This window comes from Endozoicomonas sp. PH6C, from assembly GCF_059322965.1.
This window is the reverse complement of sequence record NZ_CP185342.1, coordinates 4,620,130-4,677,800: the sequence shown is the minus strand read 5'-3', so window position 1 is coordinate 4,677,800 and position 57,671 is coordinate 4,620,130. Positions and strand designations below refer to the sequence as shown.

The following is a 57,671-nucleotide window of genomic DNA, read 5'->3' as shown; positions in this document are numbered from 1 at the left end:
AGCTCCATTTCATCCCCATACTCGTCCAGTAAATTCAGAATTTCGGTGCCAAAAATTTCTGTCTGGTTTAGCTTTAACCACAAACTGTCAAAGGCCTGTTTTTCTCTTTCGCTGTCTGGCAGGTTAATGCTTTGTGCTTCCGTTTCACTCACCGGCTCACAGGCTTCATTGGCTTTACGTCTTTGGATGTATACCGGGCAATCGGGTTTTAAACGCTTTTGCCACTCATCTGCTGTCAGATAATAACGTTCAGACATCCCGGTGATTTTCAAAAAAATCCTGAGTTGCTCCTCTGTCCAGTTGCTGATTTCTATTTTTTCATCCCGTATTTTCAGCTGTGGCATGGGAAAGCGGTAGGTCTGAACACCGTCACCCAGCACCTCAACCTCAAGCCGCTGCCCTTTGACGGTAAAAGACATCTCGTTGAGGTTTTGCATCAGCACAGCTATGTAGCTCAGGGCCAACTGTTTTCCTGACTGGATGTATCCAGAGACAGTTACCTCAACATTGTTGTTATCGGTTGAACGCATCCCGGACAGAAAGTGATCGGGGATATCCTGATCCCAGGGCAGAAGACTATGGGTTTTAAGTAAGGCTTCAAACAGTATCTGGATGTCTTTTTTGGTGATGTCATGGGTTTTTAGTCGAAGGCAGGCTTCAAGCAGCCGTTTTAAATATTGAGAGGAATGCTCTTCGCTGAGTTTTTGCAGGGCGCTCAAAGAAGGAAACAGATCGAATACAGCCCGGGCATGGCTGGCATCCAGAAAACGCAGTTGATCATCCTTTGATAAGGGTTGCAGGATTTCCCAGTAGAGTCTTTTCATAGAGTCGTGTTTCAGCAATCCCGATAGTTGTTGCAACCGGGCTGAGAGCTGTTGCCATTGGTTTTTACCCGGCAATGACATCAGCCGCTTGACAAAGTAGACATAACGCTCTCTGTATTCATCTGAAGAAAACAAAGCCATTGTCTTCTTTAACACGTGCAAAGGCGTGGTTTTACCCGAATGACGCCACAAAAAATCCCGGTTCCGTTGATTAGCTTTAAGATAGTTCCTGACGCCTTTCCCTCCATAAGAAGACAGAAGCCTTATTAATGATTCCAGCATCAGAGCGGGTTTAGTCTTTTCACGGTGGTGAAATTGTTTTAAAACCGCCCAGTTGATTAACCAGTCTGGTTTAGGGGTGGAAAGATAAAGGGAAACTGTTTTTAGCTGGCGATTGAATTTGTCATTCTCTTCATTATCCAGGTCGTTATCCAAGCCGCTATTTTCTTCAGTAGATGCTGTCAACAGCCACTGTTTCAGTTGTGTTTCCTGGTATTTCAGCTCTTCAATAGCAGGTAGCCCTTCTGATGCCCAGAGCCTGGCCATAATTTGCAATAACAGATGGTTGGGTGCCCCCCCGCAGCTTATCCAGTCCATCACTTTTTTCACTGGCCCATGTTTGGGCACGCCCTGGCCATAATTTATGGACGAGAAGGCACGGAACCGCTCCTTACTGAACTCGCCATCCTGGTCTTTCCACTCCGTCCAGCCAAGCACTTTTTTCACTTGCTCATATCTGGGCATGCCCCGGCTAAAATTCATGGAACAAAATGCGCGGAGCCGCTCCATACTGAATTCGCCATGCTTATCTTTCCATTCCGGCCAGTTCAGAACCTCTTTCACTTCCTCCTCATGTTCAGGCAAGCCTCTGGAATGAATCATGGACGAGAAGATGCGGAGTCGCTCCATACTGAACTCGCCATACTTATCTTTCCACACCTGCCAGCCCAAAACCTCTTTCACTTCCTCCTCATGTTCAGGCAAGCCTCTGGCATGATTCATGGACGCGAAGGTGCGGAACAGCTCCATACTGAACTCGCCATCCTTGTCTTTCCATACCTGCCAGCCCATCACCACTTTCACTTCCTTGTGTTTGGGCATACCTTTTTTGGTTAACATAGACGAGAAAGAGCGGAATAAATCCATATTGAATTGGCCATCCTCGTCTCTCCATTCCGGCCAGTCCAGCATTGCTTTTAATTTTTTATGTTCCTCATGTTTGGGCATGCCTTTGCAACTATTCAGGGACGAGAAAGCGCGGAACAGCTCCATATTGAATTCGCCATCCCTGTCTTTCCATTCCGGCCAGGCCTGCACCTCTTCCACTTCCTTTTTTTTGAGCATGCCTTTGCCACCATTCATGGATGAGAAAGCGCGGAACAGCTCCAAATTGAACACGCTATCCTTGTCTTTCCATACCGGCCAGCCAAGGATCTCTTCCACTGCCTCATGTTTAAGCATGCCTTTGCAACTATTCTGGGACGAGAAGGCGCGGAACAGCTCCATATTGAACTTGCCATACTTGTCTTTCCATTCCGGCCAGCCCAATATTTCTTTCACTTTCTCATAGTTGAGCTTTCCTTTGCCATGATTCATGGATGAGAAGCAGCGGAACAACTTTATATTGAACTGGCCATCCTTGTCCTTCCACTCCGACCAGTTAAGCACCTCTTCCACATCCTTATGTTCGGGCAAGCCTTTTGTGTTGTACATGGACGAGAAAGACTGGAACCGCTCCCTATCAAACTCGCCATTCTGGTCTACCCATTCCGGCCAGTCCAGCACTTCTTCTACTTCCTCCTGCCTGGGTATGCCTTTGCAATTGTTCATGGAAGAGAGGGAAGTCAATACCTCCAAACTCGCCAAATATTCGAGTTCATCCTGGCTACGTTCTGCAAAGCTACGGATATATTTTTTCACATTATGCAGCATGCTGGTCAGCAAGCCGGTATTTTTGATGCTTTCAGGAAGGTGCCCAAAAAACGCAGTGGCATTATCGAAGAAACCATCAAAATACTTTCTCTCTACGAAACCAAGTAGCTTATAAAAAGTGTGCTTGACAGTGATGTTTTTTTTCTTGAATACCGCAATCAAAGTTTGCACTTTTTCCAGATCTTCCTTGCTTAATTTGTATTTGATGTTTTCTTTTACTTTTTCTAATGGGTCGTCGGGGGTCTGAGTGTCTGCCGGTTTACTTTTTTTGGCCGGTGGTGCAGCGGCTGCTTGTGAAATCTTTCTCTTTCTACCCGCGTCTTTCTTTTTTTTCTGAGCGGGTTCTGATGAATCCGGCTCTGTTTCATGGTGGGCTGGTCTTGCCCTTTTTTTACTGTGAGTGTCCGACAGGCACTGGTTGCATAAAAATGCTGAAGCTGCTGTCTCATTGGCTACACGTCTTAATTCCTGTTGATTCAGCGCCTTGTCACACTTCGAACAAGTGACAGCGGGTTTTCCGGTATCCTGCTGAGCTGAGGGGCCCGGTGGCTCATTGCCTCCACGATCGCTGCCGTCTATTGAACCGGTTCTCTGGTTACGGGCAGCGACCCGGCTCCTCTGGCTGTTCTGAGCTGTGGCCGCAGTTGTTGGTTCTTTGGTCGTTCGGGAGGTTTGATTCTTGTCGCCGGAAGCCGCCTGTCGGCCAGAATATTTGCCAGAAATGATTTCACAGTAAACACTGAGTTCCTGACCATTCTCTGCCAGCCATGACTGAACCAGCCCCGTTTGAACCCTGGCAGGGCCTGACCTTTCCAGATCAAGAAGGTCGGCTTCAATGACCATGATCCGGTCTGACATAATCCGGGCCAGCGTTGTTTGGCCCGTCATAGTAGCCCATAGTCGTTTTATTCGTAATACTCGAAGCAGTTGTCTTTTTTGTTGCTGGCATTTTTGAACAGGATCAGGAACAAGGATAAGGTCAGGCTGGGGTTCCGGGTCAGAATTCCAGTTGTTTCCATCAGGTGGCTTATCACCATCATCTCCCCCGGCAGCACCCATGGCAATGGGCATGTTGGTCGTCTTCTCAGGCGCTTCAGGGGACCAGGTCACCCGATCAATGCGGCGTGTTTGTTTTATTGGCCAATCGGGTAGGAGAGGCAGTTGAAGCGACTCAGGAGGACTGATATTTGGCAGTAGCTGAAGCAAACTGAAAGCGAACAGCATAAACCCGACCGGAAAAGGGTCGGGCTGTTCAGGTTTAGCCAGCTTATTGGCATATAAGGAATGTGCTGGCAGCGGACTTGAGCCGGTGAGCCCCAACGCAAGCAGCGATTCCCAAAACACCATCGTCACTAGCAGAAGCAGTGATCGGGTTACCGAGCAGACAATTTTGTTTTTTTGTGAGCGTCTCATAGACCCTGGCGAACTGGTTGCCGTTTGCACGAGTCTGTATAGCACTGCACTGGCTATCACGCCATTAACGGAGTTGACGAATATTTCTGAGTCAACTCTGTCTGCAACCTTGTTTTTGCAGTTTGTGGTGGTACCCACTGGCTTGCCTGAATGTCAGGGCTCAGGACAAACCTGGCTCTATACCCTTGTTTTCACAGCGGGTCGTTAAAGCTCAGCAGTTCTTCAGGAAGGTGTTGAATGTAAGTACCTAACCAGTTACTTAGTCTTCTTCGGCTGGGGGCATCTGCAGGTAAAACCCCTTTTCCTGAATCCCGGTCATCACTTTTTCAATGTCTGCCCTGGCCAGTTTGCGCTCAGGTGTCAGCAGAATATCCATCACATGGGTAGCTTTGCCGAAAGCCTGATGAAGGGCTTCAGGGACTTTCTTCAGTTGATCACGCTTGTCAACGTAAAGGTACATCTCGTTGCGTTTGCTGCTTTTGAAAATGGAAGCAAGAATTTTAGACATAATATTAATACTATCTTGAATTTGCCTGGAGTCTGGGAAGTAATTATCTCTGGTTCTCTTTGTACTCTTTCATAGCCAGAATCAGGGGTTCGGCAATTTCCCGTTGTCGCCAGCCTTTAATGCTCTCTGGCATCGAAAAACGGCCACTGTTTTGCCACTGACGTAAGAGTGCGTTAGACATTTTTCCCGGGAATAACAGCTCTGCAGGTACATTCAGCTCATCTGATTTGTGAGTCACCCAGGCCTTGATCAGTTTGCCATAGTCGCGGGCGGCTTTCGGCAGGGGGGCAGGGAGCTGTTCCGGATAGTCAGCTTCCGGACTGTCTTTGGCCTGTTTGACCAGGTTCAGAATAATCCCGCCGTATTTTCGAAGCGTTTTGGGTTTCATATCCTGAATGGAAGAGAGTGAACGTATATTCTCCGGCATATAACGGGCAATTGGCCACAGGCTTCCCTTGGGGATGACCCGGTTGCGCGGGGTATTGGTTTTTCGGGCTTCCAGTTCACGGTATTCACAGATCTTCTGTAAAACCGCCAGTTGTTGAGGCTGCAATTGCCAGGCACGTTTAACATCTTTCCAGATTTCGCCGGGGACCGGAAACAATGGCGAGCTGAGCAAGGTGTCACAATCCTCGTTAAGCCATTGCAACTGAGGCTTGCCTTTCATTTTTTCGAGTAATAGCTCATAAGCTTCCAGCAGGTGAACGACATCGAGCGTGGCATAGCTGATCTGGGCTTCAGTCAGTGGTCGCTGAAGCCAGTCTGAGCGAGTGGCATCCTTGGGCAGGTCCACTTCCAGAAGCGCCTTTAGCAAGTTTTGGTAGCTTAATGAATGTCCCAGTCCTGCATAGGCCGCAGCAAGCTGTGTATCCAGCAATGCAACTGGGCGGCAGCCGGTGAGAATATTGAAAACTTCGAGATCTTCTCCGCAGGCGTGAAGGACTTTGATGACAGATTTGGATTGCAGAACCCGGCCAAAGGAAGCCCAGTCCTGAACACTGAGTGGGTCAATCAGGAAAACTCTGTCACCGGTACCCACCTGAATCAGTCCGGGAATAGGGTAAAAGGTATCAGTGCGAATAAACTCTGTGTCCAGTGCAATGGCATCCAGCTCAAGCCACTGCTGGCAGTAATGGTTAAGGCTTTCGCTGTCGAGGACCCAGATGGGGTCAGGATGTTCAATAGGCATATAAACAGCTGGATTAGAAATAAAAGCCTATTATAAGGAGCTTGTCTCTGAAGCCAAAACAATATTCTCCAGGGCTTGATGAGAAAGTCAGTAAATTCGTGGACAAGATGGCTCAGATACTCTCATCCCCCATGAAGAAGCTGAAACGTATATCCTCAATCGAATTAAACAATAATTATGAACATTTACCGAATCAAGAAGGCCAGAGCAGACATGCATCATTGGCTTGACTAAGTGTGTATTCGTAATCCTGAAGCAGAAGTGCTTTCGTAATAAAAAGGCCCGCATCAGCGAGCCTTGTGGAGTGGGTGCGATAAAAGAAACCCTGTCAGCGATGGGATTGCAGCGACTGAATTCGATCTTCAAGAGGAGGGTGGCTGGAGAACAGTGCGGCCAGGCCACCCTGACCGTTCTTGCGAATACCGAAGGCAGTCATGGTGGCAGGCATCGCACTGGGTGCGTCGTATTCAGCTCTCAGTCTTTCCAGAGCGGCAATCATATCACCACGACCTGCGAGCTCGGCACCGGCTTCATCGGCACGGAATTCTCGCTTGCGGGAGAACCACATCACGATGGCGCTGGCGGCAATACCCAGAACAATCTCGGCAATAAAGCTGACAACATAAAAGCCAATACCCGGGCCACTGTTTTCTTCATCACGACGGAGGAAGCTGTCTACGGCATAGCCGATGATACGTGCAAAGAACATCACGAAGGTGTTCACAACACCCTGAATCAGCGCCAGCGTCACCATGTCACCGTTAGCAACGTGACCTATTTCGTGACCAATAACGGCTCTTGCTTCCCTCGGGCTGAAACGATCCAATAATCCCTGACTCACGGCAACCAGTGAGGCGTTTTTGTTCCAGCCGGTGGCAAAAGCATTGGTTTCCGGGGATGGGAAAATACCCACTTCCGGCATGCCAATGCCCGCTTTTTCAGACAGCTCTTTGACCGTATCCATCAACCAGCGCTCCTGGGCTGTTCGGGGCTGATCGATAACCTGGGTGCCTGTGCCCATCTTGGCCATGGTTTTGGAAAGGAGCAGAGAAACCAATGAACCGGCAAAACCGAAAACGGCACAGAAAGCCAGCAGTGACTTCATATCGAGTCCCTGGGCTGTGACATAGCTACCCACGCCAAGGATGTTAAGCGTGATGCTGGCGACTGCGATGACAGCAAGGTTAGTTGCAAGAAATAGCAGAATTCTTTTCATTACCGAATGGTTGCCTTTGTTAGTTGGATAGTTGGAATATGGAGGCGTTGAGTCCGGATTTCAATCCTCAGCCCGTCACATTTAACAATGTTTACACTCCTTCAGGCTTTGCAGGCGAAAAAGTGCTGGCAGAGCAGGTTCAGCTGGTGGGTGGTCCCGGATTTTAATGTTTCACGAAACTGCCAGCCCAGAGTCCTCTGTTTCTGAAGCATCGGTTCTGGCAGGTCTTCCAATTCGGTTTTCAGGCTTGGCATACCGAGCCTGAGGAAACTTTTTTCAGTCAGAACCACCTGGTCCAGCCCTTCCAGCCGAACTCTTTCGGAGTAGTGTATGTAGCCTTCTCTGGCCAGCCAGAGAAAACTGTCAAAGCAGGCCTGGTGTCGCTTGCCGGGTAATCCGAATTCATCCACGGGCACGGGCGTAATGATGTCGTCGACGTACAGAGAGGTCAGCCGCGGGAAGACATTGTAGAGATGTACCAGTGTCTTGGCACAATCATGAAAAAAGTCGTCGATGTGGATGTCAGCCATGTTCAGAATGTGAGTGTCTGGAATTCAGTAATCGGTAGCAAACGGGCCGTTGAGTCACGGCCAGGATTATGATTGTTTGTATCGGCTCAGGAATCGTTCAAGTTTATCGCCCACCATCTCCAGATCTTCAACCCGGGGCAGGGTAATTATCCTGAGATGGTCCGGGTCCGGCCAGTTGAAGGCACGACCCTGTACGAGCAGAATTTTTTCCTGAATCAGCAGGTCGAGTACCAGCTGTTCATCGTCGTGAATCGGATACTTTTTCGGGTCCAGTTTCGGGAACACGTAAAGGGCTCCCCTGGGTTTGACACAGCTGACACCGGGTATCTGATTCAGGCGCTCGTAGATCACATCTCTCTGTGCCAGGAGTCTGCCGCCGGGAAGAACGAGGTCATTGATGCTCTGGTAACCCCCCAGTGCCGTTTGAATAGCATGCTGGGCAGGAACGTTGGAACACAGACGCATGGAGGCCAGCATTTCCAGACCTTCCAGGTAGTCCCTGGCTTTATGTTTGGGACCACTGGCAACCATCCAGCCAGAACGAAAACCGGCTGCACGATAAGATTTGGAGAGCCCGTTGAATGAGATCATGAACACATCATCCGCCAGCGATGCCATGGCAGTGTGCTCTGTTCCATCGAAGAGGATCTTGTCGTAGATCTCGTCAGCAAAAATAATCAGGCTGTGCTGGCGGGCAATCTCAATGATTTCCTGCAGCAGCTCAGGTGGGTAAACGGCACCCGTTGGATTGTTAGGGTTGATGACAACAATGCCCCGGGTCTTGGCGGTGATTTTGCTGCGAATATCATCCAGGTCAGGGTACCAGTCAGATTGCTCGTCACAGAGGTAGTGAACCGCTCGGCCTCCTGAAAGGTTAGCCGCCGCAGTCCAGAGAGGGTAGTCCGGCGCCGGGATCAGCAATTCATCACCGTTGTTCAGTAATCCCTGCATGGCCATGACGACCAGTTCGCTGACGCCATTACCGATAAAAATGTCTTCCAGCTCGACACCGGGAAAATCTTTCTGCTGACAGTAGTGCATTACGGCCTTGCGTGCCGAAAACAAACCCTTGGAGTCGGTGTAGCCCTGGGAGTTGGGGAGGTTGAGAATGACGTCTTGAATAATCTCTTCAGGTGCATCAAAGCCAAAAGGCGCAGGGTTGCCTGTGTTCAGTTTCAGAACACGCTGGCCTTCCTCCTCCAGTCTTCTGGCTTCGCGCAATACAGGACCACGTATTTCGTAGCAGACGTTTGCCAGTTTCAGGGACTTCTCAATATCCTTCATGGGTTCTTTTCCTGTGGCCGATATAAGGCTCATTGTCTTTTTGTATGTTATCTGTTACTCAGGGCTGCCTGAGTATTGCTCCGTTAATGAGTGGCGTCAGTTCCGATCGTTGTGGATCAGGTCATGGGATTCTCTGGAACATCATCAATCTGATTATAAACCTGACTATAAATAGACAAGAGTGGGTAAAAAATGTTCTCTCTGGCAGGGAATCAGGTGGCCATTATGATCGCTTTAAGGCTACAGTGCACGACCCAATCCGGATATTTCCGTTAAAGAAGCTGGAGGTGGTATGAAAGTTGAAAAAACCGATGCCCAATGGCAGTCAGAGCTGACTGAAGAGCAGTATTATGTCTGTCGGCAAAAGGGTACCGAACGGCCTTTTTCTGGTGAGTACGTTCATTTTGATGGCCTGGGTCGTTATAGCTGTGTCTGCTGTGATCAAATCCTGTTCGAATCCACGACCAAATTTGATGCTGGCTGTGGTTGGCCCAGCTTCTGGGAAGTCGTGGATAAGGAGGCGGTCAATTACCTTGAAGACAAAAGCCTGGGTATGGAGCGGACAGAAGTGGTGTGTTCAGCCTGCAACGCGCATCTGGGGCATGTATTTCCTGATGGGCCTGAGCCTACAGGGTTGAGGTACTGCATGAATTCAGTCGCTCTTCAGTTCAAAGCAGACAACTGAATTGCGCAAAAAAACAGTGTACACACTGTCCATCAGGCTATTAACCAGCGGGTCAGAGTGCTTTCAAGCTGCTCCTTGTTGAAAGGTTTAGCCAAATGGTCGTTCATGCCTGCGTCCAGGCATTGCTTTATGTGCTGATTCATAGCGTTGGCGGTTAAGGCTATGATGGGCGTCTTTCTGGTTGCTATCTGATCCCGCAGTCTGTGGGTGGTGGTATACCCATCCATAATTGGCATGTTGCAGTCCATCAGAATCAGGTCATAGTTTTTTTGCTGACAGGCTGCCAGACAGCTCTCGCCATTATGAGCCAGCTCTACCTTATAGCCCAGCTGCTCAAGCATTCCCTCCGCCACCATTCTGTTGATGGGATTATCTTCGACGACCAGAACCGAATAATCCCAGTTTTTTTGCTGTTGGATTTTCACTGTGTCAGGTAACGGTTGGGAGACCTGATGACGGATAGTCCGGGTCTTCTCCAGTGCCTGGATAAACAGTTTCCGGGTCAGAGGGAGTGGCAGCCAGACCAGGGTGTCCGGGCCGTTATCCAGAGGTGTATGAGAGGCATAAATCACTTTTAGTGACGGATTATCCTGACCGGCATTTCTGGCCAGATCTTCATTCTCTGTAATCAGAATATCTGCCCAGTCGGACAGGTCACCGATTTTGTTGTTCGAGGTCTGTCGGTGGCTGATATCCCAATGCGCCAGAAGATGAGAACAACAGCTTTGCAGAGCTTCTGAGCCATTGAGCACAATCTGGTTACTCTTGATATCAGCAGAAACCGATACTTTTTCTTCCCTTGATTTATATCGGAATGGTAAACGGACAGAAAATGTGCTGCCTTCTCCGGGCTCTGATATAACAGACAGTTGTCCGCCCATGTTAGTGACTATGGACTGGACCAAAGGCAGGCCCATACCGGAGCCCCCGAAACGGCGACTGGTATCACTGCTGGCTTGGGCAAAGGGTTTGAAAATTTCGTCCAGGGCTGATTCAGGGATGCCGATACCGCTATCACTGATGTTCACCATAATATCAAGATGATTCTCGGAGGTTTTCTGGCAATCGAGCCAGATACGAATGTCACCTTCATCGGTAAATTTTGCAGCATTGCCTATCAGGTTGGAAATGACCTGATGAAAACGGGTTGGGTCACCCAGGACTTCTTCCGGCAGGGTAGGATCAATATCACAATAGATCGGAACCCTTTTGGTGAATGTGGATTGTCCTGCAAGCACGACAATATCTTCCATTGAGTTTCTGAGGTCAAAAGGGATTTCTTCAAGAATCATCTTCCCCGACTCAAGTCGGGAAAGATCCAGGATATCGTTGAGCAGACGGATCAAATGAGTACCAGAATCTCTGGCAATGGTTAAACGCTGATGTTGTAATTCGGTCAGTTCGTCGTTGAGGGCAATACTCAGCATGCCCAGAACTGCATTGAGTGGTGTTCTGATTTCGTGACTCAGGCTGGACAGCTGCCTGGCTCGCTGACTGGCAGTTTCCAGTGCCTGACTGCGCGCTTTCTCAAGCTGGCGGTTGGTCTTCTCAAGGGCCTGGTTGTTTTTGCGAATATCCCTGGTCCGCCGGGCAATAATGGTTTCCAGTTCAGCCAGATGTTCACGTAACTGTTCCTCAGCCAGTCGCCGGTGGTGCAGATGGTGATGAATGTTGTTCAAATAATGGTTGACAGTGCGGGTCAGCAGGCCGATCTCGTCATTCTCATGCCCCCCGGGCTGCGGAAGCTGAACCTTGCTAGTGTTTTCCGGGTGCTTAACCATTTTTTCTGTCATGTTCAGCAAAGGCTTGGTCAACATGTGATAAAACATGATGGACAGAACCAGTGAAAGCAGGAAGGTTTTGATCAGGCCAGTCACCAGGATAAAGATGGCCCGATCAAAAAACTGAGTGCTGATAGGGCGGGTGTCGGCAACGATTTTAAGCCAGCCGAGGGGTTCATCTTCATCAAAGGGAACCTCAAGCTCCCGGATATAGGTTCGGCTGGCACCAAACAGCATATCGGTGAAGGGGCGGGCTTTATCCTGTTGCGGCTCTTTACTGACAGCGGCAAGGATTGCACCCGATGCTTCAACAATTTCTGCCCTGACGATGGTGGGCGATTTAATAAGTCCCAACACCAGCTCGTTGGCCAGCTCTTTATCGATGTTGTAGGCAATGCGGGCCGCTGGAGTCCGGGTGATACCAATGTAGGTTTCTATGGTGGCATCAATTTGCCGGACCTGAGACCGGTAGTCGATGATCACGAGATACAGACTCAGGAACAGCCCCAGGATAAAGGCAATGACAACGGTGTTACGCGCCTGTTTAAACGACAGTCGATCCCTGAAACGGATTGGCATTAGAAACGCTTTTTTTAATTATTACTCTGTGATTCGTTTTACCTGTATTTTCCTGACAGCGCAACAACAGCCCGAATTTAATCTGCTTCTTCGGGGTCCTGACCTCCCGGCTCTCCCTCATCGAGTTGTTTGTTTATCATCGCCCTGTTGCCAGTTGTAGAAGGCACCCAGAGTGTAAGAGTAAGGAATACTTTCTGCATGGGAAAACGACCATTTAGGCAGATTTTCCCTGAAGTATTTCTCCCATCCGTTCTCAAATAGTTTCATGGTTTGATCGCGGCGTTCACGGAACTGCAGGTAATTTTCGTGTCGAGTCCAGCCATGTATCATGTCATTTGCTTCAACACGGTCTGTATAGTCTCCATCGGCTTCACCGAAACGTTGAGGCGAAGCAGTATCGGTACGCATCTCATATTCATCGTCCGTTTCACCTGCGCCTCGCCAGCGATTAATCCTGTCAAGAGTGCGGCCCAGGGGTCCACCCAGCCATTGAGTGAGCATCTTGTTGTCGTTCATAAAAAAGTCGAAAGTGAGACCCGATGCCAGAGTAAATCCGAAGGTTTGAGCACTGGTAAATCCCGCTATAAGACCGTGAGCGTATGCTCCGACGGTGGTAACCGGGCCCAGAACCAGACCCGCTGTGGCGGAGGCCAGGGTTTTCATTGTTTGTGGTGTTACCCTGTGCAACAGGGGTACCTGAATCCCTTGTCCGGAACTCATTGATTTCACTATTTCGGGCACCAGACGAAAAATGCTGCGATACATTTGAGGGTTGGCGTTGTACTGTCTGGCAAACAACATGGAGCCGGTTCTCAACAGAATCACTGAAGAAGCGGCCTTTCCCAATGGCATGGCCAGTCCGCCCAGTTCAGAAACTTTCTCAATTCCGTTGTGGTGGGCATATTGCGCGGTTCGGTCTGGATCAACACCATAGTGTTCGAACCAGTGCTGGAAAGGTATGAGCATCCGGTGCAGGTAATCACCCCTGTTGGTCAGATCCAGAAGGTAGAGGAACGCCATGTTTGTCAGGGACAGATCGGTAGCCTGCCAGACGGTATGGGTCGCCAGCAGGGGTTTGTAACTGGTGTAGTACCAGGTGACAGCCTGTACCAGGAAGGCTGAAGGTTTGCCCCAGTAATCCTTGAGCTGCCACTCAACCGCTGCGGCATGAGCCAGCATCAATGTGTTATGGATTGCCTTGATCAGGTCTGATTCAGACAGGCCAGCAACATTGGCATAAGGTGTCAGGGTATCCTGAATATTACTCAGGAAGGCTGCCGTCCTGCGGCCATTGTCAAAGGCAATATCGTCAAGAATGTAGTTGGCGATGATCGCAGCTGCATACTCTTTCATGTCGGCAACAGACTCTTTCATACCCGCCGGGTGAGTGGCCGTCACGGCCACAGGATTAAAGGCAGTCTGCATGAATTCGTCAGCCCCCTCATCAGACAGTATCCCGACAACGACTTTGAAGCGAGGCACGTCGACACCGTGTTTGTAGCCAAGCAAGTGCTCAAATTCGGCCACTGTCTGATAACCACCAACACCTCTGACGGCCTTTATGTAGTTCTCAAGTTCAACCTTGCTGATCAAGCCTTCCCGCAGCAGAGTGATGATCTTGTTAGCACTGGCAGAATGGGCAGCGAAGTATTCCGAGAAGCTTTTCAGCTCCTCCGTTTCATGCCCGGCGAAGTCTATGGCTGTTTTGCCAATGTTGCGAATTTCGTCTTTGAATGGTTGAGACCCTATTTCCATCTGATACATGGCGTTGAGCACCATAATCTCGATTTCTTCCAGCACATCTTCGGGCTGACCTTCCGGGTGGATGACAGGGGATTTCGGAAAGCTGGTCTCCAGGCGCTTAAAAACTTCCACAATCCGACTGGCCTGTTTAAACGTTAGTTTGTCTCCGGCCATTGCCTGCACGTGAATGGATGCAAATTCATCGTCAAAATTGAAAACCGAAAAAAATGGTACTGTCTTATCGCTCTCCATTGCTGCCTGGTTCAGGCCAATTGCGGCTTGCAGAGCTTGTTTTTTGAGAGGGTGCTGCTGCATGAAATCGTTCATATCGGTCAGCAGTTTTGCCTGTTTCTCAGAGTACTGGATGGGACTGTGGTCATTCTTTACGGCTTCTTCGGCAACCTTCAGGGCATTTTTCATTCTCACAACGTCTGCTTTCCTGGCTTCAAGTTCAGCTTCCAGACGCATCTGACGGGACGGTTCCTCAATCAGTTGCCGGATCTTGCCGCCAGTACCATCATCACCGCCGAGTTCTAGCTGTTTGTTTCTCAGGGCATTAATCCGTCGTTCATTGGTGTCAGAAGCGTCAGGTTTGAGACCCAGGGCTGCTTCAGTGGCTTCAAGAAGCGCGTCATGATCCGCCAGGTCCTGTTTTGCACTTAATGCAGCTTGATATTTATGATTCAGGGCTGAATTCAGCCGATCCCGATCGATTTTATCGGAGCTTGATGGGTGTCTATTGATGTTTTCATAGTCGAACATCTGCTGTTCTTTGCGAACCAGATTTTCTCGTGCAGCAACTTCTTCAGCCATTGCATTGGCTAAATCCATACTTTTCCTGTCGTGCTCATGCAGAAACTCAGTGACCTGAGCGTACATTTTTCTGGTTAAAGGCAGTTCACCCCGTACTCCATCGATTTCATCGGCTGCGGCATGAAGCGGAGTGTATGTATAGCCATTAACAAGAAAAACGTAGTCAGCTTCTTGCAGCGAAGTGGGGTCGAAATGTATCCGGACGTACTGATTTGTTTTGGCTTTCAGTTTCTCAACGATTTTGTCTCGTACGTCTACACTGTACCCCAGCAGGAAATTTATGATCTCCTCTGCTCGCTCTTTATTGGTTTGTTCGTCACCTGCAGACAGGCCCAGCTCGGTCTGAAGTTGTTTCATTCCCTGATTGAGAGCGATATTACCCCGGGCATGTTGGAGAAAAATATCCATGTTGCGGTCAGCCGTTTCCAGCTCATTTTCAGCTTCTCTTACTGCTCGCCTGGCTCTGGCTACCTCTCGATCAAGTAAGTATCGGGGTTTTGGCCCCAGTCGGGCCATTTGTCTGTCAAGCTCATTCTCAATGACTGCGATGCGCTCAGTAAAGGTAGGCCGAAACACTTTGTAAATTTCTTTGGTCATTTTACAGAGTGTTTCTTCAATGAGATTGATCTGATCATTAACACAGGCATTATTGTTATAGTCTTCAATGTTGAGTTGATGAGCAATTGCATTGTTTACATCTCTTGATAAACCTTCATCTTCATAGCGGTGGAATATTTTTAACCGTAATTCCGAAATTCTGGACTTTAGGGCTTGCACCTGTTTTTGTCGGCCGACATCTTTTTTTAATTCTACTTTCAGATCATCGGCCAGTTTAGCAATTAAAGCCTTGTCCCTTTTCCTGGCAGCAGCGTTTTCATTCGGGTCGATGCCCAGATCGTACTCTAAATCTTGAAGCATCACCTTCTGTCGTCCTTTGGCTAGCTGATCTGCATATTCGACATAAAAGGCAAGATGGGAATAAAGCAGGTGCTTCTCATGTTTACCTTTCCTTTTTTTGTAATCAGCAGGTTTGGTATCTTCTCTCCAGAGGGCATAATACTGCTGCTCCGTTATTTTTTTGAGGACATTATTGTCATCAAGTTTTTTACGAATCCTGTCAAGTCGTTCCAGTTTGTTATCACCTTCACTGACCTGAATCACGAGTATTTCTTCTGCGGTTTTCAGCGTATCCAGCGCCTCTTCCTCTGCCCTCTGCATGGCCCCGTTAAAGTATGTCTGAATTTTCTCAGAAATGGCGTTCCGACGATCATACACATCGCCCTCGCTATCGATGTCGACCATCTTCAGGGTTTTTTCCACAGCAGTGAGTTTCCGAAGTACTTCAGGGCTGGCTTTGGGGTGGTCTGGCGTTCTGATCTCTTTCAGTTCTTTTTCCAGGCGCGCAAGATTGTGGACCACCCTGAATACCGCTTTTTCCAGGACGTCCTGATTCTTTTCTACGTTGTCTTTACTCAGTTTAATACCAAGAATTTCTGCCAGAGCATTTTGTTTGGCCCCGGTCCAAGAATCCTCTTGATCATGCAGTGTCTGAATTCTATGAAGCAGGACATCTTGTTGAATATCCATTGTCTTGATTTTCTGAAGCATGAGTTGTTTGTGAGCATTCATTTCCTCGATTTTTTGAAGCAGGTGTTCTTGCTGAGCGTCAACATCTGCATTGCTATCAAAATCCTGAATGTTTAAATGTGCGGCAATGGTTGCATAGCGGGCTTTGATTGCGGCTGCTTTTCCAGCTTCTATAATGGTTCCCGGGAGAAGATATCGCTGGACCAAAGCTTCCTGCTGTTCAAGGAGCTGCAGAATGGCCTGCTGACGGGTTTCCGGGGTATCTTTGTCGTTAGAGATCAGGCCGAGATTACTTTCAAGGTTTGTCAGTCTCTGCGGAGCCTCATCGTCGGTCAGGTCTGTCTTATGTTGTATATGCTGCCGAACAGACTGAAAGCGGGCAACAAGATCGTTTTTATTGTTCGGGGTCATACCGAACTGATCTTCAACGGCTGTCAGTATTGTAATTATAATTTCATAGTCAGGCTGTTCTACTGCAGCAAAGGTTGTGACCAACTCCTGGGTGATTTCATGAATTTTATTTCTGAGAAGTCTGGCTTGTTCTTCTGGTGTCTGGGTATTATCCCAATTATAAATACCAAGTTCTGCTGCCGTTTCACGAAATATTTTTTCGTTTAGCTTGCCCAGTTTGGCATGTTCTATCCGCAGCTCCTCCAGGTTGTTGTGTAACTCAAACAGCTGTCTCGCCATGTCGGTCATGACTCTGAAAGTAAACTCTTCGTCTTTTTCAGGATCGATCTGTGCTTCTTTGATATAGCCGACAACGGGTGACACTTTGCGAATATGCTGAAAAAAGTGCGGGTTCATCAGAAGATTTTTGAGTACGGGTTTAAAGCCGAAGTGTTGTAAGAGTTGTCTGTGCATCCGGGTAGGCGTGATGACTAATGAAGCGACTCTGACGTGTTCTGGTGTGAACTCAAATTCACCTGATCCATATGCCTCATCTGGAGAAGCCAGCGCCAATGCCTGCAGGAGGGATTCGTAATATACAAGCGAACGCACCGCCAGTTTATCCTCGTTTGAAAGTACCGTCAGTTGATCTTTGTCAACGTCTGCATCGTGCCGTGCCACTAACTCCTCCAGCACCGCCATCTGCCTGCTTCGAATGACGAACGGGTAGTTTTTGAGCCTGCGTTTGATAAGTTCTGCTTTTACTGCAGGGGCGGGATTATTACCCTCAGCTTCTATCCAGAATTTATAGAGGTTTTCTACGAAAGCGACATCGTCCGGATTCTGCATCAGACCATGAAAAACAATATTCTCCCCCGGAGCTTCTGTTATTTCCAACTTTGGATAACCCACAGGCACAGGATAAACCTGTGTATCATCCTCGGTGTGCACAACGTAGCCGACGGGTTTGTTGTATGCCAGTAGTTCGTTTAGAGCCTTCTGTTGTAAATCCTCTTCCAATACATGAACCTGGATATAGGCAGAGGCGGCAGCTGCCAGGAGAGCCTCATCATTGACAAAGAGTGATTGACCCAGACGGTGCAGTTCAGGGGGCTGATCGCCCGCAGCGATAAGGCGCATGAAGGTGCGCCCATTCACTTCAACTTTTTCAACTTCAATGGTGGCAAGGCCAACATAGTGATCATTTGAGCCGAGGTTTCCTGCTCTTTCTGCAGCGGCTTTCAAAACTTTAGTCAGTTGCAGGTGGTTGGCGATTTTCGTTAACGGTTGTAATGATGAACTCCAAACTAATTGATCACGAGCAACCTCCACGGAATCCTGATCGGTCATTCCGCCCCTGACTTCAATGACCAGTTCCTTTTCTTCAAGGTTGTGGGTGAACCTGAAGATTCCCTCATCGCCTACTTTGAGAACTTTGATATATTTCTGAGCAACGTCATTTTCGCCTGTTTCAAACTGATCAACACTGGAAACACCATCACCAATACCATAAAGAACTTCTGTAAAACTCATAGTAGTAGAGACAAAGCCGTGTCCTTCTGAAGGCTCATAAGGGTAAGTGGTGGTAAAAGATTTGGGTATTGGCTGCTGGTCATCACCTAAAGTTGGCTGAACCATGACCTCACTACGAAGTTTCACAACATTTCCGCTGCCCAAAATATAGGCTTTAGTCTGCAGTTTTCGAGCAGCCAATGCCTCTGTATTAATGATGGAAGAGCTGATCGCAACGGCCACTGCAAGGCTTAATGCATTGTGGCGGGTATTTGTCATTCTGCCACCTCAGAGCTGAGTACTTTTGTTATCTTGAAAAGTGATTGCCATACCTGGAGAGGAAGCACATTATAGCGGTTCATGGCCGTCAATCGCTCATGGTTGTTCCGGTAAGCTGTTGAGTGAATTTAGTTGAAAGTGAGGAATCCGCCAGAAGCGAATTCAGTTCGCAGTGGCAAAGCTCAATGATTGAGTGGTTTTTCAGGGAAGGAATGCATTCATGGCTGTAGAGGCTTCCTCAGGCGCTTCAGTCCCTGACTCGAATAAAGCACCCAAAGTGCAGGAGTAAGGAATACTTTCTGCATGAGAAAATGACCATTTGGGCACATTCTCCCTGAAGTATTTTTCCCAGCTATTCTCGAACATCTTCATGGTGCGATCACGGCGGTCACGGAACTGCAGATAATTTTCATGTCGAGTCCAGCCATGCATCCTGTTGCCTGCTTTAACACGGTTTGTATAGGCTTCATCAGTTTCATTGAAGCGTTGAGGCGAGGCAATGGCGGTACGTTTCACAAATTCATCCTGCGTTTCACCCACGCCCGTCCAGCGATTCATCTTGTCAAGACTGCGGCCCAGAGGTCCACCCAGCCATTGAGTGAGCAGCTTGTTGTCGTTCAAAAAAAAGTCGAAAGTGAGACTCGATGCCAGAGCGAATCCAAAGGTTTGAGCATAAGTGAGTCCAGATATAAAGCCATGGGCGTATGCTCCGACAGTGGCTACCGGACCCAGCACCAGACCGGCTGTGGTCGAGACCAGAGTTTTTACTTTGTGTGGTGTCGCTCTGTGCAGCAAGGGTACCTGAACCCCTTGCCCGGAACCCATGGATTTCACTATTTCGGGCATCAGACGTGAAACGCTGCGATACCTGTGCGGGTTGGCGTAGTGCTGTCTGGCAAATAGCATAGCGCCGGTTTGCAGCAGAATGACTGATGACGCGGCCTTGCCCAATGGCATGACCATCCCGCCCACCTCAGAGACTTGTTCAATTCCACTGTGGTAGGCATATTGCCCGGTTCGGTCAAGATCAACACCGTAGCCTTGCAACCAGTGCTGGAAAGGTATGGGCATACGGTGCAGGTAATCACCCCTGTTGGTGAGATCCAGAAGGTAGAGGAATGCCATGTTTGACAGCGACAGATCGGTAGCCTGCCAGACGGTATGGGTCGCCAGCAGGGGTTTGTAACTGGTGTAGTACCAGGTGACAGCCTGTACCAGAAAAGCTGAAGGTTTGACCCAGTAATCCCATAGCTGCCAATCGGCCGCTGCGACGTGAGCCAGCATCAACGTGTTATGGATTGCCTTGATCAGGTCTGATTCAGACAGGCCAGCAACATTGGCATGAGGTGTCAGGGTATCCTGAATATTGTTCAGGAAGGCTGCCGTCCTGCGGCCATTTTCAAAGGCAATATCGTCAAGCACGTAGTTGGCGATAATCGCAGCTGCATACTCTTTCATGCCGACAACAGACTCTTTCATACCCGCCGGGTGAGTGGCCGTCAGGGTCACAGGATTAAAGGCAGTCTGAATGAATTCATCAACCCCCTCATCGGAAAGTATCCCGACAACGACTTTGAAGCGGGGCACGTCGACACCCTGTTTGTAGCCAAGGAAGTGTTCAAATTCGGCCACTGTCTGATAACCATCAACACCTCTGACGGCCTTTATGTAGTTCTCAAATTCAACCTTGCTGATCGAGCCTTCCTGCAGCAGAGTAATGATCTTGTTAGCACTGGCAGAATGGGTAGCGAAGTATTCTGAGAAGCTTTTCAGCTCCTCTGGTGAGTACTGGAAGGGACCACCGTCATTTTCGACGGCTTCCTCTGCAGCTCTCAGGGCTTCCCTTAATATCTCTAATTCCGCTTTTTTGCCCTCTGCTGCTCTTTTCAGATTCTGCTGTTTCCGTGTCAGTTGCAGAATCTTGCCGCCAAAACCATCATCCCCACCCAGTTCCAGCTGTTTGTTTCTCAGGGCATCAATACGGGCGTCATGGGTAGCAGTGGAGTCTGGCTTAAGACCCAGATTATTTTCAATGGCTTTAAGACTTGCTTCATAATCCTCCAGAGCTTCCAGTGCTTTTGATATTTTTACTATTTTGTCCATTATTTCTTTATTGTGCTCAAGTTTGGTTTTAGTTTTCGAATCTATGTCTTTGGAGTTGTCAATCGCCTGATTTTCAGTATCCAGAGGCGCTTGTGATTGCTTTTCTTCATCCTTGGCACTGGCCAACTCCATTTCTCTAAAATCGTGCTCATGCAGGAACTGTGTAACCTGAGTGTACTTTCTCCTGGTTTCTGGCAATTCACCCTCTGCGTGATTGACTTTATCCTTACCATGAGACGCTTGATAGTCTCTAATGGCATTAATGTAATTAGCTCCTTCTAAATGATTATCATAGTCAAACTCAAAAGGGATTTTCACGGCGTTAATGATAGTGTTCAGTTGATGAATGAGGCCAACCCGTTTTTCTGCATAGTATTCGCTTTCCTGAAGAAAGCGTTCGATGTCGTTTAATAGGTCTTCAGGGGTTTGATTATCATTCTGAGTCAGGCCAAACCTGGCATGAATTTGTTTCAGTGATTTATTGAGATCCGTAATGTATTTATCTCTGTCGGTGGGGACGTCAGTAGAATCTGTGAATACCACCTGTTTACGATCAACAACATCCAGTTTGCGATGAAGTTCCTCCAGCTCAGTTTCAGCTTCTTCTATGCTTACTTTCGCTCTGGCCAGCTCTCGATCAAGAACGTATCGGGGCTTAGGTCCCAGGCGAGCCATTAGCCTGTCAAGCTCATTCTCAATGGCTGCAATGCGCTCATTAACATCGGGCTGACCCGCATTGAAAACTTCTTCATCCAGCTGCTCGAGTGTCGCTGTAATCAAACGGTTCTGGTCTTTGAGAGGAGCATCTTCTTTATAATTCTCAATGTTGAGTTGACGAGCTATTTCATTGTTTCTGTCTCTTTTGACACTTTCATGGTCATAGAATTCGCCCACTTCATCCGTTAATAACCAAATTTTGGTGCTTAGAGCATCCTTTTTTTCATCCAGGCTGGCATCTTTTCTAAATTTTACTTTCAGGACATCGGCCAGTGTAGCAATAAAATGCTGGCCTCTTTCTTCAGCCGCAGAGTTTTCGCTAATGTCGATGTTCAGCTTTTCCTCTACAACTTTAAGCAGCACTATCTGTTGTTTTGTGATTAACTCATCAGCGTCTTCGACAAGAAAGTTAAGACGCCCTTGCAGCCTCGCAAGTTTTAATTTCCCTGTTTCGTACGTTGGTGCGATGTTTTTTTTCCGGACCCTGTAATCTATATCAGCCAGCATTTTTTCGGTGACATCATTGCTCTCAAGTTTGCTACGAACCCTGTTAAGTCTTTCTGCATTGCCATCATCTTCATTGACTTTGATCCCGACGATTTCTTCTATGATTTTCAGTATACGCAGCGCCTCTTCCTCTGCATTCTGTCTGACATCAGTGATGTATGTCTGAATTTCCTCAGAAATGGCGTGACGACGGTCATAGACATCGTCTTTTCTATCGAGGTCGTCCATCTTCAGGGCTTTTTCCAGAGCCATCAGTTTCTCTAATACTTCAGGCATGGCTTTGGTATGGTCTGGTGTTCTGATGTCTTCCAGTTTTTCTTTTGAATCTGTAAGAATATTAACCCTGTCGTGTATTGGCTGTATCAGTGCCGACAGGTGCTGTTGAATGGACTGAAAGCGGGCACCCAGATCGTTTTCATTATCTGGAGTAATATCGAGTTGGCCTTCAATAGCGGCCAGATTTGTTTTTACAGTGTCTTTCTCATTAAGTCTCTCTCTGATGCGTATGGCCTGGTCTTCAAGTGACTGGGTATCATCCCAGTGATCAATACCAAGTGCTTCTGCCAGCTCAATGTTGCGAATTTTTATGGCTTTTTCTCTGGCATTACGAACTTCCTGTTTCAGTGCCGGAATTTCCGCGACTTCCTGCTGAAGTTTTTGTAACTGGTTTTGCCGTCCTTCCAGCAATGAAAGAGTCCGTGCAAGGTAATGCTCAGCTTGATTTTGAATGAGTTGAAGTGCCTGGACTTCTTCCCTCTCAATCAGCTGTCTGGCCATGTCGGCACTGACTTTGGCTACAAACGAATCGTCCTGGTAAGCAACATCGGTCTGTGATTCGGCGGCAAAGGGGTTCAGAATACTCTGAACAAAATTCTGGTTCGTCAGAAGATCTCCAAGCACGGGTTTAAAGCTGAAGTGATCTGCGAATTGCATCTGCAGCCAGGTTGGCGTGATGGCTAACGAAGCGACTCTGATGTGTTCTGGTGTGAGCTCAAATTGAGCGGCTGGAGATGCTTGAGTTGGAGTTGCACTGACCAATGCCTGCTGGAGAAATTCGTAGCATGCAAGTGTATTGATTGCCTGTTTATCTTCGTTTGTAAACGTCATTGGCTGTTCAGTACCGTGCCGCGCAGCAATCTCCTCCAGCACTGCCATCTGCCTGCTTTGAATCACGAACTGGTAAGTTTCGACCTTACCTTTTCTAACTATTGTTGCCACTGACGGGATGGGGTTGTCAGCCTCCGCTTCTTTCCAGAGGTTATAGAGGTTTTCTACAAAAGTAATATCATGCGGATTCGGCTTCTGACCATGGAAGACGATAACCTCACCCGGAGCTTCTGCTACTTCCAGCTTTGGATAACCCGAGGGCACAGGATAAAGCGGTCTGTCACCCTTGACGTGGACAACATATCCGACGGGTTTATTGTGTGCTAACAGTTTATTAAGCGCTTTCTGTTGTAAATCCCTTTTCAGAATGTGAACCTGGATATAGGCAGAGGCGGCGGCTGCCAGAAGAACATCATCATTGACAAAGAGTGATTGACCCAGACGTTGCAGCTCAGGAGGCTGATCGCCCGCAGCGATAAGACGCGTGAAGGTACGCCCATTCACTGCAACTTTTTCTACTTCAATGGTGGCAAGTTCGACATAGTGATCACTTGCGCCAAGGTCTCCGGCTTTGTCATCAGCTACTCCCAGCACAGCATGCAGCAGTTGGGGGTGGGCGATTTTCGTAAATTCTAATAATCGACAGCCATCTAATCGACGATGGACAGCCGAGACTGAATCCTGGTCGGTCATTGTGCCTCTGACTTCAATGACCAGTTTCTCTTCTTCAAGGTTATGAGTGAACCTGAAGATTCCTTTATTACCCACCTTCAGAATTTTGCTGTATTTCTGAGCAACATCATTCTCGCCTGTTTCAAACTGATCAACAGTGGAAACGCCACCCTTAATATTATAAAGAATGTCTGTAAAGCCTACAGAGTGAATACTGTAGCTCGTTCTGTCATGTTTCGGATCAATGTAGAGGGTGGTAATGGATTTGGGTATTGACTGCTGGTCATCCCCTACAGCTGGCAGAACAGTGACTTCACTCTGGGTAAACTCCGCATGTTCATAGCTAAAAAAATCGACAGATTTCGTCTGCAGCCTGCGACCGGCCAATGCCGGTGTACCTGTCATGAAAGCGCTGACGGCAATGGCCACGGCAAGGCTTAATACACCGGGGCGGAGACATGTCATTTTACTACCTCGAAGAAGGCACCCAGAGTGTAGGAGTAAGGAATACTTTCTGCGTGGGAAAACGACCATTTAGGTACATTTTCCCTGAAGTATTTCTCCCAGCCATTCTCAAATAGTTTCATGGTGTGATCGCGGCGTTCACGGAACTGCAGGTAATTTTCGTGTCGAGTCCAGCCATGTATCATGTCATTTGCTTCAGCACGGTCTGTATAGGCTGCATCGGTTTCACCGAAGCGTTGAGGCGAAGCAGTATCGGTACGCATCACGTATTCATCGTCCGTTTCACCTGCGCCTCGCCAGCGATTAATCCTGTCAAGAGTGCGGCCCAGGGGGCCACCCAGCCATTGAGTGAGCATCTTGTTGTCGTTCATAAAGAAGTCGAAAGTGAGACCCGATGCCAGAGCAAATCCGAAGGTTTGAGCACTGGTAAATCCGGCTATAAGACCATAGGCGTATGCTCCAGCAGTGGAAATGGGGCCCAGCACCAGACCCGCTGTGGCGGAGGCCAGCGTTTTCACTGTTTGTGGTGTTACCCTGTGCAGCAGGGGTACCTGAATCCCTTGTCCGGAACCCATTGATTTCACTATTTCGGGCACCAGACGGAAAATGCTGCGATACATTTGCGGGTTGGCGTTGTACTGTCTGGCAAACAGCATGGAGCCGGTTCTCAGCAGAATCACTGAAGATGCGGCCTTGCCCAATGGCATGGCCAGTCCCCCCAGTTCAGAAACTTTTTCAATTCCTTTGTGGTGGGCATATTGCGCGGTTCGGTCAAGATCAACACCATAGCGTTCCAGCCAGTGCTGAAAAGGTATGAGCATTCGGTGCAGGTAATCACCCCTGTTGGTCAGATCCAGAAGGTAGAGGAATGCCATGTTTGACAGCGACAGATTGGCAGCCTGCCAGACGGTATGGGTCGCCAGCAGGGGTTTGTAACTGGTGTAGTACCAGGTGACAGCCTGTACCAGGAAGGCTGAAGGTTTGACCCAGTAATCCCATAGCTGCCACTCTGCCGCTGCGACATGAGCCAGCATCAATGTATTATGGATTGCCTTGATCAGGTCTGATTCAGACAGGCCAGCAACATTGGCATAAGGTGTCAGGGTATCCTGAATATTGTTCAGGAAGGCTGCCGTCCTGCGGCCATTTTCAAAGGCAATATCGTCAAGCACGTAGTTGGCGATGACCGCAGCTGCATACTCTTTCATGCCGACAACAGACTCTTTCATACCTGCCGGGTCAGTGGCCGCCACGGTCACAGGATTAAAGGCAGTCTGCATGAATTCTTCAGCCCCCTCATCAGACAGTGTCCCGACAACGACTTTGAAGCGAGGCACGTCGACACCCTGTTTGTAGCCAAGGAAGTGTTCAAATTCGGCCACTGTCTGATAACCATCAACACCTCTGACGGCCTTTATGTAGTTCTCAAATTCAACCTTGCTGATCGAGCCTTCCCGCAGCAGAGTTATGATCTTGTTAGCACTGGCAGAATGGGTAGCGAAGTATTCTGAGAAGCTTTCCAGATCCTCAGGTTCATGCTCGACGAAGTGAATGTCTGTTTTGCCCATGGCGCGAATGTCGTCCTTGAATTGTTGAGACCCTATTTCCATCTCAGACATGGCCTTGAGCACCAGAATATCAACTTCATCCAGCGCATCCCTGGGCTGACCGTACAGGGGCTGGACAGGGTATTTCGGAAAGCTGGTCTTCAGGCTCTTAAAAACTTCCACAATCCGACTGGCCTGTTTAAATGTCAGTGTGTCTCCAGCCAATGCCTTTACGCGAATGGATGCAAATTCATCGTCAAAATTGAAAACCGGAAGATATGGCATTCCCTTATCGCTCTCCATTGTTGCTACGTGCAGGCCAATTGCGGCTTGCAGAGCTTGTTTTTTGAGAGGGTGCTGCTGCATGAAGTCGTTCATATCGGTCAGCAGTTTTGCATGTCTCTCTGTGTACTGGATGGGACTGCGGTCATTCTTGACGGCTTCTTCGGCAACCTTCAGGACATTTTTCATTCTTGCAACGTCTGCTTTACTGGCTTCAATTTCAGCTTCCAGACGCATATAAAGGGACGGTTCCTCAATCAGCTGCCGGATCTTGCCGCCAGTACCATCGTCACCGCCCAGTTCTACCTGTTTGTTTCTCAGGGCATTAATCCGTTGTTCATTAGTGTCAGAAGCGTCTGGTTTATGACCCACAGCTGCTTCAGTGGCTTCAAGAAGCGCGTCATGATCCGCCAGGTCCTGTTTTGCAATCAATGCAGCTTGATATTTATGAGTCAGGGCTGAATTCAGCCGATCCCGATCGATTTTATCCGAGCTCGATGGGTTCCTATTGATGTTTTCATAGTCGAACATCTGCTGTTCTTTGCGAACCAGATTTTCTCGTGCAGCAACTTCTTCAGCCATTGCATTGGCTAAATAAATACTTTTCCTGTCGTGCTCACGCAGGAATTCCGTGACTTGAGTGTACTTTTTTCTGGTTAAAGGCAGTTCATTCCACAATCTTTCCATTTCACCGGTTGTTTCCCGACCCGGAGTATATGAATAACCATTAAAAGTAAGAACGTAATCATCAGCTTCTTCCAGCGAAGCGGGGTCGCCTTTTATCCAGACGCGCAGATTGGTTTTGGCTTTCAGCTCCTCAATGATTTTATCTCGTATGTCTGCTCTGTATCCCAGCAGGTAATATATGATGTCCTCTGCCCGCTCTTTGTTGGTTTGCCCGTCACCTGCAGACAGACCCAGCTGGGTCTGATACTGTTTCATTGCCTGATTGATAGCAATGTCTTCCGGGGTACGCTGGAGCAAAACATCCATATTGTAGTTTGCTTTTTCCAGCTCATTTTCAGCTTCCATCACTGCTCGCCTGGCTCTGGCTACCTCGTGATCAAGAGCGCATCGGGGTTTTGGCCCCAGCAGAGCCATTTGCCTGTCAAGCTCATTCTCAATGACTGCGATATGTTCATTAATGGTGGGCTTATCGACGTTGAAAACGTCTCTAATCATTTTTGAGAATGTTTTATCAAGGAGACTGATCCGGTCATTCTGACAGGCATTGTTTTTATCTCCTGAGACAGGTTCATCTTTACAGCGCCTGATTGCGTCAATCTTTAATTCTGAAAGGCTTTTTAACAGAACAATCATATGTTCACGCATACTGGCATCCTTCTTTAATTCCACTTCCAGATTGTCGGCCAGTTTAGCAATGAAAGCCTTGCCTCTTTCTATAGCAGGAGCGTTTTCGTTCTTGTCGATGCCCAGCCTGTTCTCTACAGCTTCAAGCATCCTTATCTGTCGTCTTGTGGCTAGCTCGTCCGTTTCAACATAAGAGGTAATACGCACGCAAAGCTGGAGCCTCTCAAGTGTACCTTTCCTTCTTTTGTAATCAGGTTTGGGATCTTCTCTCCAGAGGGCATGAAATTGATACTCCGTCATTTTTTCGATGACATCATCCTCCAGAAGTTTATCACGAACCCTGTCAAGTCGTTTCAGGTTGTTATCACCTTCACTGACTTGGATCTCGAGTATTTCTTCTGCAGTTTTCAGCACATCCAGCGCCTCTTCTTCTGTCCGCCGTTTGGCCTCCTTGAGGTATGTCTGAATTTTCTCAGAAATGGCGTTCCGGCGATCATAGACATCCCCCTCGCTATTGAGGTCGACCATGTTCAGTGCTTTTTCTACAGCAGTCAGTTTCCGAAGTACTTCAGGGCGATGGCTTGGCGTTCCAGCTTCTGTTGCAGCAAGCTTTGTGGCAACTGATTGGTGGATTTCATGAATTTTTCTGCTGATAAGTCTGGACTGTTCTTCGGGGGGTTGAGTGACATCCCAGTCATCAATGCCAAGCTCTTTTGCCAGTTGCGCGTTGTGAGCTTTTGCGGCATCATTGCGCACATGTTTTTTTAGCAGTTGAATTTGATCGTCTTCCCATCGAAGTGTCTTTATCTGGTTTTCCTGCTCTTCTACTCTGGCACGAAGCTGTTCAAGCTTAACCTCATAGTAATGTATTAGTTCTGTTAATTCGTCTTCATCGGTGAGTTCGGGCTCTTTTACCCTCAGCTTTTCCAGCTCGTTTTCCATTTCAATCAGCTGCATGGCAAATTTGCGCTTGACTTTGGAAGCAAAGCCTTCCTGTTCGCTGGAAGGATCGTCAAAATAATCGTCAGAAAATACGGTGGTATCGGATTTAATTATTTGATGAATATTCTGAATGAAATACCGGTTATTCAGAAGGTTTCCAAGTACGGGTTTGAAGCTGAAGCGTTTGACAAGTTCGACATGCATCCAGGTCGGCGTGATGAACGACGAAACAAATCTGATCTGTGGTATTGTTAATTTAAATTCATCGGCTCGATCTGAACAGGCACAGGTCAATGCCTGCTGGAGATATTCATAGTATGCAAGTGTCACCACGTTGCCAAAGTATAAAAAAGACGTACCTGTTGTACTGACAATGCCCTTCTCGTGCTCTGCAGCTAACTCCTCGAGCACTGCCATCTGCCTGCTTCTAATGTTGTACTGGTAGCTTTTGAGCCGGTCTTTTTTAATCTGTATCGTTTCTCGAGGGCGAGGACTGTTGCGGAACTCTTCCATCCAGACGTCATAGATAGCTTCCATAAAAGCGATATCCGTCGGATTCTGCTTCTGACCACGGAAAACAATAATCTCCCCCGGAGTCTCAGTCACTTCCAGTTTTGGAAAGCCTGCAGGCACAGGGAGAGCCTGCGTGTTATCCTCAGCGTAGATAACATAGCCAACGGGTTTCTGGCAGGACAAGAGTTTATTCAGAGTTTCCTGTTGTAAATCTTCTCTCAGAACATGAACCTGGGCATAGGCAGAGGTGGCTGCTGCTAAAAGCACCTCATCATTGACAAAGAGCGATTGACCCAGACGTTGCAGTTCTGGTGGCTCATCGCCTGCAGCGATCAGTCGCATAAAGGTGCGCCCTTTCACTTCAACCTGGTCTACTTCAATAGTGGCAAGGGCAACATAGTTATCAATTTCGCCAAGACTTCCTGCTCTTTCATTCGCACCTTTCAGCACGCCGACCAGATGTTCAGGGTCGGCGACTTTCGTAAACGGTTCCAGTGGTTGGATATCACTTGATTGAGCACGAACAGCCGAAATTGAATTCTGATCGGTCATTCCTTTTCTAACTTCAATGACCAGTTTCTTTTCCGCAAGATTATGGGTGAACTTGAAGATTCCCTCATCACCGACCTTGAGGACTTTGGTGTATTTCTGAGCAACGTCATTATAGTCCGTTACAAACAGATCAACACTGGAAACGCCACCTTCGATGCCGGAAAGAACGTCTGTGAAGCCTTCAGAAGGAGTCTCGTAGCCTGCTCTGGGTTCAGTCTGATCGGGGTAGGTGGTTGTAAAAGATTTGGGTATGGGTTGCTGGTCATGACCTAAAGTTGGCTGAACTATGACCTCACTCTGGATAAACTCCACAGATTCATTGTCCAGAATATCAAAAGATTTTGTCTGCAGCCTGCGATCGGCCAGTGCCTGTGTACTGATGATGGAAGAGCTGATTGCAATGGCCACTGCAAGGCTTAATGCAGTGGGGTGAATAGTTGTCATTCTGCGATCTCACTGCTTTTGTTATCGTGAAAAGTGATTGTTGCACCAGACGAGGAAGCAACTTTCAAAATCACCCATGGTTGTTAATTGCTCATGGTTGATACGGTAAGCTGAAGTGTTCACCTGTTTCATGGTGAATTGCTGAGGTTGCTGGTGGAAAGCTTGATTGAGAGGTGTTTCTCTTATCATCACCGTGTACTTACAGTTCATCATCCTTTTGCAATTTATTGAAGGCTTCAAGAGTGTAGAAGTAAGGAATGCTTTCTGCAGAAAAATAAGACACCCATAATGAAAAAAGAAAAAAATAAGACACCCATAATGAAAAAATGAGACACCCAAAGAATAAAAAAGAAAAATAAGACACCCATAAAAATTAATAAAAAAATAAGACACTCAAAAACCGTATTCCCAAAAAGTATCAGAAAATCTATCCTCAAGTAGCGTAGCAACGAGCCACACAGAGCCATTAAACGCACAGAGTCTTTCAAGCCATAACTCAGGCAGTACAAATCCATTCCGACATAAGTCGAAGAGAGATAAAGCGAGGGTCTTTGACGTCTTAACTGACTTCTACGCTAACCTGTCAGGTACAAACGACTGCAGGCGTTTAAACCTCGAAGCCACTTCTGTCCGGCTTCAAGTGCAAAGGCCTTCATCGCCTCCAAACGGCCAACTGCCCGATAAAAACGATTATTCCATTGCATGGTTTTTAGCCACTCATTCGAATCAATGTCCAATCTTTGAAGAATAGGAGGGGTACACGACGGGATGGAACCTTTCTTATCTGTCTTGGCAATCCGGCCACTCCAGTCAACCAGTTCCAGATAGTCATGAAGAAGGTAGGGAAGGGCAACGTCCGTGTTCTGGCCCTGCAAACAAAAAGGTTTCAGGGTCAGCGGCTGATTTTTAGTCTCAGAATGTGTAAATTGATCCACTCGTTCCTGAATCGACGTGTAGTCGGACTCTTCGGGTGTTTCTACTTCTCCAGCCCGAATCGGATTCAAGTCAACGTAGGTCATGCAGGTCAGTAAAGCTGCCTCGTCCAGCAATGCCTGGCTTTTAAAGCGACCTTCCCAGAAGCGTCCTTTACACTGGTCTTCTTTATTGGCCTCACGAGCAAGGTATTCATTCAGGCAGCGCATAAACCAGCTGATATCCATTAAACGACGCCGGTATTCCTCAGCATATTCATCAATACGGGCCAACTCAGCGCTGCCCAGTCTGTCAGCGGCCAGATACCTTTGCACCAGAAGCGGACCTCTGAACAAGGTTGTCCAACGATGAAGCACTTCATTCCGTGACCAGCCTCTGGCAGATGACTGATTGATGTGCAAAACCACATGATAATGGTTTGACATGACTGCGTAAGCGCAGACTTCGATAGCAAAGACTGAAACCAGTTCCCGGAGTTTATCCACCACCCACTGGCGGCGATGCTCGTAGTTCTTGCCAGTCAGGTGGTTCTCTCCACAGAGGTAAGCCTGACGAACACATCTTGCCATGCAGTGGTAATAGGGCGTTGAGCTGGGGTCAATCAGTGTATTGCGGGCCTGAGCCATGGACTCACCTGTTTGGGTAAAAAATCAGTGATGGGTGAAAAAGTAGACCAGATGGGTGGTAAAGCAAATTTATGGGTGTCTTTTTTCTTTTTTTATGGGTGTCTTTTTTTTTATCTTTTTTTTTATTTTTTTTCTTTTTTTTTCTTCTTTTCTAAAGGGGTCATTCACTGGTTTCTGATATCAAAGTTCGTCATAGGTATTCTTGTCTTCCAGATCGGACTTCTTAACCTCAAGACCAGCCAGCGCTGCTTTCTCGGCTGTGGGGATGGTGGTTGATTTGGTTTGAGGGTTATTTATCTGATCATCACTCTTTTGCCAATCATTGAAGTTTCCCAGAGTGTAGGAGTAAGGAATACTTTCTGCGTGGGAGAATGACCATTTAGGCACATTGTCCCTGAAGTATTTCTCCCAGCCATTCTCAAACAACTTCATGGTACGATCACGGCGGTCACGGAATTGCAGATAATTTTCGTGTCGCGTCCAGCCATACATTTTTTTGCCTGCTTTAACACGCTTTGCATAGGCCTCATCGGTTTCATTAAAGCGTTGAGGCGAAGCAATAGCCGTACGTTTCACATATTTATCCCGGTTTTCCCCCAGGCCGAGCCAGCGATTAATCCTGTCAAGGCTTCGACCCAGAGGTCCACCCAGCCATTGCGTGAGCATCTTGTTGTCGTTCATAAAAAAGTCGAAGGTGAGACTCGACGCCAGAGCAAATCCAAAGGTTTGAGCATAAGTGAATCCAGATATAAGGCCATGAGCGTATGCTCCGACAGTGGCTACCGGACCCAGCACCAGACCGGCTGTGGCCGAGGCCAGGGTTTTTACTTTTTGTGGTGTCGCCCGGTGCAGCAGTGGTACCTGAAGCCCTTGTCCGGAACCCATGGACTTCACTATTTCGGGTGCCAGACGAAAAATACTGTGGTACATATACGGGTTGGCGTTGTACTGCCTGGCAAACAACATGGAGCCGGTTCTCAGTAAAATGACTGAGGAAGCGGCTCTACCCATTGGCATGGCCAGTCCGCTCACTTCAGTGACTTGTTCAATTCCACTGCGGTCGGCATATTCGTCAGTTCGGTCAAGATCAACACCGAAGCGTTCCAACCAGTGCTGGAAAGGTGTGAGCATCCGGTGCAGGTAATCACCCCTGTTGGTCAGATCCAGAAGATAGAGGAATGACATGTTCAAGAAGGATAGCTCGGTAGCCTGCCAGGTGGTGTGGGTCGCCAGCAAGGGGGCGTAGCTGGAGAAGTACCAGGTGACAGCCTGTACCAGAAAGGCTGATGGTTTGAGCCAGTACTCATTCAGCTGGTGCTCAACCGCTGCGGCATGAGCCTGCATCAAGGTGCTATTGATAGCCTTGATCAGGTCTGACTCAGACAGGCCGGCAGCATTGGCATAAGGCGTCAGGGTATCCTGAACATTGGTCAGAAAGGCTGCCGTCCTGCGGCCATTTTCAAAGGCAATATCGTCAAGAATATAGTTGGCGATGATCGCGGCAGAGTACTCTTTCATACCGGCAACCGACTCTTTCATTCCTGCCGGTTCTATAGCAGTAACGGCCACAGGAGTAAAGGCACTCTGTATGAACTCATCAACTCCTGCATCGGACAGCATCTGGACAACGGCTTTGAAGCGGAGCACATTGATGCCATGTTTGTTGCCCAGGAAGTGTTCAAATTCAGCCGCTGTCAGATAACCACCGACATCTTTGGCAGCCTTCATGTAGTTTTCAAGCTCAATCTTGCTGATCAGTCCTTCACGCAGCAGAGCTATAATTTTGTTACCACTGGCAGAATGAGTAGCGAAGTATTCCGAGAAGTCTGTCAGGTCTCCTGATTCATGTTCGACGAAGTGAATGGCTGTTTCGCCCATGCCGTTAATGACCTCGTCGTATTGTTGAGCCCCACTTCCTATCTCACTCCTGACCCTGTGCGCCAGACTCTCGACTTGTTCCATGATATCTGGCTCAGAGGGGGAGAGCGGGAAGCTTCTTTTCAGGCTTTTGAAAACTCCCACAATCCGACTGGCCTGATTAAACGTCAGGTCTTTTCCGACCAGCGCCTGCAAGCGAATGGGGGCAAACTCATCGTCAAAATCGAAAGTGGTAAGACAGGGTATGACCTTACCACTGTTTAACGCAGAGGCTGCCAGACCTGTTGCGGCTTCCAGAGCTTGTTTCTTGAGAGAGTGCTGCTTTATGAAGTCGTGCATCTCGGCCAGAACTTTTACCTGTCCCGGGGTATACCGGAAGGGACCGCCGTCATTTTTGACGGCTTTGCCTGCCGCTCTCAGCACTTCCTTCATTCTCTCAATATCTGCTTCTCTGGCTTCAATCTCACTTTCCAGACGGTCCTGTTCCTGAATCAGTTGCTGAATCCTGCCGCCATTGCCATCATTCCCACCCAGTTCCAGTTTTTTGTTTCTCAGGGCATTAACCCGGTCATCATAGTTAGCAGTAGAATCTGGTTTAACGCCCACAGTTTCTTCAATGGCTTTAAGGCTCGCTTTATGATCCTCCAGAGCTTTTTGTGCTTCTGACTTCAGCGTTTTTTTCTGTTCCAGGACTAAATCCAGCTCAGCTCTCTCGTCCTCAAGTGAGGTTTTAGTTTGCGGATCAATGTCTTTGGAATGGTTAATGTCCTGATTTTTTCTATTCAGAGCCTCTTGTGCTTGTTTTTCTCGAAATTGTGCATGAGCCAATTCCATTTCTCTAAATTCGTGCTCATGCAGGTATTTCGTAACCTGAGTGTACTTTCTTCTGGTTTCAGGCAGTTCGCCTATTGCGAAATCGACTTCATCCCGACCATAAGCGGCTACATAGTTTCTGACAGCATTCATGTAATCCTCTTCTGACATTTTATCAGGGTCACTCTCAAAAGGGGGTCTGAGATCTTTGATGGCAGCACCCAGTTTCTTAAAGGTTTCAACTCGTCTATCTGTCTCGTCCCTGTTTCTTTTCAGAAAACGTTTAATGCCGTCTATCAGGTCTTCAGGGGTTTGATTATCATCCTGAGTCAGACCCAACCCGGTCTGAATTTGTTTCATTGCCTGATTGAGAGCAGTGGTATCTCTGACCGTGTCAGGGCGGACGTCAGTAGAATGTGCAAATAGCACTTGTTTACCATGAACAGCATCCAGTTTGCGATGAAGTTCCTCCAGCGCACTTTCAGCTTCTTCTATGTCGCCTTTGACTACCTCTGAATCAGGAACGTATCCTGGTTGAGATCCCGGACGAGCCATTTGCCTGACAAGCCTGGTTCGAACCCTCTCAAGCCTTGCTGTCATGTCATCTCCTTCATTGACTTTGATCTTGAGTAGTTTTTCTACGGATTCCAGTACATTCAGTGCCTGACGGTCTTGTAATTTACTGTCTTCATTCAGTTCAGGATCAGGAACCTCAGCCAGAGCATCTTGTCTGAGTTTGACGAAAGTTGCTTCTTTAGTGGCTTGAGTATTCAGTGTCGTCTTTTCAGGTTCTTCCTGAGGCTGTCCTGCTGAGGCAGCCGCTCTGTGCATACCATTAATTTTCTCCAGGAGGCGTCTGGCATGCTCATCCAGTGACCGGGTATCACTCCAGTCATCCTTGCCAAGTGCTACTGCCAGTTCAGCGTTGTAAAGACTTCTGGCAAAAAGAACTTCCTGTTCCAGCTCAGGAATTCGCCCGATTTTCTGAATAATTGTATTTTGCAGGCTTTGCTGATCTTCCAGCTGCACAAGAAGCTTTGCAACTTTACCCTTAATGATCTGAAGGAGTTGTTGCACTTCCAGTTTTATCTCATCGCCGGTATCGGCTATTTCCGGTGCCCGCTGCAACCTGTATTCAAGCTGCAAGAGTTCGACTGCCTCTTTCTGAAGAAGCTCTTGCAGGTCGCTGTCCCGTTCAGCCAGCTGTCTGGCCATGTTGTCCTTGAATTTGACAGCAAACTGTTCGTCGTCGTGTATGCCGTCGGTCTCTAATTTAACGACAGTGGATATATGATTAAGAATATTCTCAACAGCATGCTGGCTAGTCAGAAGGTCTCTGAGTACAGGGTTGAAGCTGAAGCGTTTTAAGAGTTGGGCCTGCATCCAGATTGGCGTGATGAGTGACGAAGCAGCTCTGATGTGGTCTGCTGTGAACGCAAACCGAAATGTTTCATCTTGTTCAGCAATGCTCAGCGCCTGCTGCAGAGATTCATATTTTGCCAGTGCAAGCGCCGTCTCTTTATCTTCGCGTGCAAGCGTCGTTTGATCTTCGTTCACTCCAGCATTGTGCCGCGCAACAAACTCCTCCAGCAGCGCCAGCTGCCTGCTTCGAATGAACCGCAGGTACCTTTTGACATTAGATTTTAAAACAAGAACTGATACTGGATTAGCGGAGTTGTGAGCCTCAGCTTCTTTGAGGTTAAGAAGGTTTTCTACAAAAGCGACATCGGCTGGATTCGGATTATGGCCACGGAAAATAATGATATCCTCGGCAGTCTGAGTCACTTCAAGTTTTGGATAACCCGAAGGCACAGGATAAACCAGCGTGTCATCATCGGCGTGTACAACATAGCCAACGGGTTTGTTGTGTTCCAACAGTTCATTGAGAGCCCTCTGTTGTATATCTCCTCCCAGGACGTGAACCTGAATATAGGCAGAAGTGGCAGCCGTCAGCAGAGCCCCATCATTAACAAAGAGCGATTGGCCCAGGCGCTTTAGCCCGGGAGGCTGAGCACCCCCTGAGATAAGGCGCATGAATGTACGCCCATTCACTGCAACCTGTTTTACTTTAATGGTGGCAAGGGCGACATAGTGATCGCCTGAACCCAGGCTTCCTGCCCTGTCATCGGCACACAACAGCATTGAATACAGTTCTTCGGTGCTGGCTAGTTTCGTTGACGGTTCTAATGGTTGGCCGCCAGATAATCCAGCACGAACAGAGTTAACTGAATCCTCATCGGTCATTCCTGCCCTGACTTCAATCAACAGTTCCTCTGCGTCAAGGCTATGGGTAAACCTGAAGACTCCCTCATCGCCCACCTTCAGGACTTTGGTGTATTTCTGAGCAACGTCATTCTCGCCTGTCTCAAACTGATCGACAATGGAAACGCCTCTATCGAAATAAAAACAAAGGCCGACAAATGAGCTTTTTGAAGGACAAATATGGCCCTCCCTGAACTCAACCTGAGGAGTGTAGGTGGTTGTAAAGGATTTGGGTATTGGCTGCTGGTCAAGACCTAAAGTTGGCCGAACCTCCACCTCACTCTGGATAAACTCCGCATGTTCATTGTCTTGAATGTCGACAGGTTTTATCTGCAGCCTGCGACCGGCCAGTGCCTCTGTGGCAATGATGGAAGAGCTGATTGCAAAGGCCACAGCAAGGCTCAATACTTTGGGGCGAGCATTTGTCATTCTACTACCTCAGAGCTGAGTACTTTTTATTACCGCGAAAAGTGATGACCACACCAGGCGAGGAAGCAACTTGTGATCGCTCATGGCTGTCATTTGCTTGTGTGAATAGCTTCAGGCTCTTTTAGCAGAGAAACCTCTGTGGACTGGAGGAGGAAACGCTCACACCTGCAGCCATCACCTGTATTTCATCGTTCAGTGGTGTAACTGGTTGCTGGTTGCATGACGCATTCAGCGGGGTTCTGTCTCTTATCATGAACAGAAGCTTTCTTGTTATTGCCATGTCGCCATTCGAAGAAAGCTCCCAAAGTGTAGGAGTAAGGAAAGCTTTCTGCATGGGAGAATGACCATTCAGGCATATTTTCCCTGAAGTATTTCTCCCAGCCATTCTCAAACAGTTTCATGGTGCGATCACGGCGTTCGCGGAACTGTAGATAATTTTCGTGTCGAGTCCAGCCATACATGCTGTTGCTGGCTTTAGCCCGGTTTGTATAGGCTTCATCGGTTTCATTGAGGCGTTGAGGCGAGGCAATAGCGTTACGTTGCTCATATTCATCTTGCGTTTCCCCCAAGCCTATCCAGCGATTCATCTTGTCAAGAGTGCGGCCCAGAGGACCACCCAGCCATTGAGTGAGCAGCTTGTTGTCGTTCATAAAGAAGTCGAAAGTGAGACTCGATGCCAGAGCGAATCCGAAGGTTTGGGCATAGGTGAATCCGGATATAAGTCCATGAGCGTATGCTCCGACAGTGGCTACCGGACCCAGCACCAGAGCGGCCGTGGTCGAGGCCAGAGTTTTCACTTTTTGTGGTGTCACCCTGTGCAGAAGCGGCACCTGTACCCCTTGTCGGGAGCCCATGGATTTCACTATTTCAGGTACCAGACGGGAAATGCTGCGATACATCTGCGGATTGGCGTTGTACTGTCTGGCAAACAATATGGAACCGGTTTTTAACAGAATGACTGAAGCAGCGGCCTTGCCCAATGGCATGGCCAGACCGCCCACTTCAGAGACCTGTTCAATTCCATTGTGGAAGGCGTATTGGCCGGTTCGGTCAGGATCAACACCATAACGTTCCAACCAGTGCTGGAAAGGTGTGAGCATTCTGTGCAGGTAATCGCCCCGGTTGGTCAGATCCAGCAGATAGAGGAATGACATGTTTATGGCAGACTGCTCGGCAGCCTGCCGGGCGGTATGGGTTATCAGTAGCGGTTTGTAGCTGGCGTAGTACCAGGTGACAGCCTGCACCAGAAAGGCTGAAGGCTTGACCCAGTAGTTAGTTAGCTCCTGCTCAACCGCTGTGGCATGAGCCTGCATCAAGGTGTCATGGATAGCCTGGATCAGTTCTGATTCAGACAGCCCGGCAGCATTGGCATAAGGTGTCAGGGTCTCCTGAACATTGGCCAGAAACGCTGCTGTTCTGCGACCATTTTCAAAGGCAATATCATCCAGAACGTAGTTGGCGATGACCGCAGCGGCGTACTCTTTCATGCCGTCAACGGACTCTTTCATGCCCGCCGGGCCAGTTGCAGTGACAGTCACAGGAGTAAAGGCAATTCGCATGAATTGCTCGGCACCCTCATCGGACAGCATCTGGATAACCTTCCTGAACTCCGGCACCTTGACACCCTGTTTATCACCAAGGAAGTGTTCAAACTCAGCCACTGTCTGATAACCATCAACACCTCTGACGGCCTTAATGTAATTTTCAAGTTCAACCTTGCTGATCAGACCTTCTTGCAGCAGTGCTATTATCCTGTTACCAGTTGCAGAACGGGTAGTGAAGTATTCCAGGAAGCTTTTCAGGTCTTCTTCTTCATACTTGACGAAGTGAATGGCCATTTTGCCCATACCATTAATAACTTCGTCGTATTGTTGAGGCCCTTTGCCCAACTCATTTCTGATCCTCTGCACCAGAATTCCGACTTCTTCCAGGACGTTCTGAGGCTGATGATCTAGCAGCTCGACAGAGGAGGGTGGGAAGTTCCTTTTCAGGTTCCTGAAGACGGTTACAATCCGGCTGGCCTGATGAAACGTCAGATCTTTTCCGACCTTTGCCTGAAGGCGAATGGGTGCAAATTCATCGTCAAAATCGAAAGTCGAAAGCCAGGGTATCACCTTACCGCTTTTGGCTGCAGATGCTGCCAGACCCATTGCGGCTTCCAGAGCCTGTTTCTTGAGCGCGTGCTGGTGGATGAAGTCGTACATATCGGTCAGAACTTCTACCTGTCCCGGCGTGTACTGGAAGGGGCCGCCATCATTTTTGATGGCTTTCCCGGCAGCCTTCAGGGCATTCTTCATTCTCTCAATGTCTGCTTTCCTGACTTCAATCTCAGCTTGCAGACGGGCCTGTTCCTGAGTCAGTTGCCGGATCTTGCTGTCACTGGCATCATCCCCGTCCGGTTGTGCCATAGCATCCAGTTTTTGATGTGCAGTCGCCAGCTCACTTTCAGCTTCTTCCAATACTCGTCTGGCTGTGGCTGCCTCACGATCAAGAACGTATCGGGGCTTAGGTCTCAGGAGAGCCATATGCCTGTCAAGCTCGTTCTCAATGATCTGGATGCGCATATTAACGTCTGGCTGAACCTTGTCGATAACTTCTTCTTCCAGCTGTAAGAGTTTTGCTTTAATTAGACTATTTTGGTCGTTTATACTGGCATAATCGTTATAGCCTTTAATGTTGAGTTGGCGGGCCACTTCATTGTTCCGGACTCTCCTGACTGCTTCATCGTCATAGGCTTGGTTGACTTCATTCCGAAATGCCTGAATTCTGGCTATCAGGACATCCTTCTGGTCAGACAGACTGGCATCCCTGTCAAGGTTTATCATCAGGTCACTGGCCAGTTTAGCTGTGAAAAACCTGACTTTTCTTAAAGCAGTAATGAAATCAAGAGGGGGGATTTTCAGCTGGTGCTCTATGGCTGCAAGTGAACGTTTCTCCAGTTCTCTGAACAGCTTAATATGGTAAGGATCTGCGACTTTATAAGTAAAACTAGCATCAAGCTTTTTGAGTCTGAGGCCTCTTTCGTCGATAGCTTTGCAGTCTTCTTTCCAGAAAGTTTGCTCTATCTGATCCAGTAGCTGTTCTCTGACAGAATCGCTGTCAAATATATTAATAACCTTGGCAAGTCTTAGCGCTCTGTCATCCCGTTCAATGAGGTCGACCTTAAGTAATTCTTCTACTTGTCTCAGCGGATCAGTCCGTTGTTCTCTGGCCCGCTGATCAGGGGCATGGACTCCGATTTTATAGTGAAGATGCGCGAGAAGTTTCTCGAGTCTGAGAGCCCTCCCGTCCAGAGCTGTGTTTTCATCTGCCCAGAGGGTGTTATCTATCTTATCCAGCGTCTGATCTGTAAGATCATCGCCGTAAAGCATTCTCTGAATCCTGTTAAATCTTGTCGTTTTGTCATCCTTTTCATTGACTTTGATGTTGAGTATTTCTTCTGAGGTTTTCAGTATCTCCAGAGCCTTTTCCTCTGACTGTTGTATGGCTTTTCTGACAAACCTCTGCATGTTTTCAGAAATGGCCTGGCGACGAAGATACACGTCATCGTTTTTATCAGGGGCTCTTATCTGAAGGGCTTTTTCCAGGTTACTCAATGTCTCAAGGGCTTCAGGCATCACTTCGGAGTGGCCTGTTCTGATGTAATCCAGCTGTGTGTCCAAAAATTTAAGCTTGAGAAGTTTGATAACGACTGCTGTCTCCGCAGCGGCGCGGTCAAATAGTAAGGTGTTGTCATTCTGATCAGCACCGAGAACCTCAGCCAGAGCAGCTGTTCTGCCAGCAGTGTAAAGAAACTCCTCATCGAGTTGCTTGCTCGTAGTATAAAGTTGTTGACGCAGAGATTGCGCTTTAGCCTTCATTGCCTCCAGTTTTTCAACCAGACTTACTTGTTGAACGTCAATATCTGCATTGCTATCAAAATCATCAATGTCAGAATGTACGGCAATGGTTGTATAGTCGGCCTTCATTGCAGCAGCTTTGTCAGCCTCTGCACGGGCCTGGTTATTCAGCTGCTCAATGTGTTGTTCAATGGCCTGTTGACGGGCTTCCAGGTCTGCTAAGTCGACCGGGACCAAACCAAGCTGACTTTCAACGGCAGCCAGGTTCTGCGAGACATCGCCAACGGTTAGTCTTGACTTGTCCAGAGATAGAACAGGCTGGGAATTGGCGGCAACCAATGTTGCGGCAGCCGACGTTGCGGCAACCGGTGTTGCGGTAACCGGTGTTGGAGCAATTAAGGTTGCGACAACCGATGTTGCGGCAATCGGTGTTGGGGCAACCGATGTTGGGGCAATCGGTGCTGCGGTAACCGATGTTGGGGCAATCAATGTTGCGGTAGCTGATGTGGCTGCAGCGGGTTGCTTGATTTCATTAATTTTCTGGCTGATGATTCTGGCTTGTTCTTCGGGGGTTTGGGTACCATCCCAGTTATCAATACCAAGCTTTGCTGCAATTTGACTGTTGTAATCCTGTATGGCTGCAGCTGTTGCTTCACGAGCTTTTTTTCTCAGCACTGGAATTCGGTCGACTTCTTCCTCGAGAAAGCGTAACCAGGTGCTCCGTTTTACGATCTTTTCCTGATTCTCAACATTTTGTTGATGGATCTCCAGTGACAGCTGCTTGATGCGCTGCTGAAGCCCCAGGTTGCGGGCCTCAAGGTCATCTTCGTTTTCTGGAACCAGATCGAGCTTACCTTCATAGAAGGCCAGTCTTTCCCGAATTTCCCCATCAGTTAGTTCTTCGTTATCTTGCAGCCGCTGTTGCTTTGACGGGCGAATGAACCGAAGGGCAGCCAGATCCTCTTTATTGTCCCAGACAAAACGCCTCTTGCTTCCAATGGCTGACGTTTTTGCTTGCAAAGCTTCTCTATCAGGCAGTTCTGTTAAGGCAGCCAATTGCCTGATTTCAAGAGTTTTTTGTCTAATGATGCTGGCTTGTTCTTCAGGTGGCAGTTTTTCATCCCAGTGATCAATACCGAGATCTATTGCCATTTGAGCGTTGCGAACTTTTAAGGCATCTGCTCTGGCATCACGAGCTTGTTGTTTCAGCTTTGGAATTTGTTCGATTTCCTGCAGAAGTTTCTGTAACCATTTTTTCGGTTCTTCATGCTTTTGTGGGTTCTGAATATGTGTTTGAAAAATCTCAATGGCCTGATGCATAAGGTGCAGTTGAATGGCCCTGCGACGGTCTGCAGGGGTACATCGGTTATTCGTCACCAGGCCGAGCTGGCCTTCAAAGGCAGTCAGTTTTTCCAAAGCTTGAGCGTTGGGCAGTTTAGCATTTTGTCGTAGCTGTCTTTGAATGGAATGCAGGGTAGCCAGATTTTTTTTATTGACCGAAGCAATAATGCACTTGCCGCCAATGATCGCCGGATTTGCTTTTACCGCTTCCTCATGAGACTGACCTGTTGAGGCGTATACTCTGAAGATTTCATTAGTTCTCTCAATGATACGTCTGGATTGCTCTTCCATTGAAAGGCTATCATCCCAGTCATTAATACCAAGCCGTGCTGCCATTGTGGCGTACTGAGCTATCAAGGCATGGGTTTTGGCACTACTGGTTTTTTTTTCCAGCGTTGGAATTCGATCGACTTGCAGCTGAAGTTTTTGTATCAGTTTGTTCTGTCGTTCCAGCTCTTGATGAAACAGTGTAAGTTTACCTAAAGTTTGCTGCCTGAGTTTAAGCACACTTGCTGTTTCCTTTTTACTGTTACTGTTTTTCTCCGTTGTAAGCTTTAACTGGTTTCCGGGCTGGATGAGTTCGCTTTCTTTTGTCAGCTGCTCTTTTTGCCTGGTGTTCATCTCAATCAGCTGTTCGGGCGTGTCGCTCGTGACTTTGGCAGCAAACTCTTCCTTGTCCCCGGAAGTATCGGTCTGCGCCAGGATGATATCACTGCCATCCGGTATCACTTCCCGCATACTCTCGATAAAGAATTGATCCGTTAGAAGGTTTCTGATTGCAGGTTTGAAGCTAAAGTGTTTTTCCAGTTGATCATGCATCCAGGTTGATGTAACAACCGAGGAAGCCACTTCGATCTGTCCTGTTGTGAGTTCAAATTCATCGGCTCCATCTTTAGTTGCAATGGTCAATGCCTGATGGAGATATTCATAATGTGACAGCGCCCTCAGTTCGCCTTCGCAAGCAAGTATCATTTTTCCATCTTCGTCAGGTTCGACATTGCGCTGTGCCGCTAAATCCTCCAGCAGTGCCATCTGCCTGCTTCGAATGGTGTACTGGTAGCTTTTGAGCTTATCTTTTTTAATCTGTGCTGATGCTCTGGAGGGGAGACTGTAGTCAGATTCCTGCACCCACATGTCATAGAGACCTTCCACAAAAGCGACATCGGCCGAATTCTGTTTTTGACCGTGAAAAACAATAACCTCTCCGGGAGCCTCAGTCACTTTCAGCATTGGATAATCCTCAGGCAGAGGATATGGCTGTGTGTCATCCTCAGCGAGTACAACATAGCCGACAGGTTTATGGTATGACAGCAGTTTTTTGAGCGCTTTCTGTTGTATATCTTTTCCCAGAACATGGACCTGGATGTAGGCAGAAGTGGCTGCTGCTAAAAGAGCCTCATCATTAACAAAGAGCGACTGCCCCAGGTGCTCCAGTTCAGGGGGCTGATCGCCCGCAACAATATGACGCATAAAGGTGCGCCCGTTCACTTCAACTTTTCTAACTGGAATGGTGGTCAGGGCGACATAGTGATCGCTTGTGCCAAGGTTTCCCGCTCTTCCATGGGCACCATTCAGCACTCCGGCCAGCTGTGTGGGATTGGCGATTTCCGTTGATGGTTCTAATGATTCGATGTCACCTGATTGAGCACGAATGGCCGCAATTGAATGCTGGTCGGTCATACCTTTTCTGACTTCAATGACCAGTTTCTCTTCTGCAAGGTTGTGGGTGAACCTGAAGACTCCCTCATCACCCACCTTGAGGACTTTGGTGTATTTCTGAGCAACGTCATTGTCGTCTGTTTCAAACTGATCAACACTGGAAACCCCCCCTTCGATGCCAGAAAGAACGTCTGTGAAGCCTTCGGAAGGAACCTCGTAGCCCGCTCTGGCTTGAGCCTGATCAGGGTAGGTGGTTGTATAGGATTTGGGTATTGGCTGCTGATCATCACCTAAAGTTGGCTGAACTATGACCACACTCTGGGTAAACTCCACCTGTCCATTGTCCGAAATATCGACAGATTTTATCTGCAACCTTGAATCAGCCAGTGCCTGTGTACTTATGATGGAAGAGCTAACTGCAACGGCCACAGCAAAGCTTAATGCATGGGGGCGAGTATTCGTCATTCTGTTACCTCAGAGCAGAGTAATTTGATTACCGTGAAAAATTTCTCATCTTTTTGTCACCCCATTCGTAGAAGGTACCCAGAGTGTAGGAATAAGGAATACTTTTTGCGTGGGAGAACGACCATTTAGGCACATTTTCCCTGAAGTATTTCTCCCAGCCATTCTCAAACAGTTTGATGGTGCGATCCCGGCGTTCACGGAACTGCAGATAATTTTCATGTCGTGTCCAGCCATACATTGTGTTGTTGGCTTTAACACGGTAGGCATACTCGTCATCGGTTTCACTGAAATATTGAGGCGCGGCAATAGCTGTGCGTTTTACATAGTCATCGTCCGATTCACCCATGCCTCGCCAGCGTTTAAATTTGTCAAGACTTCGTCCCAGGGGGCCACCGAGCCACTGAGTGAGCATCTTGTTGTCGTTCATAAAGAAGTCGAAAGTGAGACTCGACGCCAGAGCGAATCCGAAGGTTTGGGCATAGGTGAATCCGGATATAAGTCCATGGGCGTATGCTCCGACAGTGGCTACCGGACCCAGCACCAGAGCGGCCGTGGTCGAGGCCAGAGTTTTCACTTTTTGTGGTGTCACCCTGTGCAGAAGCGGCACCTGTACCCCTTGTCGGGAACCCATGGATTTCAATATTTCAGGTACCAGACGGGAAATGCTGCGATACATCTGCGGATTGGCGTTGTACTGTCTGGCAAACAATATGGAACCGGTTTTTAACAGAATGACTGAAGCAGCGGCCTTGCCTAATGGCATGGCCAGACCGCCCAATTCAGAGACCTGTTCAATTCCATTGTGGTAGGCGTATTGGCCGGTTCGGTCAGGATCAACACCATAACGTTCCAACCAGTGCTGGAAAGGTGTTAGCATTCTGTGCAGGTAATCACCCCGGTTGGTCAGATCCAGCAGATAGAGGAATGACATGTTTATGACAGACTGCTCGGCAGCCTGACGGGCGGTATGGGTTATCAGTAGCGGTTTGTAGCTGGCGTAGTACCAGGTGACAGCCTGCACCAGAAAGGCTGAAGGCTTGATCCAGTAGTTAGTTAGCTCCTGCTCAACCGCTGCGGCATGAGCCTGCATCAAGGTATCATGGATAGCCTGGATCAATTCTGATTCAGACAGGCCGGCAGCATTGGCATAAGGTGTCAGGGTCTCCTGAACATTGGCCAGAAACGCTGTCGTTCTGCGACCATTTTCAAAGGCAATATCGTCCAGAACGTAGTTGGCGATGACCGCAGCGGCATACTCTTTCATGACGTCAACGGACTCTTTCATGCCCGCCGGGCCAGTTGCAGTCAAGGTCACAGGAGTAATGGCAATCTTCATGAATTGCTCGGCACCCTCATCGGACAGCATCTGGATAACCTTCCTGAACTCCAGCACCTTGACACCCTGTTTATCACCAAGGAAGTGTTCAAACTCATCCACTGTCTGATAACCATCAACACCTCTGACGGCCTTTATGTAGTTTTCAAGTTCAACCTTGCTGATAAAACCTTCACGCAGCAGAGCTATTATCCTGTTACCACTGTCAGAACGGGTCGCGAAGTATTCCATGAAGCTTCTCAGGTCCTCTTCTTCATACTTGACGAATTGAATGGCTGTTTTGCCCATACCATTAATGACTTCGTCGTATTGTTGAGGCCCTTTGCCTAACTCATTTCTGATCCTCTGCACCAGAATCCCGAGTTCTTCCAGGACGTTCTGAGGTTGATCATCGACTAGCTCGAAAGAGGAGGGTGAGAAGTTTCTTTTCAGGTTCCTGAAGATTCTTACAATCCGGTTGGCCTGATGAAATGTCAGATCTTTTCCGACCATGGCCTGCAAGCGAATGGGTGCAAATTCATCATCAAAATCGAAAGTCGAAAGCTGGGGTATCACCTTACCGCTTTTCGCTGCAGACGCTGCCAGACCCATTGCGGCTTCCAGAGCCTGTTTCTTGAGTGCGTGCTGGTGGATGAAGTCGTACATATCGGTCAGTACTTCTACCTGTCCCGGCGTGTACTGGAAGGGACCACCATCATTTTCGACGGTTTTCCCGGCAACCTTCAGGGCAGCCTTCATTCTCTCAATATCTGCTTCTCTGACGTCAATCTCAGCTTCCAGACGGGCCTGTTCCTGAGTCAGTTGCCGGATCTGAGTCTGTTCTGTTGCGGTAACTGGTGTTGCGGCAACCGACGTTGTGGCAACTGGTGTTGCGGTAACCGGTGTTGGGGCAATCGAAGTTGGGGCAATTGAAGTTGGGGCAATCGCTGTTGCGGTAACCGGTGTTGGGATAATCAAAGTTGCGGTAGCTGATGTGGCTGCAGCGGCTTGCTTGATTTCATTAATTTTCTGGTTGATGAGTCTGGTTTGTGCTTCGAGGGTTTGGGTACCATCCCAGTTATCAATACCAAGCTTTGCTGCAATTTGAGTGTTGTAATCCTGTATGGCTGCAGCTGTTACTTCACGAGTTTTTTTTCTCAGTATTGGAATTCGGTCGACTTCCTCCTGAAGAAAGTGTAACCAGGTGCTCCGTTTTGCCAGCTTTTGCTGATTCTCAATATTTTGTTGATGGATCTCAATTGACAGTTGCATGATGCGCTGCTGAAGTCCCAGGTTACGAGCTTCAAGGTCGTCTTCGCTTTCCGGAACCAGATCAAGCTTACCCTCATAGAAAGCCAGTCTTTCCCGGATTTCCCCATCAGTTGGCTCTTCGTTTTGTTGCAGTCGCTGTTGCTTTGGCGGGCGAATGAACTGAAGGCTGGCAAGATCGTCTTCATTGGTCGACGCTTTTGCTTTTACAGCTCCTTTATCAGGTTGTGCTGTTGCGCCAGCCAATTGCTTGATTTCAAGAATTTTTTTTCTAATGATCCTGGCTTGTTCTGCCAGTGGCTGGGTAACATCCCAGTAATCAATACCAAGCTCTATTGCTATTTGAGCGTTGCGAACTTTCAGATCACCTGCGCTGGCATCATGGGCCTCTTGTTTCAATTCTGTAATTTGTTCGATTTCCTGCAGAAGTTTCTGTAACCATTTTTTCGGTTCCTGGTGCTCTTGTTGATTCTGAATATGTGTTTGAAAAATCTTAATGGCCTCATGCTTGAGGTGCTGCAGAATGGTACGGCGACGCTCTAAAGGGTCATGTTGGCTGTTCGTAATCCCGAGTTGACCTTCAAAGGTAGTCAGTTTTTCCGAATCGAGTAACTCGGGTCGTCTAAGGGCTTGTTGCAGCTGCTGCTGAATGGACTGAAGGATAGCCAGATTTTTTTTACTGACCGGAGCGATACCTTGCTTGCCGCCAATGGCCGCCGGTTTGGCTTTTAACGCTTCTTCATCAGGCTGTTCTGTTGCGGCGTATACTCTGAAGATTTCATTAACTCTTTCACTGATGCGCCTGGATTGCACTTCCAGTGGAAGGGTGTCAATCCAGTCATCAATACCAAGCCTTGATGCTGTTACAGAGTATTGAGCCAGTAACGCATACGCTCTGATGTTACTAAGTTTTTTTTCCAGTGTTGGAATTCGATTGACTTGCCTCTGAAGTGTTTGTATCTGGTTTTTCTGTTGTCCCAGCTCCTGATGAAACTGTATAAGTTTATCTTCAATTTGTTGACTGAGTTGAAGTGCTCTTAGTTGTTCCTTTGCACTGGTACTGGTTTTATCGGTTGTCTGCTTTAACTGGTTTCTAAGCAGGGTGAGCTCTCTTTCTTTTGCCAGCAGCTCTTCTTGCCTGACTTTTATCTCAATCAGCTTACTGGGCTTGTCGCTCAAGACATTGGAAGCGATCTCTTCCTCGTCCCCGGGATCATCGGCCTGCACTTGGAGGATATCACTGTCATCCGGTCTCACTTTCTGAATATTCTGAATAAAGAACTGATTAGTCAGTAGATTTCTGAATGCCGACTTGAAGCTGAAGTATTTTTTGAGTTGATTCTGCATCCAGGTCGACGTGACGACCGTCGAAGCGATTTTGATCTGTCCTATTGTGAGTTCAAATTCATCCGCTCCATCTGAATTTGCACTGGCTAATGCCTGATGGAGATATTCATATTGTGACAGCGGCGTCATCAGATCATGGTCGTATGCAAGCGTCATTTCTCCATCTTCTTCAAGTCCGGCGTGCACTGCTGCTAACCCCTCCAGCAATGCCATCTGCCTGCTTCTAATGATGTATTGATAGCTTTTGACCTTATCTTTTTTGATCTGTGTTTTTGCTTGAGAGGGGGGGCAGTAGCCAGATTCTTGCGCCCACATGTCATTGAGACCTTGCACAAAAGCGAGATCGGTTGGATTCTGTTTTTGACTGCGGAAAACTATAATCTCCCCCGGAGCCTCAGTCACTTCCAGTTTTGGATAACCCTCAGGCACAGGATAAGGCTGTGTGTCATCTTCGACGTGAACAACATAGCCGACAGGTTTATGGTACGACAACAGTTCGTTGAGAGCTTGCTGTTGTATCTCTTCCCCCAGAACATGAACCTGGGTATAGGCAGAGGTGGCCGCTGCCAAAAGCACCTCTTCATCGACAAAAAGCGATTGACCCAGACGCTGCAGCTCAGGAGGCCGGTCACCTGCGGCGATAAGGCGCATGAAGGTGCGCCCCCCCACCTTAACCTTGTCTACTTCAAGGGTGGCAAGGGCAACATAGTTATCAACTTCGCCAAGGTTTCCTGCTCTTTCATGTACACCTTTGAGCACTCCGACCAGATGTTCGGGGCTGGCAACTTTCGTAAACGGTTCTAATGTTTGCGTGTTGCCTGATTGAACGCGAACAGCCTTGATTGAATCCTGATGGGTCATCCTGTCTCTGACTTCGATAAGCAGTTTCCTTTCTGCAAGGTTATGGGTGAACCTGAAAACCCCCTCATTACCGACCTTCAGAACTTTGGTGTACTTCTGAGCAACGTTATTCTCGTCTGTTTCAAACTGATCAACAATGGAAACGCCACCCTCGATGCCGGAAAGGACGTCGGTGAAACCTTCAGAAGGGATGTCATAACCCGCTCTGACTTCAGTCTGATCAGGGTAAGTGGTAGTAAAGCATTTGGGTATTGGCTGCTGGTCGTCGTCTAAAGTTGGCTGAACTATGACCTCACTCTGGATGAACTCTACATGTCCATTGCCATGAATATCGACAGATTTTGTCTGCAGCCTGCGATCCGCCAGTGCCTGTGTGCCAATCATGGAAGAGCTGATTGCAATGGCCACTGAAAGTGTTAAGGCATTGGGGCGAATATTTGTCATTCTACTACCTCAGTGCTGAGTACTTTGACTATCGTGAAAAGTGATTACCGCACCTCGCGAGTAAGCGACTCCTGATAACCAATAGCTGTCAATCGCTCATGGCTGTCAATCGCTCATGGCTGTTCGCTCATGGCCGTTTCTGTACGCCGTTGAGAGAATTTAGTTCACACTGGCAGATCCGCTAAGCTGTTGAGCGAATTTAATTCTCAGTGGCAAAGTTCAATGTCCGGAACTCGTTCCCACGCTGTGACTCACTTCTTAAGACCAACCGGTGCTGCTTTTACGGTTGCCCGGGGTTGCCCAGGCGCTGCAGTCCCGGACCCGAAGAAAGCACCCAGAGTGCAAGAGTAAGGAATACTTTCTGCATGGGAGAACGACCATTTAGGTACATTTTCCCCGAAGTATTTCTCCCAGCTATTCTCAGACAGTTTGAGGGTGCGATCCCGGCGTTCACGGAACTGCAGATAATTTTCATGTCGTGTCCAGCCATACATCGTGTTGTTGGCTTTAAAACGGTAGGCATACTCTTTATCGGTTTCACTGAAGTATTGAGGTGTGGCAATAGCCGTGCGTTTCACATAGTCATCGTCAGACTCAGCCACGCCTCGCCAGCGGTTAATCCTGTCAAGACTTCGGCCCAGAGGGCCACCCAGCCATTGAGTGAGCATCTTGTTGTCGTTCATAAAGAAGTCGAAAGTGAGACTCGACGCCAGAGCGAAACCAAAGGTTTGCGCATAAGTGAATCCGGATATAAGGCCATGGGCGTATGCTCCAACAGTGGCTACCGGACCCAGCACCAGAGCAGCTGTGGCGGAGGCCAGCGTTTTAACTGTTTGCGGTGTCACCCTGTGCAGAAGTGGCACCTGAACCCCTTGCCCGGAACCCATGGATTTCACTATTTCAGGCACCAGACGGGAAATGCTGCGATACCTCTGCGGATTGGCATTGTATTGTCTGGCAAACAACAAAGCGCCGGTTCTCAGCAGAATGACTGAGGACGCTGCCTTACCCAATGGCATGGCCAGCCCACCCACCTCAGAGATTTGTTCAATGCTGCTGTGAAAGGCATATTGGTCGGTTCGGTCAGGATCAACACCATAACGTTCCAACCAGTGCTGGAAAGGTGTAAGCATCCTGTGGAGGTAATCACCCCTGTTGGTCAGATCCAGAAGATAGAGGAACGCCATGTTTGACAGGGATAGCTCGGCAGCCCGCCGGGCGTTAGTGTTCACCAGCAGTGGTTTGTAGCTGGAGTAGTACCAGGTGACAGCCTGTACCAGAAAAGCTGAAGGTTTGACCCAGTAATCATTGAGCTGCTGCTCAACCGCAGCGGCATGAGCCTGCATCAATGTGTCATGAATAGCCTGGATCAGTTCTGATTCGGGCAGGCCGACAGCATTGGCATAAGGTGACAGGGTCTCCTGAGCATTGGCCAGAAATACTGCCGTTCTGCGGCTATTTTCAAAGGCAATATCATCCAGAACGTAGTTGGCGATGACAGCAGCGGCATACTCTTTCATGCCGTCAACAGACTCTTTCATGCCCGTCGGGTCAGTTGCGGTCACGATCACAGGAGTAATGGCAATCTCAATGAATTGCTCAGCACCCTCATCGGACAGCATTTGAATAACCTTCCTGAACTCGGGCACCTTGACACCCTGTTTATAACCAGGGAAATGTTCAAACTCAGCCACTGTCTGATAACCATCAACACCTATGATGGCCTTTAGGTACTTTTCCAGTTCAACCTTGCTGATCAGACCTTCTCGCAGCACACCAACAATACCATCATCACCCTCTGGTTTTTGATGAATGGTCTCCGGCTCACTTTCAGCTTCTTCCAATATTTGTCCGGTTGTGGCTACCTCACGAACGTATTGGGGTTTGGGTCCCAGGCAAGCCATATGCCTGTCAAGCTCTTTCTCAATGATCAGGATACGCACATTAACATCTGGCTGAACCCCTTTGATAACTTTGTCGTCCAGTTGTTGGAGTTTTGCTTTAATTTGACTATTTTGGTCGTCTATACTGTCATCATCGTTATAGTCTTTAATGTTCAGTTGACGGGCCACTTCATTGTTCCGTACTCTTCTGGCTGTTTCATCTTCATAGCCTTCGTTGATTTCATCCCGAAATGTCTGAATTCTGGCTATTAAAGCATCCTTCTGGTCAGACAGGCTGGTATCCTCGTCAAAGTTCATCCTTAGATCACTGGCCAGTTTCGCTGTGAAAGCCTTGACTTTGTTTATGACAGCCACGTAATCAAGAGGATGGATATGCAGCTTGTTCTCTACGGCTGCAATGAACCCTGCCTGTTGTTCTCTGACCTGCTTATCATGGTACGGATCTTCGACTTTATAAGTGAGGCTCGCATCAAGCTTCCTGAGTCTGAGACCTCTCTCGTCAAGCGCTTTGCTGTCTTCTTTCCAGAGTGCCTGGTCTACCTCACCCAGCAGGTATTCTCCGGCGTCAGGGTGGTTAATCATTTTAAGCACCATGGCAAGCCTTGTTGCTCTGTCCTTTCGTTCAATGGAGTCCAGGTTGAGTGCTTCTTCTACTTCTGCCAGCGGATCTGTCTGTTGTTCTCTGGCTCGCTTATCCGGGTCAGGGCCTCCGATTTTATAGTGAAGATAGGCAAGAAACTTCGCGACTTTGAGATCCTTTCCGTTCAGAGCTGCGTTTTCATCTGCCCAGAGGGTATTATCTATCCTGTCCAGCCTATGATCTGTGAGGTCATCGCCGTCAAACATTCTTCGAACCCTGATAAGTCTTGTTGTTTTGTCATCCCCTTCATTGACTTTGATATCGAGTATTTCTTCTATGGCTTTCAGTATCGCCAGAGCCTTTTCCTCAGCCCGTTGTCTGGCTTTTCCGATGAAATCCTGCAGCTCTTCAGAAATGCTCTGGCGACGAAGGTAGACATCATCATTTTCATCGGGAACAGTCATCTGAAGGGCTTTTTCCACGTCACTCAGTGTCTTAAGGACTCCCGGTATAACTTCGGAGTGATCTGTTCTGACGTAATCCAGATATGTGTCCAGAAATTTAAGCTTGTTAAGCTTGGTATATACTGCTGACTCTACGGCTTCACGGTCTGATAGTGCGGTGTTGTCGTTTGGATTAATGCTAAGTACCTGAGCCAGAGCATGTTTCCTGGTAACGGTGTGTAAATCCTCCACAATGAGTCGGAAGGTCATAGGATTGATTTGTTGACGCAGATCTTGTGCTTCAGCTTTCATTGTCTCCAGTTTTTGAATAAGGCGATCTTGCTGAGCGTCAATATCTGTATCACTATCAAAGTCCTCAATGTTCAAATGTGCGGCAATGGTTGCAAAACGAGCTTTGGTTGCAGCTGTTTTTTCAGCTTCTGTTCTCATGCCCGGTGTGGCATGTCTTGCCCGCAAGTCTTCCAGGTTCCTGGATAATTCAAGCAGCTGTCTGGCCATGTCGGTCATCACTCTGGAAGTAAACTCTTCGTCTTTTTCGGGATCGATCTGCGCTGGTTTGATATCGCCGCTAACGGGCATCACTTTCCGAATATGCTGAAGAAAGTGCGGGTTCATCAGGAGATTTTTAACTACGGGTTTGAAGCCAAAGTGTTTTTCGAGTTGCTCATACATCCGGGTTGGCGTGATGATTGATGAAACGGCTGTGATGTCTTCCAGTGTTAACTCAAATGGACGACGACGTGTTCGATATGGTTTATCTGGAGCAGCCAGCGCCAATACCTGCTGGAGGGATTCGTAATTTGCAAGGGAACGCACCGCCAGTTTATCTTCGTTAGAAAACATCGTCGGTTGATCTTTGTTAACGCCGATATCGTGTCGTGCAACAATCTCCTCCAGCAGTGCCATCTGCCTGCTTCGGATGACGAACTCGTAGCTTTTGATCTTATTTCTGAGAAGCTCTGTTATGACTATGCGATTATTAACCTCAGCTTCTACCCAGAGTTTGATGAGTTTTTCTACAAAAGCGACGTCATCCGGACGCTGCATCTGACCATGGAAAATAATATCCTCCCCCGGAGCTTCTGTTATTTCCAACTTTGGATAACCCTTAGGCACAGGATAAACCTGTGTGTCATCCTCGACGTGTACAACATAGCCGACGGGTTTGTTGTGTAGCAAAAGTTCGTTAAGCGCCTGCTGTTGTAAGTCCTCTTTCATGAGATGAACCTGTATGTAGGCAGAGGCAGCAGCCGCCAGGAGGGCTTCATCATTGACAAAGAGTGATTGACCCAGGCGTCGCAGTTCTGGGGGCTGATCGCCCGAAGCGATAAGACGCATGAAGGTACGCTCATTCACTGCAACTTTTTCAACTTCAATGGTGGCAAGGGCAACGAAGTGATCACTTGAGCCGAGGTTTCCTGCTCTTGCAACGGCAGCTTTCAAAACGTCAGACAGTTGCGCGGGGCTGGCGATTTTCGTTAACGGTTCTAATGATGTAGAAAATAATTTACCACGAGCAACCGCAACTGAATCCTGATCGGTCATTCCGCCTCTGACTTCAATGACCAGTTCCTTTTCTTCAAGGTTGTGGATGAACCTGAAGATTCCTTCATCACCTACCTTAAGAACTTTGGTATATTTCTGAGCAATGCCACCCTCGTCTGTTTCAAACTGATCAACACTGGAAACGCCGTCACCAATACCATAAAGAATTGCTGAAAAGCTTATAGTGGGAGAGATACGAGGGTGACATTTTGAAGGTGGAGGCTCATAAGGGTAGCTGGTGGTAACAGATTTGGGTATTGGCTGCCGGTCATCACCTAAAGTTGGCTGAACCATGACCTCACTTCGAGGAAACTGAAAATCTCCAGTGTTCAGAATATAGGCGTATGTCTGAAGTTTGCGAACGGCCAGTGCCTCTGTACTCATGATGGAAAAGCTGGTTGCCAGGGCCACTGCAAAGCTTAATGCATTGGGGCAGGTATTTTTCATCCTACTACCTCGAAGCTGATTACTTTGATTCCTGTGAAAAGTGAACAACCCGCTCCCACGCAAGGACCCACAGGGCCTGAAAGCACGGGAACCAGAGTTTTCTAGCGGTTTCTGATATCAAAGTTCGTCGCGGGTATTTTTATTTTTATCAAGATCGAATTTCTTGACCTCAAGACCAACCGGTGCTGCTTTTACGGTTGTGGACTCAAATAAGGCACCCAGAGTGTAGGAGTAAGGAATACTTTCTGCATGGGAGAACGACCATTTAGGCACATTTTCCCTGAAGTATTTCTCCCAGCTATTCTCAAACAGTTTGAGGGTGCGATCCCGGCGTTCACGGAATTGCAGATAATTTTCATGTCGCGTCCAGCCGTACATCGTGTTGTTGGCTTTAACACGGTAGGCGTACTCTTCATCGGTTTCACTGAAGTATTGAGGCGTGGCAATAGCCGTGCGTTTCACATATTCATCGTCAGACTCACCCGCGCCTCGCCAGCGGTTAAATTTGTCAAGACTTCGGCCCAGGGGACCACCCAGCCATTGAGTGAGCATCTTGTTGTCGTTCATAAAGAAGTCGAAAGTGAGACTCGACGCCAAAGCGAATCCAAAAGTTTGCGCATAAGTGAATCCGGATATAAGGCCATGGGCGTATGCTCCAACAGTGGCAACCGGACCCAGCACCAGAGCGGCTGTGGTCGAGGCCAGTGTTTTTACTTTTTGTGGTGTCACCCTGTTCAGAAGTGGTACCTGAACTCCTTGCCCGGAACCCATGGATTTCACTATTTCAGGCACCAGACGGGAAATGCTGCGATACCTCTGCAGATTGGCATTGTATTGTCTGGCAAACAACATGGAGCCGGTTCTCAGCAGAATGACTGAAGAAGCGGCCTTGCCCAATGGCATAGCCAAACCGCCCACTTCAGAGACTTGTTCAATGCCGCTGTGGTAGGCATATTGGCCGGTTCGGTCAGGATCAACACCATAACGTTCCAACCAGTGCTGGAAGGGTGTGAGCATTCTGTGCAGGTAATCACCCCTGTTGGTGAGGTCCAGCAGATAGAGGAACGCCACGTTTGAGAGGGATAGCTCGGCAGCCCGCCGGGCGTTAGTGTTCACCAGCAGTGGTTTGTAGCTGGAGTAGTACCAGGTGACAGCCTGTACCAGAAAGGCAGAAGGTTTGACCCAGTAATCATTGAGCTGCTGCTCAACCGCTGCGGCATGAGCTTGCATCAATGTGTCATGAATAGCCTGGATCAGTTCTGACTCAGACAGGCTGACAGCGTTGGCATAAGGTGTCAGGGTCTCCTGAACATTGGCCAGAAATGCTGCCATTCTGCGGCCATTTTCAAAGGCAATATCATCCAGAACGTAGTTGGCGATGACAGCAGCGGCGTACTCTTTCATGCTGTCAACAGACTCTTTCATGGCTGTCGGGCCAGTTGCGGTCATGGTCACAGGAGTAATGGCAATCCCCATGAATTGCTCAGCACCCTCATCGGACAGCATCTGGATAACCTTCCTGAACTCGGGCACCTTGACACCCTGTTTATAACCAAGGAAATGTTCAAACTCATCCACTGTCTGATAACCATCAACACCTCTGATGGCCTTTAGGTAGTTTTCAAGTTCAACCTTGTTGATCAGACCTTCACGCAGCAGACCTATTATCTTGTTACCACTGGCAGAATGGCTGGCGAAGTATTCCGAGAAGCCTTCCAGATCCCCCGTTTCATGCTCGACATAGTGAATGCCTGCCGAGCCTATGCCGTCAATTTCGTCGTTGTATTGTTGTGCCCCTTTATTCATCTCATTCCTGGCCCTGTGTACCAGAGTCTGGACTTCTTCCAGAGGCTGGTGAGAAGATTCCGGGAAGGTCGTCTTCAGGTGCTTGAAGACTTCCACCATTCGACTGGTCTGTTTAAACGTCAGTTTATCTCCGACCAGTGCCTGCAAGTGAATGGGCGCATATTCATCGTCAAAATTGAAAGTCGTAAGACAGGGCATTATCTTACCGCTTTGTGCTGCTGATTCTGCCAGACCCATTGCGGCTTGCAGAGCCTGTCGTTTAAGAGGGTGTTGTTGCATGCATTTGTGGATAGCTTCCAGAACATCGGCCTGTCTCGGCGTGTACTGGAAGGGGCCGTCATCATTTTCGACGGCTTTTTCGGCAGCCTTCAGGGCATCCTTCATTCCCTCAAAGTCTGCTTTTCTGGTTTCAATTTCTGCTTCCAGAAAGGCGTGTTTCTGAATCAGTTGCCGGATCTCGCCGCCAGCGCCATCATCACCGCCCAGTTGTAACTGCTTGTTTCTCAGGGCCTTAACCCATCGTTCACTGGTATCAGCGGACTCCGGCTTAACAGCCACGGTTTTTTCAATAATATCAGGAACTGCTTCATCCGGGATATGTTTCAGGAAAGCAAAGGTTCCGGCAGATGCAAGGTGTTTGATACGAATAGCATTCAGTTCCTGATTAGCCGCTTCCAACTCACTTTCAGCTTCTTGCATTGTTTGTCTGGCTCTGGTCACCTTGAGATCAAGAACATATCGGGGTTCAGGTCCCAGGCGGGCCATTTGCCTGTCAAGCTTATCCTCAATGGCGGCAATACGCTCTTGAACGTTAGGCTCACCGGCACTGAAAGCTTCATCATCCAGCTGTCGGAGTTTTGCATCAATCTGACGGACCTGATCGTCGATAGTGGCATCATCTTTATAGGCTTTAATGTTGAGTTGATGAGCGATTTCATTGTTCCAGGCTCTTCTGGCCGCTTCGTCTTCATAGTCTTGGTACACTTCATCCAATAATGTGCTGATTCTGGCTCTCAGGGCATCCCTCCGATCAGGCAGGTTGGCATCGTTTGCAAACTCTACCTGCAGGTCTCTGGCCAGCCTGGCAGTGAAAACCATGCTTCTTGCTTCAGCTGCATTGTTTTCATGAGGGTAGATCTTTAGCCTGTTCTCTATAGCTGCAAGATAATTTGTCTGTATTTCACTGGCTTGCTCATCCACCTCTTCGACTTTATAGGTAAGACGCCTGCGAAGTATATCGAGCCATTCTGGCCCCCCTTTTTTTGGATAAGAAAGGGTAATATCTGTATCAAGGCTCTCGGGTTTGAGATCCTTCATATTTACAAGGCTGCTGTCTTCTTGCCAGACAATACTATGTATCTTATTCTGCATGACCTCTGAAAGATCGCCATCAAGCCTTGTTCGAACTCTGGCAAGCCTTGCTGCATTGTCATCACCTTCATTGCTTTTGATCTCGAATACTTGTTCCAGGGCTTCCAGTATTTCCAAGGCCTCTTCCTCCGCCCGCTCTCTGGCTTCTGTGATGAATTCCTGCATGTTTTCAGAAATGTCCTCGCGACGAAGATACACACTATCGTTTTCATCAACGTCGCTCATCTCAAGGGCTTCTTCTACGGCTCTGAGTGTCTCGAGTACTTCAGGTTTGGCTTTGTGGTGGCCCCGGGTTCTGGACTCTTTCACTTCTTCTTTCAGCTCTGCAAGCCTGAAGAGCTTGAGATTGACCGTTGATTCCAGGGTTCTGCGATCTTCTGGTGTATTGTCTTCACTCAGATCAATATCAAGAGCGGCTGCCAGAGCACATTTTCTGGCCCGGGTGTAAAAATTCTCTATATCCTGTTGATCACTCAATGTTTCAACTCTCTGAAACAGCATTTCTTTTTGAGCATCCATTGTCTTGATTTTTTCAAGCAGGCGTTCTTGTTGAACGTCAATATCTGCATTGCGATCAAAATCCTCAATGTTTAAATGTGCGGCAATGGTTGCAAAGCGTGCTTTGGTTGCAGCTATTTTTTCAGCT

At 48.1% G+C, this 57,671-nt stretch carries 19 protein-coding genes (2 of these 19 only partly in view); 3 read left to right on the top strand and 16 right to left on the bottom strand.

All coding sequences use genetic code 11. From position 1 onward, the window contains the following. Nucleotides 1–3,980 carry the 5' portion of a hypothetical protein gene (locus ACOMG9_RS17255; RefSeq protein ID WP_448217805.1) on the bottom strand. 184 nt of this gene lie to the left of the window's left edge, so the window shows 3,980 of its 4,164 coding nt (coding positions 1–3,980); its start codon is at nucleotides 3,978–3,980; its stop codon lies beyond the left edge, outside the window. Nucleotides 3,981–4,065: 85 nt separating this feature from the next. On the opposite strand from ACOMG9_RS17255, the gene ACOMG9_RS17250 reads away from it, so the two are divergent. Continuing rightward, nucleotides 4,066–4,377, top strand: a complete 312-nt coding sequence (locus tag ACOMG9_RS17250; RefSeq protein ID WP_494529158.1) for a hypothetical protein — start codon at nucleotides 4,066–4,068, stop codon at nucleotides 4,375–4,377. Nucleotides 4,378–4,428: 51 nt separating this feature from the next. On the opposite strand, the gene ACOMG9_RS17245 is transcribed toward ACOMG9_RS17250, so the two are convergent. From ACOMG9_RS17245 to ACOMG9_RS17225, 5 genes are all read right to left on the bottom strand, one after another. Continuing rightward, nucleotides 4,429–4,677 carry a YcgL domain-containing protein gene (locus ACOMG9_RS17245; RefSeq protein WP_422134677.1) on the bottom strand — a complete coding sequence of 83 codons (249 nt, stop codon included), beginning with the start codon at nucleotides 4,675–4,677 and terminating at the stop codon, nucleotides 4,429–4,431. A 43-nt stretch (nucleotides 4,678–4,720) separates the two neighbouring features. Then, entirely contained in the window at nucleotides 4,721–5,866 is a 1,146-nt protein-coding gene (gene rnd / locus ACOMG9_RS17240) for a ribonuclease D (RefSeq protein ID WP_422134676.1), read from the bottom strand. Nucleotides 5,867–6,194: 328 nt separating this feature from the next. Then, nucleotides 6,195–7,082 carry a protease HtpX gene (gene htpX, locus ACOMG9_RS17235; RefSeq protein WP_422134675.1) on the bottom strand — a complete coding sequence of 296 codons (888 nt, stop codon included), beginning with the start codon at nucleotides 7,080–7,082 and terminating at the stop codon, nucleotides 6,195–6,197. Nucleotides 7,083–7,183: 101 nt separating this feature from the next. Continuing rightward, nucleotides 7,184–7,612 (bottom strand): hypothetical protein, encoded by a 429-nt coding sequence (locus tag ACOMG9_RS17230; RefSeq protein WP_422134674.1) that lies wholly within the window; start codon nucleotides 7,610–7,612, stop codon nucleotides 7,184–7,186. 66 nt (nucleotides 7,613–7,678) lie between these two features. Next, nucleotides 7,679–8,896, bottom strand: coding sequence for a pyridoxal phosphate-dependent aminotransferase (locus tag ACOMG9_RS17225; protein ID WP_422138592.1), 1,218 nt, complete (start codon nucleotides 8,894–8,896; stop codon nucleotides 7,679–7,681). A 44-nt stretch (nucleotides 8,897–8,940) separates the two neighbouring features. On the opposite strand from ACOMG9_RS17225, the gene ACOMG9_RS17220 reads away from it, so the two are divergent. Next, nucleotides 8,941–9,192 carry a hypothetical protein gene (locus ACOMG9_RS17220; RefSeq protein ID WP_422138591.1) on the top strand — a complete coding sequence of 84 codons (252 nt, stop codon included), beginning with the start codon at nucleotides 8,941–8,943 and terminating at the stop codon, nucleotides 9,190–9,192. Then, entirely contained in the window at nucleotides 9,189–9,581 is a 393-nt protein-coding gene (msrB, locus tag ACOMG9_RS17215; RefSeq protein ID WP_422134672.1) for a peptide-methionine (R)-S-oxide reductase MsrB, read from the top strand. The genes ACOMG9_RS17220 and msrB overlap by 4 nt, the downstream gene beginning before the upstream one ends. Nucleotides 9,582–9,613: 32 nt before the next feature. Here msrB and ACOMG9_RS17210 read toward each other — a convergent pair whose 3' ends face one another. From ACOMG9_RS17210 to ACOMG9_RS17165, 10 genes are all read right to left on the bottom strand, one after another. Beyond that, a complete protein-coding gene (locus tag ACOMG9_RS17210; protein WP_448217803.1) occupies nucleotides 9,614–11,941 on the bottom strand; it encodes a response regulator in 2,328 nt (775 codons plus the stop codon). Between the two features lie 117 nt (nucleotides 11,942–12,058). Then, on the bottom strand, nucleotides 12,059–18,265 hold the full coding sequence (locus ACOMG9_RS17205; RefSeq protein WP_494529157.1) for a coiled-coil domain-containing protein: 6,207 nt from the start codon (nucleotides 18,263–18,265) through the stop codon (nucleotides 12,059–12,061). Nucleotides 18,266–18,466: 201 nt separating this feature from the next. Continuing rightward, on the bottom strand, nucleotides 18,467–23,836 hold the full coding sequence (locus tag ACOMG9_RS17200) for a hypothetical protein (protein ID WP_448217801.1): 5,370 nt from the start codon (nucleotides 23,834–23,836) through the stop codon (nucleotides 18,467–18,469). Beyond that, nucleotides 23,833–29,427: a hypothetical protein gene (locus ACOMG9_RS17195; protein ID WP_494529156.1), complete on the bottom strand. Its 5,595-nt coding sequence runs from the start codon at nucleotides 29,425–29,427 to the stop codon at nucleotides 23,833–23,835. Before ACOMG9_RS17195 ends, ACOMG9_RS17200 begins: the two co-directional genes overlap by 4 nt. A gap of 575 nt (nucleotides 29,428–30,002) precedes the next feature. Then, on the bottom strand, nucleotides 30,003–30,986 hold the full coding sequence (locus tag ACOMG9_RS17190; RefSeq protein WP_448217798.1) for a transposase: 984 nt from the start codon (nucleotides 30,984–30,986) through the stop codon (nucleotides 30,003–30,005). A 180-nt stretch (nucleotides 30,987–31,166) separates the two neighbouring features. Continuing rightward, a complete protein-coding gene (locus tag ACOMG9_RS17185; protein WP_448217797.1) occupies nucleotides 31,167–36,368 on the bottom strand; it encodes a coiled-coil domain-containing protein in 5,202 nt (1,733 codons plus the stop codon). A 185-nt stretch (nucleotides 36,369–36,553) separates the two neighbouring features. Beyond that, a complete protein-coding gene (locus ACOMG9_RS17180; protein WP_494529155.1) occupies nucleotides 36,554–43,672 on the bottom strand; it encodes a hypothetical protein in 7,119 nt (2,372 codons plus the stop codon). A 28-nt stretch (nucleotides 43,673–43,700) separates the two neighbouring features. After that, nucleotides 43,701–48,908, bottom strand: coding sequence for a hypothetical protein (locus ACOMG9_RS17175; RefSeq protein WP_448217795.1), 5,208 nt, complete (start codon nucleotides 48,906–48,908; stop codon nucleotides 43,701–43,703). Nucleotides 48,909–49,159: 251 nt separating this feature from the next. After that, entirely contained in the window at nucleotides 49,160–53,848 is a 4,689-nt protein-coding gene (locus ACOMG9_RS17170) for a hypothetical protein (RefSeq protein ID WP_448217794.1), read from the bottom strand. A gap of 117 nt (nucleotides 53,849–53,965) precedes the next feature. Further along, on the bottom strand, nucleotides 53,966–57,671 hold the 3' portion of the coding sequence (locus ACOMG9_RS17165; RefSeq protein WP_448217793.1) for a hypothetical protein. Its footprint extends 2,621 nt past the window's final position; the window shows 3,706 of its 6,327 coding nt (coding positions 2,622–6,327); its start codon lies off the right edge, out of view; its stop codon occupies nucleotides 53,966–53,968.

Coding starts and splice junctions, on each gene's coding strand:
- ACOMG9_RS17245 (WP_422134677.1), bottom strand. CDS start 4,677: ATGTCTAAAATTCTTGCTTCCATTTTCAAAAGCAGCAAACGCAACGAG.
- rnd (WP_422134676.1), bottom strand. CDS start 5,866: ATGCCTATTGAACATCCTGACCCCATCTGGGTCCTCGACAGCGAAAGC.
- htpX (WP_422134675.1), bottom strand. CDS start 7,082: ATGAAAAGAATTCTGCTATTTCTTGCAACTAACCTTGCTGTCATCGCA.
- ACOMG9_RS17230 (WP_422134674.1), bottom strand. CDS start 7,612: ATGGCTGACATCCACATCGACGACTTTTTTCATGATTGTGCCAAGACA.
- ACOMG9_RS17225 (WP_422138592.1), bottom strand. CDS start 8,896: ATGAAGGATATTGAGAAGTCCCTGAAACTGGCAAACGTCTGCTACGAA.
- ACOMG9_RS17220 (WP_422138591.1), top strand. CDS start 8,941: ATGTTATCTGTTACTCAGGGCTGCCTGAGTATTGCTCCGTTAATGAGT.
- msrB (WP_422134672.1), top strand. CDS start 9,189: ATGAAAGTTGAAAAAACCGATGCCCAATGGCAGTCAGAGCTGACTGAA.
- ACOMG9_RS17210 (WP_448217803.1), bottom strand. CDS start 11,941: ATGCCAATCCGTTTCAGGGATCGACTGTCGTTTAAACAGGCGCGTAAC.
- ACOMG9_RS17205 (WP_494529157.1), bottom strand. CDS start 18,265: ATGACAAATACCCGCCACAATGCATTAAGCCTTGCAGTGGCCGTTGCG.
- ACOMG9_RS17200 (WP_448217801.1), bottom strand. CDS start 23,836: ATGACATGTCTCCGCCCCGGTGTATTAAGCCTTGCCGTGGCCATTGCC.
- ACOMG9_RS17195 (WP_494529156.1), bottom strand. CDS start 29,427: ATGACAACTATTCACCCCACTGCATTAAGCCTTGCAGTGGCCATTGCA.
- ACOMG9_RS17190 (WP_448217798.1), bottom strand. CDS start 30,986: ATGGCTCAGGCCCGCAATACACTGATTGACCCCAGCTCAACGCCCTAT.
- ACOMG9_RS17185 (WP_448217797.1), bottom strand. CDS start 36,368: ATGACAAATGCTCGCCCCAAAGTATTGAGCCTTGCTGTGGCCTTTGCA.
- ACOMG9_RS17180 (WP_494529155.1), bottom strand. CDS start 43,672: ATGACGAATACTCGCCCCCATGCATTAAGCTTTGCTGTGGCCGTTGCA.
- ACOMG9_RS17175 (WP_448217795.1), bottom strand. CDS start 48,908: ATGACAAATATTCGCCCCAATGCCTTAACACTTTCAGTGGCCATTGCA.
- ACOMG9_RS17170 (WP_448217794.1), bottom strand. CDS start 53,848: ATGAAAAATACCTGCCCCAATGCATTAAGCTTTGCAGTGGCCCTGGCA.